The organism is Brevundimonas sp. (genome assembly GCF_036676055.1).
GTDB lineage: Bacteria > Pseudomonadota > Alphaproteobacteria > Caulobacterales > Caulobacteraceae > Brevundimonas.
Genome location: NZ_JAKFDS010000025.1, coordinates 1 through 52,723 on the forward strand (window position 1 = coordinate 1; position 52,723 = coordinate 52,723).

Genomic DNA, 52,723 nt, shown 5'->3' on the forward strand with positions numbered 1-52,723 from the left:
CGCGGCGCCGGATCGCCTTCGGAAACTGGCCGCACACGCGCTTCAGATCGGCGAAGACGCGGTAGCGCCCCTCGCTCTTGACCTGCTCGACGGCGGTCTGGAAGGCGGCCTTGTAGTCGTACAACGGGTCAGCTCTACCGTGGCGAAAACTTGCCCGGTGATGCGCCGATCAGGTTGATTTGTCCATGAAACGGCACGGACAAATCGCCGCAAACCCTTAATTGATAATGGTTCTCAGTTTCTTTGCGTCGCGATCGAAGGGGCTCAGCCCTTCGGCAGTTCGTCCAGCTTGCCGCGCAGCATCTGCAGGATGGCGGAGAAGTCGCGGCCGCCGTAGCCGAGGCCGTTGAACATCTGGAACAGGGCTTCGGTCTGGGCCCCCAGCGGCGTCGAGGCGCCGGATTTGGCGGCGGCGTCCTGGGCCAGTTTCAGGTCCTTCAGCATCATGGCGGCGGCGAAACCGCCCTCGTAGTTGCGGTTCGAGGGGGCGGTCGGGACCGGGCCGGGCCAGGGGTAGTAGGTGGTGGTCGACCAGCTCTGACCCGAGGATTTGGCGACGATGTCGAACATCTTCACCGGATCGAGACCCAGCTTCTCGGCCAGACCGATGGCCTCGCAGGTGCCGAGCATGGTGATGCCCAGGATCATGTTGTTGCAGATCTTGGCCGCCTGCCCCGCCCCGTGGTCGCCGGCGCGGAAGGTCGCGCGGCTCATGGGTTCGAGCGCCGCCTCGATACGGGCGAACTCCGGCTCGTCGCAACCGACCATGAAAGCCAGGGTCCCCGCGTCGGCGGCCATGGTGCCGCCCGAGACGGGCGCATCGGCGAAGGCGTAGCCGGCGTCCTTCGCCAGACCGGCGACCTTGCGGGCGGTGTCGACGTCGATGGTCGAGCAGTCGAGCAGCAGGGCCGAGGTCGGGGCCGCGCCGATAATCTGCTCGCTGTACACCTTGAGCACATGCGGGCCGGCGGGGAGCATGGTGATGACCACGTCGGCGGCCTTGACCGCCTCGGCCACCGAGCCGACCGGGGTGCAGCCGGCGGCGGCGGCGCGGTCCAGCGCGGCCTGCGACAGGTCGAAGGCGAGGACCGTGTGCCCGGCCTTGGCCTGGTTGGCCGCCATGCCGCCGCCCATGTTGCCGAGGCCGATGAAGGCGATGGTGTGGGTCATGGCGTCGTCTCCCGAATGATTTTCGGGAGGGATAGCCCGCCCCCTGCCCGCTCGCCAGCGGCGCCGGCGGAATTCGCTCAGCCCGGCTTGCGAAAGCGCAGCATGAACTGGCTGGTCTTGCCGCGAATGGAGGGATCGAAGACGTTGGCGGTGCGGGCGTCGGCGGGGTCGGCGAGGAGATCGCTCTCGCCATCCAGCACAAAGCCGGCGGCCGTGACCTCGCGCTTGACCGCCTCAATGTCGATCCGGTGCAGGCTGTCGGCGGCGGCGAGGTCGGAACCCGCGGCGGCGTGGTGGTCGATGATGACATAGAGGCCGCCGGGCTTGAGCGCCTGGAATACCGCAGCGTTGACCTTCGCGGCGGTGTCCTCCGCGAACGGGGCCAGGTGCAGGTCGTGGTAGTTCTGGGCCGTGAAGACGAGGTCGAGGCCGGACGGGAATTCAGGGTCGCCGATCGGCGAGCGGATGGCGTCGACATTGGCCAAGGCGTCGACGGCGGTCAGGCTCTCGCCATAACTGGCCTGAAAGCCGATGAATTCGGCAGGCTGCCAGGCGGTGACGCGGCCCTCCGGGCCCACGGCGGCCGAGAAGATGCGGGTGAAATAGCCGCCGCCGATGATCATGTCGGCGATCTTCTGCCCGGGCTGGACGCGGGCGAAGGCCAGGGTCTCCGCGGTATGGCGCGCTTCGTCGCGCGCACGATCCTCGGCCGGGCGGACCGGATCAGCCAGCGCCGAAGCGTAGGCCGACGGCTCCTGAAGCCGCGGAGCGGGGGCAAAGGCGGCGACCGAAACGGCGGCCAGGAGCGAGGCTGCGACCAGCAGGGAACGATGCATCAGACTTTACTCCTGTCGTGGCGGCCGGACTCTCAGGCCGGCTTCCTGAAGCGATAGACGAATTGGTCGGTGCGCCCCCTGATCGCCGCGTCAAAGACGTTGACGGTCCGGTCGTCGGCCGCGTTCGCGAGTGCGGTCGATTCTCCGTCGAAGACGAAGCCGGCCGCCTCGATCTCGGCGCGCAGGGAGGCGCCTTCGATGCGATGCAGGGTCTGGACCTCGCTGTGGCCCGTGCCGGGACGCCCCGCGTGGTCGATGACGATGAAATAGCCGCCTGGCTTGAGGGCGGCGTAGATCGCCCGGTTCATGGTCGCCACGTCGGTGTTGAACGCCGGGATATGGAAGTCGTGATATTCCTGGCTCATCCAGATGACATCGAGCGGCTCCGGGAAGCTCATCGTGTTCAGGTCGCCATTGACCCGCGACACGTTGGGGTAGGCGGCGGCCAGGGCGTCGGCGCCGGGATTTTCGCGCTCGGCGGTGCGGTTGGGCACGAAGGCGTAAACCTTGCCTTCCTCACCAACCACGCGGGCGAACAGCCGGGTGAAATAGCCTGCGCCGGGGCGGATATCGGCGATCTTGTCGCCCGGCTCCAGCCTGGCGAAAGCCAGCATCTGGTCGGGGTGACGGAACGCGTCGCGGGCGACCTCGTCAGCCGGCCGCAGCGGGTCAGCGACGGCGGCGCGGTGCAGATCCGCCAGTTGCGCCGCTCCATGAACTCCGCCGGCTGCACGGTCGTCGCGACCGGCGTCGGGGGCGGAGCTGCAAGCGGCCACCGCGGCAGACAGGACCAGGGCGGCGGCGAGGGCGGAAATGGAGGGCTTGAGCATGTCTTCTCCTGAGCGTGCGGCTACAGCCAAGCTCCCGTTTAGGGTCGATGGCAAGCCCCTCGCGGGCGAGTCCACATCGTCACCCTTCGCTACCGGCCCAGGGGCGCCCAATCCTCGTCATCGGGCAACGGCGCGAACAAGGTGTCGAGAGCGGCTTCCGTAACCCCGGACAGATCGGCGGGCGACCATTTCGGGGCGTTATCCTTGTCGACGATGACGGCGCGCACGCCCTCCTGGAAGTCATGGGTGCGGATCACGCGGCCGCCGAGGGCGTACTCCATCGCCATGTTGTCGGCGAAGGACTCGAGGGCCGCGCCGGTGCGGAGCTGGCGCAAGGTGACCTTCAGCGATTGCGGCGACTTTGTCTTCAGCGTCGCCAGCTGGGCCAAGGCCCAGTGGGAGCCGTCGGCCTCAAGGGCGGCGAAGATCTGCTCGACCGTGTCGAAGGCGAACAGGCGTTCGATAGCCGGCAGGTGCGGCTCGATCGGGGGCTCGCCGGCGTCGGTCTCCAGGCCGTCGGCGACGTCGATCGGATGGGCCGGGTCGGCGGCGAGGATGGCGCGGAAGGCTTCGAGCGCATCAGACGGCAGATAGTGGGTGTGGATGCCGAGGAAGACGGTGTCGGCCGCCTTGAGCCGGGCCCCGGTCAGGGCCAGCCAGACGCCGGTCTGGCCCGGCAGGCGCGGCAGGAACCAGCCGCCGCCGACGTCGGGGAACAGGCCGATGCCGGTCTCGGGCATGGCGTAGATGGTGCGCTCGGTGGCGATGCGGACGTCGGCCGGCTCGGAGATACCGACCCCACCGCCCATGACGATGCCGTCGACCAGGGCCGTCACCGGCTTGGGATAGTCGAACAGCAGGTGGTTGAGCTTGTATTCGGTATCGAAGAAGGCCTTGGCCTCGGACGCGTCCCCTGCCCCGCTCTCGGCGATCATGCGGATGTCGCCGCCGGCGCAGAAGCCGCGCTCGCCGGCGTGGTCGATGAGGACAGATTTGATCGCGTCGTCGGTCCGCCATGCCAGCAGCGCCTCGATCATGGCCTCGCACATGGCCCGGTTCAGCGCGTGCAGGGCCTTGGGGCGGTTGAGGGTGAGATGGCCGACGCCGGACGCGACGCGGATAAGGACCTCGGGTTCGGGGGTCATGGAGTCACTCACTGCCGCATCATCTCCCGCGCGGTGATCACGCGCATGATCTCGTTGGTGCCCTCGAGGATGCGGTGGACGCGCAGATCGCGGACGATGCGCTCCAGCGGATAGTCCTTGAGATAGCCGTAGCCGCCGTGCAGCTGCAGGGCCTCGTCGGCGATCTGGAAGCAGGCGTCGGTGGCGAAGCGCTTGGCCATGGCGCACCATTTGGTCTTTTCGGGATGGTTCGTATCCAGCGCCCAGGCCCCGCGCAGGACCAGCAGCCGGGCCGCCTCCAGCTGGGTCGCCATGTCGGCCAGCTTGAACTGGGTGTTCTGGAAGTCGGCGATCAGCTTGCCGAACTGTTTGCGGCTGGAGACGTAGTCGAGGGCTGCCTCCAGCGCCAGGCGGGCCCCGCCCAGCGAACAGGCGGCGATGTTCAGACGGCCGCCGTCGAGGCCCATCATGGCGTAGCGGAAGCCGTCGCCTTCCTTGCCGAGCAGGTTGGCGGCGGGGATGCGGCAGTCGTCGAACGAGACGATGGCGGTGGGCTGGGAATTCCAGCCCATCTTCTTCTCCTGGGCACCGAAGCTGAGGCCGGGCGCCTCCTTCTCGACCACGAAGGTGGAGATGCCCTTGGGCCCCTCGGCGCCGGTGCGCGCCATGACGACATAGACGTCGGAGGTCCCGGCGCCGGAGATGAAGGCCTTGGAGCCGTTGAGGACCCAGTGATCGCCGTCGAGCCGGGCCGTGGTGCGCAGGGCGGCGGCGTCGGAGCCGGAGCCGGGCTCGGTCAGGCAGTAGGAGGCGATCTTCTCCATGGTGACCAGCGACGGCACATAGCGGGCGCGCAGGTCGTCGGAGCCGAATTTGTCGATCATCCACGTGGCCATGTTGTGGATCGAGATGAAGGCGGCGGTGGAGACGTCGCCGCGCGACAGTTCCTCGAAGATGACCGCGGCCTCGACCCGGCCGAGCGCCATGCCGCCGTGCTCCTCGCCGGTGTAGATGCCGCAGAAGCCCATTTCCGCGGCGTGTTTCATGACATCCACGGGGAAGTGTTTGGTCTCGTCCCACTCGGCGCTGTGCGGGGCCAGTTCGGCGTCGGCGAAGGCGCGGGCGGCGTCCTGGATGGCGCGCTGGTCGTCGGTGAGGGCGAAGTCCATGGGGCGGTTCCGGAATCTGTCGGCGTGTTGCGGCCTTCTAGGGCAAACCTTCTCCGATTGGGAGAAGGGAGCTATGAGGCCGCATGACCCAGCCGTTCGCCCCCGCCGCCTTTCCCTACGCCCGCCCCCGCCGGCTGCGCAGCCAGCCCTGGGTGCGGCGGCTGGTGGCCGAGACGACGCTGACGCCTGCGGATCTGGTGTGGCCGCTGATCGTGCATGACGGGGTCGACGACCGTGTGGCGGTGGCCTCGATGCCGGGCGTGTTCCGGCTGAGCCCCAAGGCGGCGGCGGCGGCCGCGGTGGAGGCGCGAGACCTGGGCATTCCGGCGGTGGCGCTGTTTCCCAATGTCGACGGTGCGATCAAGGACTGCATCGGGACGGGCGCGACCGATCCGGACGGGCTGGTCCCCGAGTGCATCAAGGCGATCAAGGACGCGGCGCCGGAGATCGGGGTGATCACCGACGTGGCGCTGGATTGCTACACCGACCACGGCCACGACGGGGTGCTGGAGGACGGCCGCATCGTCAACGACACGACGCTGGAGCGGTTGGCCGAACAGGCCTTCATCCACGCCCACGCCGGCGCGGACGTGGTGGCCCCGTCCGACATGATGGACGGACGGGTGCAGGCCATCCGCGAGGCGCTCGAGGCCAACGGGCTGCAGGACGTGATGATCCTCGCCTATGCGGCCAAATACGCCTCGGCCTTCTACGGGCCGTATCGCGACGCCGTGGGGTCGGCGAAGGCGCTGACCGGCGACAAGAAGACCTATCAGATGGACTACGCCAACAGCGACGAGGCGCTGCGCGAGGTGGCCATGGACATCGCCGAGGGCGCGGATGCGGTGATGGTCAAGCCGGGCATGCTGTATCTCGATATCGTTCAGCGGGTCAGCGAGACGTTCAAGGTTCCGACCTTCGCCTATCAGGTGTCGGGTGAGTACGCGATGATGCGGGCGGCGATGGCCAACGGCTGGTTGGAGGAGGAGCGAGCGATCCTCGAAAGCCTGCACGCCTTCAAGCGGGCGGGATGCGCCGGGGTGCTGAGCTATTTCGCCCCGCAGGCGGCGCGGCTTCTGGGCTGAGGTCGCAGACTATCGCGGGGGCGCCACGGGTCGCGCCGGCTGGACCTCTACCAGCCCGCGAGCGTGCTGCTCACTTTCGAGCCGGGCGCGTTGCTCCGCAACGAATTGCGCGGCCTCGGGCGAAGGGTCGCCGGCGTCCTGGTTCAAGAGCCACACTCCGAGAACAGCCGCCGCCACCGCCAGCACGAGGACGAGCGCTCCGAGCGGCGTCCGGATCTGCTTGAACGCTGTCGCTGACATCCAGCTAGCCCTCAGAGTCGGGTCGTCCAGCCATCGTAGGCCACCTCGACGTTCGGCGGAACAGCCGCCGACAGGACGTTGTAATCCAGATCGAGATGCAGATTGGTCAGCACCGCCCTCTTCACCCCGGCGCGGGCGATCCAGTCCAACGTCTTCTCCACATGGGCGTGGGTCGGGTGGGGCGTCCAGCGCAGGGCGTCGACGATCCACAGGTCGCAGCCGCGCACGGCTTCGAACGCCGTCTCGTCGAGGTCGGAGACGTCGCTGGAATAGGCGATCCCGCCGATCCGGTAGCCGACCGAGCGGATCGGGCCATGGGCCTGGTCGAAGGTGACGACAGAGACCGGGCCGCCGGGGCCATCGACGAACCACGGCTGGCCGTGCGGCGGGATCGGGCGGGCGTCGAGGATGGCCGGATAGCCCTCGATACTCTCGAAGATGTAGCGGAAACGGCCGTACAGGGCCTGATGGGTGGCGGCGTCCATGAAGGCCGGGAGCCGACGGCGGGCGCGCAGGGCGAACACGCGCAGGTCGTCGATGCCATGGGTCTGGTCGGCGTGGTCGTGGGTGTAGAGGACGGCGTCGATGTGGCGGACATCGGCGGCCAGCATCTGCTGGCGCAGGTCGGGTGAGGTGTCGATCAGGACGCCGGTTACGCCTTCGGGACCGTGGCGGCGGACCAGCAGGGAGCACCGGCTGCGCCGGTTCTTCGGCTCAGCCGGATCACAGGCGCCCCAGTCGCCGTCGCCGCGCGGAACGCCGCCGGACGAGCCGCAGCCAAGGATGACGACTTCGAGCTCGCCTGCCGCCCCGGTCATGCGCCCTCTGGCCTCGGGATGCGGTCGAACAGGGCGAAGAAGGCGTCGGTCGTGCGGGCCTCGGCCTCGTCGCGGGACCAGCCGCGGATTTCGGCCAGCTTGTCGAGGACGTGGCCGACGTAGGCCGGCTCGTTGCGCCGGCCGCGGTGGGGCACGGGGGCGAGGTAGGGGCAGTCGGTTTCGACGATGATGCGGTCGGCGGGCATGCCGGCGATGATCTCGCGCACGTCGGCGGCGGCCTTGAAAGTGGCGATGCCGGAGATGGAGAACCACGCGCCCAATTCTGCTGCCTTTTCCGCCAGTTCATGGCCGCTGGTATAGCAGTGCATCAGGAAGCGGAACGGGCCCCTCGCCTGCTCCTCGGCGAGGATGTCAGCCATGACGGCGTCGGCCTCGCGAGTGTGGACGACCAGCGGCAGGCCTGTCCGGCGGGCCGCCGCGATATGCTGGCGGAAGACATCCGCCTGCACGTCGCGCGGGCTGAGGTCGTAGTGGAAGTCGAGGCCGCATTCGCCGATGCCGACGATCTTCGGGCGGGCGGCGAGCTCGACCAGGCGGTCGGCGGTCAGGTCGGCGTGATCCTTCGCCTCGTGCGGATGGACGCCGACCGTGGCCCAGATGTCGTCGTGGGCCATGGCCAGGGCGTGGGTGGCCTCGAAGGTCGACAGCTTGTCGGAGATCTCGACCATCAGGCCGACGCCGGCCGCGCGGGCGCGGGCGATGACGGCGTCGCGGTCGTCGTCGAACTGGGGCGCGTGCAGGTTGACGTGGCTGTCGATCAGCATCAGGCGCGGGCCTTGGTGCGCTGCAGGTCGGCGAGGGCCCCGGTCAGCACGTCGGCGCGGTCGAGGTTGATGGCGGCGGCGCGGTCGGGGAGCTCCGACAGCCGCTCCCACAGCTCGGCCCAGCGGGCGCCGGACTTGCCTTCCTCGAGGGCGCGCAGTTTCACCGCGGCGATCAGCCGGTCCATCAGGGTCTCGAACCGCTCCTGCCCCTCGGGGCCGCGGAATTTGTCGGCCACGGCCATGACGGCGGCGCGGTCGAGGTCCGGGGCGGCGACCCAGGCCTGGGCCAGCTGGTCGGCTTCCAGGGTCGCGCCGGAGGCCAAGGCGAGGGCCTGACCGGGCGAGCCGGCGGCCATGCCGGCGATACGCACGGCCTCGGCCGAGGGCACGCCGGTCTGGTTGCGGACCAGCTCTTCCAGCGCGTGCTGCGGCCAGACCGGGAAGGCGAGACGGCGGCAACGCGAGCGGATGGTGGCCAGCAGCCGGCCGGGCGCGTGGGCGACGAGGAACAGCACGCCACGTTCCGGCGGCTCCTCAAGCACCTTGAGCAAGGCGTTGGCGGCGTTGAGGTTCAGGTCGTCGGCGGCGTCGATGATGGCGACGCGGTATTTCGCCTGCGACGGGCTCTTGGAGAAGAACTCGGGCAGGTCGCGGGCCTGGTCGACGGAGATGGACTTCTTCGTCTTGCCGCCCTCGACGGCGCGTTCGAGGATCAGCAGGTCGGGGTGCGACTGGGCGGTGATCAGCCGGGCGACCGGATCATCAGGGCGGGTTCCAAGCAGGCCGCGCGACGGGTCGGGCGCGGCGCCGAGCAGGCGGCGGGCGGCGCGGTAGGCGAAGGTGGCCTTGCCCGAGCCCTCGACCCCGCACAGCAGCCAGGCGTGATGCAGCCGCCCCTTGTCGAAGGCGTCGAGGAAGGCCGCCTCAGCGGCCGCGTCGGGGACCAGGTCGAAACGGTCGCGCGGGTGTTCGCTCACGGCAGTCGCGCCTCGACGGCGGCCCAGACGCGGGCCTCGACCGTATCCTGATCTCCGTCGGCGTCGATGACGACGCAGCGATCGGGGTGGGCGACGGCGATGTCGAGGAAGCCGCGCCGCAGACGCTCATGGAATTCCAGCCCCTTCGATTCGAAGCGGGTCTCGAACAGGCCGCGGCCGAAGGCCCGCTCCAGCCCGACGTCGACCGGCAGGTCGAAAATCAGGGTCAGGTCCGGCTGGGTCTGGCCGACGACGGCGGCGTCCAGCGTCTCGATAAAGGTGGCGGCCGTGCCGCCGCCGACGCCCTGATAGGCGCGGCTCGAGTCAGCGAAGCGGTCGCAGACGACCCAGCGCCCGGCCTCGAGCGCCGGGCGCACGGTGCGCTCCAGATGATCCGAGCGGGCGGCGTACATCAGCAGGGTCTCGGTCATGGGGGACCAACGGCCCGCGTCGCCGTTCAGGGCGAGGTTGCGGATCTCCTCGGCGCCTTGGGAGCCGCCCGGCTCGCGGGTCTGGACCACCTCCAGATCGCGGGCGCGCAGGCGTTCGACCAGCCGCGCCACCTGTGTCGACTTGCCGGTCCCCTCGCCGCCTTCAAATGTGATGAATCTGCCTTGGGTCACCGGTGCACCATGGCGGCGCCGGCCCGGTTGCGGAAGGGTCTAGACCCCGGAAATCGTCGTCGCTTCGGGATAACCCCGCGACATCACCGCGCGGCGCGAGCGCTCGGCGGCGCCGGCGTCCGGCCAAGGCCCCACCAGCACCCGGAACTGGCCGGGCCGGGCCTCGTCCACCCTCGCCCCGCCGCCCAGATGGTCCGCGGCCCGGCGGGCCTGACGGGCGTCGGGCCACGTTCCCGCCTGGACCCACACGCCGGTCGGGGCAGGCGCCGGCGTCACGGACGGCACGGTGGGCGGCGGCGTCGGCGCGACGGCAAGATACGGAACAGGGGCTGACGAGTTTGCAGGCGGAGCCGGCGAGGCCGCCTGGGCGTACTGCACCGGGCCGCCGCCGCCGAGGCGCGGTGCGCGACCGAGATAGCGGACCCTCACCTCCCCCACCCCGGCCCGGCGCAGGTCGAGGGCGTCGGCGGCGCCGCGTGACAGATCGATGATGCGGCCGTCGACGAACGGACCGCGGTCGTTGACGCGCACGACGACCCGGCGACCGTTGGCGAGATTTGTGACCTCGACCAGTCCGGGCAGCGGCAGCGTCTTGTGGGCCGCGGTCAGGGCGTTCATGTCGAATCGCTCGCCGGTGGCGGTGGGGCGGCCGTGGAACTGGTCGCCGTACCATGAGGCCAGGCCGGTCTCGTCATAGCGGGGCTGTTCCTCCGGCCGGTACCAGCGGCCGCGGATCTGGTAGGGCCGCATGGTGCCGGAGACGATCGGAGCCGGGTCGGTGACCACGGGCATGGCGCCTACGTCCGGCTTGGGCCCGCCGGCGCAGGCGGCCAGCAGCGACAAAAGTCCGGCGGCGATCAGCCCCTTGAGTAGTCTTGAAGCCATGGCCCTGCCCTTGATGGCGGCAAGAATGGCCGGAAGAGATTTCCGCTTTGGTTAACGGGGTGTTTGGCGCTATGCGGCGGGTCCGCTCGCAGGACACGGACAGGTGGCCGAGTGGTTTAAGGCAGCGGTCTTGAAAACCGCCGTAGGTGCAAGCCTACCGTGGGTTCGAATCCCACCCTGTCCGCCACCTTCCCCCGGCGTGCGCGGCTGTGCAGGCGTGACCGCAACCGCGGAATATCCTGTGATCAGCACCATATTTTTTGACTACGGTCATTCCCCTAGGGGGCAGCGCCTAGGGAGACGCCCCGAATGTCGTTCCGCTGGTTAACGGCCTAACCCTGATACCTGAAGGCAGGGGAATTCAACATGACGCGGACGGAGTCGCCCAACCCCACGACATTTCCTTTCGCCGCCGGCCCCGGCGACGAATGGGACGGCGCGCTCCGGATGGAGTTCGCCGCCGGTGAGGAGATCTACGGCCAGGAAGAGGCCTCCGATCTGATCTATCGTCTGGTGAAGGGTTCGATCAGGACAAGCTATCTGCTGGCCGACGGGCGACGGCAGGTCGGCGACTTCTATTATGACGGCGACGTCTTCGGCGTGGAGACGGGACCGCAGCACAGGTTTACGGCCGAAGCCCTGACGGCCTGCGAGGTCATGGTGGTGAAGCGCTCCGGATCGGTCGCCTTCGCGTCGGGACGGGTCGAGAAGCTGGTGTGGGCCGCGACGGCGACGGAGCTCGGGCGCGCCCAGGCGCACATGCTGCTGCTCGGCCGGGCGACCGCCTGCGAACGGGTGGCCCGCTTCCTTCTGGACCTGGCCGACCGGTTCCGGGGCGATCTGGTGACGCTACCGATGAGCCGGCAGGACATGGCCGACTATCTGGGGCTGACCATCGAGACGGTCTCGCGGATGCTCAGCCGCCTGCAGGCCGACGGCGTGGTGGAGCTTGCAGGCTGCCGGCACTTCCGCGTCCGGCAACGGAGCAACCTGATGCGGCTCGCCGCAGCCTGAAGCCCCGTCCTCAAATTCGATCCCGCGAGCCTGAGGAGGCCCGACATGGCCCCCGAAACGTCCCGCATCATCCGGCCGGAGTCCTGACGTCATGAATCGCCTTTCCGACAAGGTCGCCGTCATCACCGGCGGCGCCGTGGGCCTCGGCCGCGCGACCGCCCTGCGCATGGCGGAAGAAGGCGCGGCGGTGGCCGTGCTGGACGTCCTGGACGCCGAGGGTCTGGAACTGATCGAAATGCTGAGGGAGCGATCGCTTCCGGTCGCCTATTGGCATTGCGACGTCTCGAGCGAGCGCGAGGTGCAGTCGGTTATGCGGGAGGTCGTCGAACATTTCGGGCGCATCGACATCCTGGTCAACAACGCCGGGATCGCCGGGGTCAACAAGCCGACGCACGAGATCACCGAGGCCGAGTGGGACCGGGTCCAGGCGGTCAACGTCAAGGGCGTCTTCTTCTGCACCAAACACGCCATCCCCCATCTGAAGCAGGCCGGCGGCGGGTCGATCATCAACCTGTCGTCGATCTATGGGCTGGTGGGCGCACCGGACGTTCCGCCCTATCACGCCTCGAAAGGGGCGGTCCGGTTGATGAGCAAGACCGACGCCATGATCTATGCGCCCGACCGGATCCGTGTGAACTCGATTCACCCTGGCTTCATCTGGACCCCGATGGTGGAGGCCCACCTGTCCTCCCAGGGCGATCTGGAAGAGGGCCGCAAGGCGACCGCCGCCCTGCATCCGCTGGGCCGGATCGGCGAGCCGGACGACATCGCGTGGGGCGCGGTCTATCTGGCCTCGGACGAAGCGGCGTTCGTCACCGGGTCAGAGCTGATTATCGACGGCGGCTACACCGCCCATTGAGCTAGCCGGCCGCGCACATCGACACGATCCGCCTGGCCAACTCCCCGACCTCGGCCGCGCAGGCCTCGATCCGCTTACGCGACAGGCCCGCGCCGACGTCGCCGAAATTGTGATGGCCGATCAGTTCCAGGCCGGTCATGGCCGCGAGATGATTGTCGAAATTCTCCCGCAGGGCGGTCCATGCGCCGCTGCACTCGACCCAGTCCTGTGGCGCGCCGGACGAGGTGAAGGCCACCAGCCGGCGACCCTCCAGCATCGGCTGGTTGCCGCCATGACGGATCGGCGAATAGCCGAAGCCGAGGCCGAAAACCCTCTCCACATAGCCCTTCAACATGGCGGGAGGGCCATTGAACCAGAGGGGGTAGAAGAAGGCGAACACGTCCGCCTTCCCGATCGCCTCACGTTCAGCGAGGACGTCGGCGCGCGGGCGGAACCCCGGGTGGTCCGGCATTTCGCTGGCGCGCAGGCGCGGATCAAAGCGCAGGCGATAGAGATCGCGGACCTCGACCCCGGCCCCGGCCTCGCGGGCGGCCTGCGCGAAGGCCCCGGCCATCGTGGCCGTGAAGCTCCGCTTCCTCGGGTGAACCAGGACGAGGGCGATGCGGGTCGGAACGGTGGAGACGGTCATATGTTGATCCTAGCACGGCCCGTCCTCGGCCGGCCTTGATGTGCCTCAATCCGTCGCCGGCGCCGGACCGGGGCGCCCCGCCCTCCCCGGCGCTGAAAGCCCCCCGGCCAGCCGTTCCAGCAGGGCCGTTCTTTCGACGTCGGTCGGCAGCGCCTGCAGCGTCTCGTTCAACGAGACCAGGAAGGCGGCGCGGTCGTTGTGCCAGTCGGGACGCGCCGCCTGCCCGGGCGCAATCCGGCCCGAACCGGCCCGAACCGGTTCGACCCCGGCTTTCGACAAGGCGAAGGCCTGGTCTATCTCGGGCGACCGGGTGCGATAGCCCGCGGCCCCGAGACGGGCAGCCAGGACCGAGACGGCGTCAGGCTCGCCGTGATCAAGCAGCACATGGCCCCCGACGGGCTTGCGCGCTTCCAGCCACGACACCAGACCGGTCGCGTCCGCATGGCCCGAATAGGAATCGAGCGACCGGATCCTGGCCCCGACGTGAATGTCCTCTCCCTGAATCCGGATCGTGGATCGTCCTTCCAGCAAGAAACGGCCAAGCGTGCCTGCGGCCTGGAAGCCGGTGATCAGGACCGTGGTCTCCTTGCGCCAGAGCAGCCGCTTGAGATGACGGCGAATGCGCCCGGCGTCGCACATGCCGCTGCCGGCGAGGACGACGTGCCAGTCCCTGAGCCGCTCAAGGCCATCGCTTTCCCACGGACGCATCAGATGATGGAGGCGGCCCGCATGCCTCAGCGACTCATAGGGATTGTCGCCCGTGTCCGGATTCCAGCCGCGGCGCAGGAAGACGTCAGTAGCTTCGATGGCCAGCGGGGAATCGAGGAAGATTTCACCGGCCAGCTCCGGCCACGCCTCCATAACCGCGAGGAGATCGAGGATCAGCTCCTGCGCCCGGCCCACGGCGAAGGTCGGCATGAGAAGCGGCCCACCCGCCGCCTTCGCCAATCGAAGCTCCTCCGCGAGGGCCTCGCGGCGGGCGTCGAGGTCGGGGTCGATCCGTTCCCGGTCGCCATAGGTGCTCTCGAGCACCACATGGTCCACGCCCGTCGGGCCGTCGGGTGTCGGCAGGAACGGCTGGCGACCGGACCCGAGATCTCCCGAAAACAGCAGGCGAATCTCCTCCCCGTCAGCCTCAACCTTCATTTCGATCGATGCCGCGCCAAGCAGATGTCCGGCGGGCCAGTAGGTCACCTCGAGGCCGGGCTTCGGCTGGAACGGTTCGCGAAATTTGACGGTCTCGAACAGGCGCAGGGTCGGGTCGACGTCCGCCGTGGTGTAGATCGGCTCTACCACCTTGATGTTGCGGCGGGCGTTGCGCCGGTTGAGCTGGCTGACCTCGCTCTCCTGGATCTCGGCGGAATCGGCCAGCATGACCTCGCACAGGTCGCGCGTGCCGCGAGTGGCGTGAATGGGCCCCCGATAGCCGGCCCGGACCAGCTTGGGCAGCAGGCCCGAATGGTCGATGTGGGCGTGAGTCAGGAAGACGGCGTCGATCGACGAGGCGTCGAAGGGAAACGGTTCGTAGTTCAACGCCTTCAGGGTCTTCGGCCCCTGGAACATGCCGCAGTCGATCAGGAACCGGCCCTGGTCGGTCTCCAGCAGCATGCAGGAGCCGGTGACGCATTCCGCGGCGCCGTGGAAGGTCAGGATCGGAGTCATGAGGTCAGGCTTCCGTCAAAGGGCGTAAGGACCAGCCAGAGGGCTGAGAGGAACAGGCCGACGGCCAGCAGGACGGTCAAGGTGCGTCGCCGCCCGACCGGCAACAGCCGGCCCGCCCCGTCGGCGCCAAGGACGATGGTCGTATGGACCAACACGCTGATCACGATGTGGGTCCCGCCGAGGATCAGGATCTGGAGGGGCAACGGCCCGACCTCGGGACGCAGGAAACCCGGGAGAACAGCGAGATAGAAGAGAGCCGCCTTGGGATTGAGCAGATTGGCCATGACGCCGCGGACGAACAGCCCGCTGGCCGAGCGTCGGTCGAGCGGAATCGAGACGCGGCTGGAATCACCGGTGAGCCCATCCAGGGCCAGCCAGACGAGATAGGCCGCGCCGGCCCATCGCAGGGTGTTGAGCACCGCGGGAGAGCGGAGCGGAGTCTCGGTGAGCCCGTAGAGCGCCACAGTCAGATAGGCGATCAGGCCGAGGGTGACGCCGGCCACGACCAGCAGTCCCGCCGCCCGGCCCTGGCGTGCGGCGACCAGGGCCAGATAGCCCATGTTCGGACCCGGGGTCAGTTCGACCATCACCATCGCCAGCACAAAGGCCGGGAGAACGGTCGGGTCGATCGGCAGGCCCGGCGACAGCATGCCGGACACGGATCAGTTGGCCAGCAACAGGCTGGGCCCGGCGGCGTCGTGCAGGAAGGTGCGGGTGGCCCCGCCGAACACGACTTCCCTCAGCCGGGAATGGCCGTAGGCGCCGGCGACCAGCAGACCGGCGCCGTGAGACGCCGCCCCCGCCATCAGGGCGGCGCCCTCATCCGGACCCTCCAGCAGGACCGTGACCCCTGCCCCGACGCCGTGAGCCTTCAGATAGGCGTTCAAGTGGGTGATGTCGGGATCGGTCGTGACACGGTCGAGGCCTTCCACACACTGGAGGATGTAGATGCCAGAGGCCATGGCCAGCAAGGGAAGCGCGCTTCGGACCGCCCGGCCCGCCTGGGCGCTGCCGTCCCAGGCGATGGCCGCCGGGCCAGAGAGGGAATCGGGATCACCCCGGGCGATCAGGGTGGGGGCGCGATGGTGAAGCAGCGTCTGACCCAGCAGTTCGCCGTCGCGGCCCGCGCCCGTCGTATAGCCCTGGCCGATGACGACCAGGTCCGACAGGGTGACCGCGCGGGCCAGGGACAGGGAGGGACGGAGCCCGCGCTCCATCAGCGCCATCCGGGGCGCGCCCTCGCCAGGGCCGAACACCACATCGGCCGCCCCGGCGGTCTGGCGCGCCACGGCTTCGATCCGATGGTGCAACTCGCGGTCCGCCGCCGCCAGTTCTTCGATGGCCTCGTGCGAGAGCGTCGCGCCGAGCGTCATGCCCAGGGTGACCATGTCGATGGCCGTGTCCGGATAGGCGGGCAGGATGTCCACGGTGGAGTCGTGCTGGGCGGCCAGCCAGGCGGCGAAACTCAAGGTCTGAAGGTCTTCGGGGCCGCCCCCGGCGATGGCGACGATGTGCTTGAGACTCATATGAATGGCTCCTTCCGACACCCAGAGTGCAGGGTTCCCGGCCAAGCTGCGTTGATCGACGTCAATCCCGGCTCAGAACAGCACAGTCTCCGGCGACCGGGTCGACCCCGGAGGGTCGCCGATCGAAAACGTCTCCGCGTGGCTGCGGCCGCCGATGACCGAGACCGCGGTGACGATGGACGGACTGAAGGCCATCACGGCCACGGAATCGTCGCCCGGGCAGTAGATGTGCACATCCGGAAACCGGGCGATGACCTGCTGGTTCAGCCGCTCCACGGCGGCAGGCTCGACCACCTCCTCCGCCAGGCCGGCGAAACTGACCCCGACGGCGTCCCCGGCTGGGCCATGCCCCGCGCGGACGGCGGCCGACATGCGAGGATCCGCCTGCAGGTTGCGGAATTTCTGGCTCTTCCGGGCAATAACGAAATAGAGGCGCAGCCCCTCCGCGATATAGCCGACAGTCGTGACCTGGGGCCAGCCGTCCGGACGGTTGGTCGCCACGCTCATCAGTCGCTCCCGTTCCAGCAGGGCGGCGACGGCCTCTACGGCGCGGTCATGGATCGGGGGAATGTCGCCGGTCACGGTTCGGCCCTCAGGGACTCGAGGTAGGCCATCAGGTCGTCGATCTCGCCTGCGCGGAAGGCGAACCGGGGCATGGCGGGGTGAGCTGTGACCAGGCCTTCGGCGAAGGCTGTCTCGACTTCGTCGAGCGGACGTTGACGGACCACGTCGCGGAAGGCCGGCGCGTCGGGCATCGGGCTGACGTCGGTGCGTCCCACGGCATGGCAACCGGCGCAGGTCCGGGCGGTGATCGCCCGGCCGCGTTCGATCGACTCCAGCCGCCAACCCGGCGCCGCGGCGGTTGCGGACGGGACGTCCTGGGCGAAAGGCGCCGCGCAGCCCGGAACCAGAAGAGCAAGCAGCGCCAGGGCGTGGGGGAGTCGGATCATGCGGGCCTCCTCGGCAACGGACCGATCCTGCACCCTACCACGGGAGACGGACTTTGATCCCGATCAAGGCGCGGGCTCCCGAGGCGGGCTTGTCTGCGCCCCGAGAGGAAAAGCCCATGACCTACGCCAGCCTGCTTGTCGCCGTCGAAGAAGGCATCGAGAGCGACGCCCGCCTTGAGCTCGGATGCGACCTCGCGGTGACCTTCAATGCGCTGCTCATAGGCCTGTCGGCGAGCGCTCCCCAGCCGCCGCTGTTCGACCCCATGGTCGGGGGCGCGATGACCGGCGAACTCCTCAGCCTGTACCGCGACATGGCCGAAACGGATGTGAAGAAGGCAGAAGCGCGATTTCGCGAGGTCACCGCGGCGCGGGGCGTCGAGGCCGAATGGCGGGGGCAGGCAGGCTTTCCATCCGACCTCGCGACCCGAACGGCGCGCGCCGCCGACCTTGTCATTGTCGGCAGCCGTGGAGAACGGATCCCGTACCACGCCCCGGACCCCGCCGATGTCCTGATGGGATCAGGCCGGCCTGTCCTGATGGTTCCCCCTGCTCCCGCGCGCTCGCCGGTCGGCTGGCCCGCCGTGATTGCGTGGAACGACAGCCGCGAAGCCCGCCGGGCCATCGCCGCCGCCCTGCCCCTGCTCGGAAAGGCCGAGCGGGTCCTGTTGCTGAGCCTCTGCGCCGAGGACGGGAACGAAGAGGCCGACGACGTCGCCGCCGACGTCGTTCGCTATCTCGGCCGTCACGAGATTCGTGCAGACTCGGTCATCATGCCGAGGGACAGCCGCTCGACGGGACAGGCCATCCTGGACTTCGCCCATGAACGGAAGGCCGGGCTGATCGTGGCCGGCGGCTATGGCCACGCGCGGCTGCGCCAATGGGCGCTCGGCGGCGTAACCCGAACCCTTCTGGCGGAGAGCGATCTCTGCCTACTTCTGGCCCACTGATATTGGAGTTCACCCTGTGACCAGCCCCCTGCACCACATCCGCCTCGAACTCGCCCGTGAGCCCGGCAAGCCGGCCGGCGATCCCGAGAGCGGCTACGATCTGGTCGTCCCCCTCCACGCCGACGGTCGTCTCGACCCCGGAGCAGCCCGGGCGCTGACCGAGCCCTGTCGGGTTCGGCGGTTCGACCGGAATGAAACGGTGGCGACCGGCCAACTCAGCCATGCGGGTCGGGAGGGCTGGATCCTCGACTTCCCGGGCGACGGGGACGATCAGACCGGCTTCCGCTTCGGCGACGAGCGTTTCATGCTGGGCGAATACGTATCCATGAAGGCTCCGGACGGCGCGATGCACACGTTCCGGGTGGCGCAGCTTCGGGCCCTCTGAGCCATGCGGATCGGGATCATCGATGGCCACCCGGACGGCGATCCGGGGCGCTTCTGCCACGCCTTGGCGGACGCCTACGCCAAGGGCGCGCACGAAGGCGGACATGAGGTCCGCATGCTGCGTCTCGCCGACCTCGCCTTCCCGATCCTGCTCGACCGGACCGGCTGGGAGGCGCCTCACGCCAGTCCGGACCTGACCGAGGCGCAGGATCTGGTGGCGTGGTCGGAGCATCTGATGCTGGTCCACCCCCTGTGGCTCGGCTCGGCGCCCGCCCGGCTCAAGGCGCTTCTGGAGCAGGTGTTCAGGCCCGGCTTCGCCTTCAAGGCGGGCCGGAGTCTGACCGGCCGGCTGACGGGGCGGTCCGCGCGGATCATCGTGACCATGGGCATGCCGGCGCTCATCTACCGGCTGTGGTTCTGCGCCCACGGCCTGAACGCGATGAAGAGGAACATCCTCGCCTTTGTGGGCTTCCGGCCGGTCTACGACACGCTGATTGGCAACATCGAGGGCCTGACGCCCACGCGGCGGCAGGCTTGGCTGTCCTCGGTGGAGACGCTGGGCTTCCGGGGCCGCTGAACGCCGACCGGGGAACGCCAGACCGTCCGGGACGTTTGACGAGCCTCCAACAGAGGTTCCCGTCATGAACAAGTTCCTTCCCGCCGCCGCCGCTTTCGCCCTGGTGATCGGAATGCCCCTCGTCGCCGAGGCGCAGAACCAGGGCCGTGGACAAGGCGGTGAACAGGCGCAGGACAGGGGCGGCGGCCGTGGGGCCGAGAACAAGCCGGACCGGGCTGGCAACCGCGGTCAGAGCGCCGCCAATCCCCCCGGGCGGGGTCAGGAACGCGCCGCGCGTGACTCTCGGCCGATTTCGCCCGATGTGCGCGAGGCGCCGCGCGGGGCCGAGATCCGCAGCAAGGGCCGGAACGCCGATGAGAGGGACGATCGTCCCGGCGCGCGTTCGGGTCCCGCTATCGCCGCTGCCTCTGATCGCGCCCCCGCGATCTTCCGGGTCGAGCCCAACCGCGGTCTGATCGTCGGTTGCCCACCCGGGCTCGCCAAGCGGGACAACGGCTGCCTGCCGCCGGGGCAGGAGCGCAAGATCGAGCGCGCCCGCCACGACTACCTTTGGGGCGGCGACCGCGACGCGGCCTGGCGCTACGACGACGGCTATCTCTACCAGATGGACCGGAGCGGCTCGATCCTGGGATGGCTGCCGGCTCTGGGCGGGGCTCTGGCGCCGGGCGCGACGTGGCCTCAGCAGTACGCCTACCAGCCGGCCCCGCAGTATTACACCGACTATTTCAGGCTGAACGCTCCGTACGACTACCGCTACGCGAACGGTGCGTTGTACGGAGTCGATCCCAAAACGCAGGCGATCACCCAGGTGGTGGCCCTGCTGACAGGCCAGCCGATCTCGGTCGGGCAGCCGATGCCCGCCGGCTACGATGTCTACAACGTGCCGTACGCCTATCGCGACCGGTATGCCGACAGCGCGACCAGCCAGTACCGGTACAACGACGGCTACGTCTATCAGGTCGACCCCACCACCCGGCTGGTCCAGGCCGCCATCCAGCTGCTCACCTGAATCCACGACCGGAGATATCGACATGCGAACCTTCATGCGCCGGGCGCTGACGCCCCTCGCCGTACTCCTGCTCGCCGCGTGCGGAGGGGACGATGACAAGGTCGGGACCAAAACAGCCGAACAGGCCCAGCCGTCCACCCGCACCCTGGCGGCGACACTTCAGGCTGAGGATGGCTTCGGCACGCTGGGCCGGGCCGCGACCAACGCCGGCCTGCGGGACGTGCTGGACGGAGTCGGCCCCTACACCCTGTTCGCGCCGGCAGATGCCGCCTTCACGACGAGCGGCTCGGCGGTCGACTTCACGGACGAAGCCATGCGGGCCGAGAGCGCTGCCCTCCTGCGGGGCCACATCGTCCCCGGGGCGCTCACGCGACAGGACATCACCGCGGCAATCGCAGGCGACCCTGACGGCGAGGTCCAGATGAGGACTGTGGCCAATACCCTGTTGACCTTCTCGCGCGACGGCGAAGCCATCATGGTTGCGGCCGAGAGCGGCGCCCGCGGGCGGCTGACCGGCGAGGAGCGGATCGCCACCAACGGGGTCATGCAGCCGGTCGACGGCCTGCTTGTCGGCCCCGCGGCGCCGCCCGCGGCCTAGCTCAGGTTCCAGGCGATGGCGTCAGGATCCGGCGCGGCGGTCCGTGGAGCTGGAGAACGTAGCGATGTTTGAGGCTCTGCGCTGCGCCCGGAAAGGCCATCAGTTCGTCGACAGCCGGAGCCAGCCGGGATCGCAAGTCTGCGTGCGTTGCCGCCTCCGCAAACCCTTCGAGGGACTTGCGCCGAACTCGGCTGGGTCGCGGGACCAGGACCCGGCTGCCGAATCCTAGACCAGTCGGCTCTGCACCACGGCGGCCTCAATGAAGCCGGCGAACAGCGGGTGCGGCGCGAACGGGCGGCTCTTGAGTTCGGGGTGGTACTGGACGCCGATGAACCAGGGATGGTCCTCGCGCTCCACCGTCTCGGGCAGGACGCCGTCGGGCGACAGGCCGGCGAAAGTCAGCCCGCCCTTCTGCTCGATGGCCTCACGGTAGTTGATGTTGACCTCATAGCGGTGCCGGTGGCGCTCGCTGATGGTGGTCGAGCCGTACATTTCAGCGATCTTCGATCCGGCCTTCAGGGTCGAGTCATAGGCGCCCAGCCGCATGGTCCCACCCATGTCGCCGCCCTGCTGGCGCAGTACGCGCTGGTTGCCCTGGGTCCATTCGGTCATCAAACCCACGACAGGTTCGGACGTGGGGCCGAACTCGGTGGAGGAGGCCTTCGGGAAGCCTGCCAGATTCCGGGCCGCCTCGATCACCGCCATCTGCATGCCGAAACATATGCCGAAATAGGGAATCTTGCGCTCGCGGGCGAAGCGGGCCGCCTCGATCTTGCCTTCCGAGCCGCGCTCGCCGAACCCGCCGGGGACCAGCACCGCGTGGGCGCCCTGCAGCCGGGCCTCGCAGGCCTCGCGGTCGCCCTCGAAGGTCTCGGCCTCGACCCAGTCGATGTTGACCTTGACGTTGTTGGCCACCCCGCCGTGGTGCAGCGCCTCGATCAGGGATTTGTAGGCGTCCTTGAGGACCGTGTATTTGCCGACCACGGCGACAGTGACTTCACCATCCGGGTGCAGGCGGCGGCGGGCGATTTCCTGCCAGCGCGACAGGTCGGGAGCGGGGGCGTCGGTGATGCCGAAATGGGCCAGCACCTCAGCGTCTAGGCCTTCCTGGTGATAGTCCAGCGGCACGGCGTAGATGTCGGCCGAGTCCATGGCCTGGATGACGCCGCTTTCGCGCACGTTGCAGAACAGGCCGATCTTGCGTTTTTCCTCTGGCGGGATCGGGTATTCGCAACGGCACAGCAGGATATCGGGCTGGATGCCGATCGAGCGTAGTTCCTTGACCGAGTGCTGGGTCGGCTTGGTCTTCATCTCGCCGGCGGTCTTGATGAAGGGCAGCAGGGTCAGGTGCACGAAGCAGGACTGGCCGCGCGGCAGGTCCTGGCCCAGCTGGCGGATGGCCTCGAAGAAGGGCAGGCCCTCGATGTCGCCGACGGTGCCGCCGATCTCGACCAGCACGAAGTCCACGTCGTCGCCATCGTCCGTCAGGGCGGGCGTCAGGCAGAACTGTTTAATCTGGTCGGTGACGTGCGGGATCACCTGCACCGTCGCGCCCAGATAGTCCCCTCGCCGCTCCTTCTCGAGGATGGTGGAATAGATGCGGCCGGTGGTGATGTTGTCGGACTTCGCCGCCGAGACGCCGGTGAAGCGCTCGTAGTGACCGAGGTCGAGGTCGGTCTCGGCCCCGTCGTCGGTGACGAAGACCTCGCCGTGCTGATACGGGCTCATCGTGCCCGGATCGACGTTCAGATAGGGGTCAAGCTTGCGCAGACGCACCTTGTAGCCGCGCGCTTGCAGGAGCGCGCCGAGAGCGGCGGAGGCGAGGCCTTTTCCCAATGAGGAAACCACGCCGCCGGTGATGAACACGTAACGGGCCATGGGAGATCACTCTACCGCTGATTCGAGCGGCGTACTGCGGAGACTATGAGGGCGGGAGCGGAAGGCGGGGATAAGGTCCCCGCCCATCCTTATTGCGCCGGTGCGGGCGCCGGCTGGGCCGGAGCGGGCTGGGCCGCGGGGGCCGAACCGAGGAAATCGTCCAGCGACGGGCCGGCCGGTTGCGCCGGAGCCGGGACCGGGGCGGAGGGAGCCGGGGTCTCTGCGGCGCCGGCCGGCGGCGTGGCGAGGGCGCCGACGGCGTCGCGGTCGACGATCGAGGCATTGGAACGGTTGATGTTGCCGACGATGGTCAGGCCAATGGCGCAGGCGAAGAAGGCCACCGCCAGCCACCAGGTCGTCACCGTCAGCAGGTTGCCGGCGCCCCGGGCGGTCATGAAGCCCGACGGACCGCCGCCCATGCCCAGCGCGCCGCCTTCGGAGCGCTGAAGCAGGATCACGCCCGCGAGCGCAACCGAGATGAGGATCATGACGACGAGGAGAATGGTCTGGAGCATGGCGGCCGATATGTGTGGCGCGAAGCCGCGCCGATCAAGCGGCGGCGTCTATCATTGATGCGGGGCGGGAGCAAACGGGGGCCGGAGAGCCTTACGCGGCGCGGATGATCGGCAAGAAGTCGGCCGCCTTCAGCGAGGCGCCACCGACGAGTGCGCCGCCGACCTCAGGCACGGCCAGGATGTCACGCGCGTTGTCCGGCTTGACCGAGCCGCCGTAGAGGATCGGCGCGGCGGAGCTGCCCAGACCGAGACGCTCGATCATGGCGGCCCGGACGGCGCGATGGACCTCCTCGATCTGCTCGAGCGTCGGCGTCAGGCCGGTGCCGATGGCCCAGACCGGCTCATAGGCCACGGCGAAATCGCCGGTGAGAACGGCCTGCGGCAGGGAGTTGATGACCTGATCGCGAACGACCTCGACCGCCCTGCCCGCCTCGCGCTGCTCAAGAGTCTCCCCCACGCAGACAATGGGCGAAAGACCAGCGGCCACCGCCGCCTCCGCCTTGGCGGCGACGAGGCGATCGGTCTCGCTGAATTCCTGTCGCCGTTCGGAGTGACCGACGATGACGAGGGTGGCCCCGGCGTCCTTCAGCATCCCTGCCGACACGCCGCCGGTGAAGGCGCCGTGGGTCTCGGCCCGGCAGTCCTGCCCGCCGACCTCAATGACGCTTCCCTTCACGGCCGCGGCCATGCGCTCGACGAGCGTGGCGGGCGGACACAGGGCGACGCGGCAGGCGGCCGTCTGCGCCTCGAGAGTCCCGCGCAAGGACGCGACCTCCGCCAGGCTCGCGCCCAGACCGTTCATCTTCCAATTGCCGGCGATCAGCTTCACGGATTGTTTCATCCGGCTTCTCTAGGCGGAGCTTTTCGCCAAGCCAAGACGTCTGTGTCAGCCCGTTGCGTCGCCATTGTCTTGCCGTGTCGGCCCGTCACCCCCTATAGGCCGAAGCGACTATTGTCGCCGCCATCCGCCCAGGACCGCTTCCCATGATCTCCATGTTCCGCAATTTCGCGAAGTCGAAGTGGGCGATCGGCCTGCTGGTGCTCACCGCCATCGGGTTGCTGGTCACCGGCGGCACGCAGACGGACCTGCTGGGCAGCCTGCAGGCGCCGAAGGTCGTCTCTGCCGGAGACCGCAGCTTGAGCCCGGTCGAATTCCGCGCCGAGATGGATCGCCGTCTCGAACAGATCCAGACGGAACAGCAACGCGCCATCACCTACGAAGAACTGCTCGCCCAGGCCCCTCTGGCCGCGATCCTGAAAGGGCGCGCCGATGAACTGGGCTTCTTCGCCTGGACCTGGAAGGCGGGCATCCGGCCCGGCAATGAGCTGATCCTGCGTCAGATCCGCTCCTTCCCGGCCTTCTTCGATCCGGTCACCAACCAGTTCAGCGAGAGCCTCTACGCGACCAAGCTGGGCGAGGCCAAAATGACTCCGGAGATCCTGGAGCGCGAAATCCGGAACGACTACGCCCGCGCCCACTTCGGTTCGGCGCTCGTCGCCGGGATGCGCCTGCCGCGGGTCTATGGCGCCCTCTACGCCAATGTGAATCAGCAGACGCGCGACGGTCGCTGGTTCATCCTGACCCAGCAGATGGCGGGCACTGCGCCGACCCCGACCGACGCCCAACTGACGTCGTTCATGAGCCAGAACGCCGCCGAACTGCGCATGCCCGAGCTCCGCTCGGGCATGCTGGTGATCTTCCGGACTCCGGCTGACCAGAACATCGCCATCAGCGAAGAGAAGATCCGGGCCCGGTACGAGTTCCGCAAGGACAGCCTGTCGCTGCCGGAACGCCGCACCTTCACTACGCTGACGGCCTCGACCCGCGCCGCCGCCGATCGCATCGCCGCCGCCTTGCGGGCTGGCCAGACGCCGGAAGCCGTCGGCCAGGCCAATGACCTGCAGCCGGCGAACTACAACGAGGCGCCGCGCAGCGCGGTGGCCGATCCCGCCGTGGCCGCCGCCGTGTTCGGCCTGGGCGTCGACGAGGTGTCGGCCCCGGTGCAGGCTCGCGTAGGCTTTGTCGTCGCCCGGGTCAGCGCCATCGCCCCGGGGCGCGAGGTGACGCTGGAGGACGCCCGACCGGAAATCGTCGAGGAGCTGCGCGGCCAGGAAGCGCGCGGCGCCATCGCACGCCGGGTCGAGGCCTTCGACGCCGCGCGCCGCGAGGGCAAGAGCGTCGATGACGCCGCCCGTCAGGTCGGCGCCCGGATGGTCCCCATCCCGGCCGTGACCCGCGAGGGCCGCAACCGCCAGCGCCAGCAGCTGAACGTCCCGGTCAAGGTGCTTGAGACGATGTGGTCCCTGTCCAAGGGGCGCGCCAGTGAACCGACGGCGCTCGGCGACGGCGACTACTATGTGGTCCGCGTCGACGAGGTCGTCCCCGCCGCCATGCCGCCGCTGGCCGAGGTGCGCGACATGATCGTCCCCGCCTGGATCGCCCGCGAGAATTTCCGCCTGTTGTCGGCCCGCTCCGACGCCCTGGCGACGCGGCTTCGGGCCGGCGAGAATATCGCGGCCGTGGCGGCTTCGGTCGGCGCGACCGTTGTCACCGGTTCCGGGGTCAAGCAGGATCAGGACACCCTCGGCCGCCTCGGCCAGGGCGTGATGTCGGGCCTGTTCAACGGCAAGGCGGGGCAGATTTTCGCCCAGCCCCAGTCCGAAAACAGCCTCGCCATCGGCCGGGTCGACCGCGTCTCGGCCCCGACCGCCGCCGTGGTGGTCGATGAGGCGCAGCAGTGGCGCGCCCGCCTCGGCGCCGCCAGCGGCGATCCGCTGTTCGCCGCCGCCGTGGCCGCCGCCGCGGAGCGGATGAAGGCCAGGTACGACGAAGATCTGGCCCGCCAGGCGCTGGGCGTCACCGCGACGCCCACGCCGCCCGCGGGTCGATGACCCCAGCCGGCGGGCCGCCTCCGGCCGGTTTCACCGGCGGCTGGGCCGATGGACGGCCGCAGGTGGTGGTCCGGCGTCTGGTCGACGACCTCGAGACCCCCGTCTCGGCCTTCCTGAAGGTCGGGCATGGCCGCACCCATGCCTTCCTGCTGGAATCAGTCGAGGGCGGCGCGGTCAACGGCCGCTATTCGATCATCACCCGGGAGCCGGACGCGGTCTGGCGCTGCCGGGACGGGCGGGCGGAACTGGCGCGGGGTGAGGCGATCGCCGCGGGGGCCTACGAAGCCGAACCTGGCGATCCGCTGGCGTCGCTCCGCCGCCTGATCGCGGCGTCCCGCCTCGAATTGCCCGCAGATTTGCCGCCTATGGCGGCGGGCCTGTTCGGCGTATTTGGTTATGACATGGTGCGGCTGCTCGAGCCGCTCGGCCCGCCTAATCCCGACCCGCTGGACCTGCCCGACGCCGTCCTGACCCGGCCGGCGCTGGTGGCCATCTTCGATTCGGTGAAGCACGAGATCGTGCTGGTCTCGGCCGCCTTCCCCGACAGCGGCCTGTCGGCCGAGGCCGCGTTCGAAGCCACCGTGGCGCGGCTGGACGCCTTCGAAGCCGAGCTGCGCGCGCCCCTTCCAGCCATGCCCGCCCCGGTTCCGGCCGCCGCGCCGCCGTTCCGTTCGCCGGTCGACGAGGCGGCCTTCGGCGACATGGTGGCCCGGGCCAAGGACTACATCGCCGCCGGCGATATCTTCCAGGTGGTGCTGAGCCACCGCTTCGCCGCGCCGTGGATGGGCGATCCGTTCGCCTTCTACCGCTCGCTGCGGCGGCGCAATCCATCGCCCTATCTGTTCTTCCTCGACTTCGGCGATTTCCAGCTGGCCGGATCGAGCCCGGAGATTCTGGTGCGGCTGAAGGACGGCCGGGTGACCATCCGTCCGCTGGCCGGCACGCGGCCGCGCGGCGAGACGCCCGAGCAGGACCGTGCGCTGGAGGCCGAACTGCTGGCCGATCCCAAGGAACGGGCCGAGCATCTGATGCTGCTGGATCTGGGCCGAAACGACGTCGGCCGGGTCGCCGCCCCGGGCACGGTCGAGGTGACAGAGAGCTTCAAGGTCGAGCGCTACAGCTCTGTCATGCATATCGTTTCCGACGTGCAGGGGCAGGCGAACCCCAGCCTGGACGCCGTCGACACCCTGCTGGCCGCCTTGCCCGCCGGAACCCTTTCCGGGGCGCCAAAGGTGCGGGCGATGGAGATCATCGACGAGCTGGAAACGGTGAAGCGGGGCGTCGGCTACGGCGGCGGCGTCGGCTATATTTCAGCTGGCGGCGAGGCGGACATCTGCATCGTCCTGCGGACCGCCCTGTTCGCCGATGGCAAGATCCATGTGCAGGCCGGCGCGGGGGTGGTCGCGGACAGCGATCCGGCCGCTGAATACGCCGAGACCCAGGCCAAGGCGCACGCCCCGATCGGCGCTGCCGAGGACGCCTGGCGCTACCCGTTCGGGAACAGGGGCTGAGCCACGGGCGGCTCCTCGAACCGGACGCCCGGCCCGAGCACCATCACGCCCGCCATCAGCACTGCGGCCATCGCGGCCAGCGATGCCGCGGCGAAGACCGTCCACGGGCTGCTGCGCCGGGCCGGCGGCGCAAGCAAGGCGCGCGCCCTGTCGATCGTGGTGTCGGCCATGCGAGCCCCTCCGCTGGAGACCCCAGTTCGCCCGATCGTGGTTAACGAAACACTTACGGTCGCACCGGCTTGGCGCGGCCTCGCGCACCGCCTAGAAGCCGGGGCATGATCCTCGTGGTCGACAACTACGACAGCTTCACCTGGAACCTGGTCCACTACCTCGCGGAACTGGGGGCCGAGACGCGCGTGGTGCGCAACGACGACCTGACGGCGGCAGACGCCCTCGCCCTGAAGCCCGAGGCGCTGCTCCTGTCGCCGGGGCCGTGCACCCCCAACGAGGCCGGCATCTGCCTCGCCCTGATCGATACAGCGCCGTTGGACATGCCGATCTTCGGTGTCTGCCTCGGTCATCAGGCCATGGGCCAGGCGTTCGGCGGCGACGTGATCCGGGCGAAGAGCCTTATGCACGGCAAGACCTCGCCGATCGAGCACGAGGGCAGGAGCGTCTTCGCCGGCCTGCCCTCCCCGTTCACGGCGACGCGCTACCATTCGCTGGCGGTGAAGCGCGAGACGCTGCCGGACGTGCTGGAGGTGACCGCCTGGACCGCCGACGGCGAGATCATGGGGCTGGCTCACAAGACGCGACCAATCCACGGCGTGCAGTTCCACCCCGAGTCGATCGCCACCGAACACGGCCACGCCCTGCTGGCCAACTTCCTTGATCTCGCAAACGTCAAACGCACGGCGATGGTCTGAGGTGGCGGACGGTTTCAAGCCCCTGCTGGCCAAGCTGGTCGACGGCCAGGTGCTGTCGGACGCGGAAGCGCACGCCTTCTTCGCCGCCTGCCTGAGAGGCGAGCCGACGCCGGCCCAGGTCGCCGCAGCCGTCACCGCCCTGCGCATCCGCGGCGAGACGGTGGGCGAGATCGCCGCCTTCGCCACGGCGATGCGCGACGCCGCCCTGACGCTGGACCATCCGTACGACGTCATCGACACCTGCGGCACCGGCGGCGACGGTCAGCACACGTTCAACATCTCGACAGCGGCCGCGCTGGTGCTGGCCGGCGCGGGACTCAAGGTGGCCAAACACGGCAACCGCGCGCTGAGCTCGAGGTCCGGTTCGTCCGACGTGCTGGCGGCGCTGGGGGTCAACCTGGCCGCAACGCCGGCTCAGCAGTTGCGGGCGCTGGACCGGGCCGGCATCGCCTTCCTGTTCGCCCCATCGTACCACGGGGCCATGCGCCACGTCGGGCCGGTGCGTGCGGAGATCGGTTTCCGCACGGTTTTCAACCTTCTGGGCCCGCTTTCGAATCCCGCGTCGGCCAAGCGTCAGGTGATGGGCGTCTATGATCCGCGCCTGCTGGAGCCGCTGGCCGAGGTGCTGGGGCGGCTCGGGGCCGAGCGCGCCTGGACGGTGCACGGACAGGGTCTCGACGAGCTCACCACCACGGGCGACACCGAGGTGGCGGAGTGGAAGGACGGGACGGTGCGCCGCTTCACCGTTCGCCCCGAAGACGCCGGCTTGCCGCGCGCCGACATCGCCGCCCTGCGCGGCGGCGACGCCGAGGAGAACGCCGCCGCCCTTCGGGCGCTGCTTGGCGGCGCCAAGGGGGCCTATCGCGATATCGTCCTGCTCAACGCCGCCGCGGCGCTGGTGGTGGCGGACAGGGCGGCCGACCTGGCCGAGGGCGCGGCGCTGGCGGCGGCGGTCATCGACGACGGCCGGGCGGCGAAGGCGCTGGCGGCGCTGGTCGAGGCCACCAACACCCCGATCGAGGAAGACCCCGCGTGACCGATGTGCTGGCGCGGATCGCCGCCTACAAGCGCGAGGACGTCGCGGCGCGCAAGGCCGCCCTGTCCCAGGACGCCGTCGAGGCGCGGGCGCGACAGGCCTCGGCCCCCCGCGGCTTCCGCGCCGCGCTCGAGCGCCACGCCGAGTCGACCGGGCGCCCGGCCCTGATCGCCGAGATCAAGAAGGCCAGCCCGTCCAAGGGACTGATTCGTGAGGACTTCGATCCCCCGGCTCTGGCGAAGGCATACGAGCGCGGCGGGGCCTTGTGCCTGTCGGTGCTGACCGACGGCCCCAGCTTCCACGGCGACGACGCCTTCCTCCGACAGGCGCGCGACGCCACCACCTTGCCCTGTCTGCGCAAGGATTTCCTCGTCGATCCGTGGCAGGTGGCCGAGAGCCGGGCCTTGGGCGCCGACTGCATCCTGATCATCCTCGCCATGATCGACGACGCCCTCGCCGCGGATCTGCTCGCCGAGGCCCGGAGATTCGGCATGGACGCACTGATCGAGACCCATGACGAGGCGGAGATGGCGCGGGCCTGCAAGCTGGGCGGCGATCTGGTCGGGATCAACAACCGTTCGCTGCGGACCTTCGAAGTCGACCTGGCCGTGACCGAACGGCTGGCCATCCTCAGCCCCGTCCGCGCCCTGCTGGTCGCCGAGAGCGGCATCTTCACGTCGGACGACGTCGCGCGGGTGTCGGCGGCCCATGCGCAGGCGGTGCTGGTCGGCGAAAGCTTGATGCGACAGGCGGACGTCGAGGCGGCTACGCGGGCGCTGCTCCGCTAACCGGACCTTAACCGGAACAGCACAGGAACACCTTGTGGACGTTTGCGGTTTGTTCCGCTAGCGTTCCCGAAACGGGATTCGCCCAGAGGTCTCCATGCTCACGCGCAAACAGCACGAACTGCTGATGTTCATCCACGAACGGATCAAGGAGACCGGCGTGTCTCCGTCGTTCGACGAGATGAAGGAGGCGCTGGATCTGGCGTCCAAGTCGGGCATCCATCGCCTGATCACGGCGCTGGAGGAGCGCGGCTTCATCCGTCGCCTGGCGCACCGCGCCCGGGCGCTGGAAGTGGTCAAGCTGCCGGAACAGGCGACTATGGCCCAGCGCGGGAGGCAACCCTTCCGGCCTGACGTCATCGAGGGCGGGGGCCGGCCGATGGCCGCCGAACCGGCCAACGACACCCGCGAACTGTCGCTGATGGGCAAGATCGCCGCCGGCACGCCGATCGCCGCCATCGAGCACGAGACGGCCCGCTACCCGGTGCCCGAGGCCATGCTCGGCGTGGGCGAACACTATCTGCTGGAGATCGAGGGCGACTCCATGATCGAGGCCGGCATCCTCAACGGCGATCTGGTCATCATCAAATCGGTCGACACCGCCTCGTCGGGCGAGATCGTCGTGGCCTTGGTGGAGGGTGAGGAAGCGACTCTCAAGCGGTTGAGGAAGAAGGGCGGTTCGATCGCCCTGGAGCCCGCCAACCGAAACTACGAGACTCGTATCTTCGGCCCAGACCAGGTCGAGGTGCAGGGCAAGCTGGTCGGGCTCATCCGCCGCTATCACTGACGTCTGGATCGCCGATCCGGCTCCACGGCCGGTCGCCACGCACCCGGGCCGACCAGACGGCGCGCCAGCGATTCTGCGCCGTCGGGCCGTCCCGCCACAGCTCGACCGCCCCACCGCGCGCATAGTCGACGCCGTCGAGAACCAGTCGCCCGTCGCATGAGGCCGGAAGGTCGTGAACGGGCGCGCGCACGCTGACGACCGGCGCCACACGACACAAGGCCGCCATCTGGTCCGCCGACGGCCCGCGCTTGCCCCACCACAGCGCGATCGGGCCCGCATCGGCTGTCTCCGGCGCGCAGGACGCGCGTGTGCAGGTCCAACCCTCCTGCGGTCGCTCGACCGGCGTCACGCCCCGTCGCCGGGACCAGACATCGACCGCGAACTGGCGCACGCCGGGACGGGCGACGACCGCCTCCCCCGCCTCGACCCAGGCGGCGTTCGTGCCGCCATCACCGATCCAGAGGTCCGGCGTCGGCGCGCGTGGCCACAACATCACCGCAGCCGCGAACGGCAGACCGGTCCAGCGCAGCGGCCCGCGCCACAGGCAGCAGAACAGCACGCCGAGAAAGGCGACGGGCAGAACGAAGTCCGGCGCGCTGGCCACGGTCCGCACCGCGCCTGGCAAGCCCGCCGTCCAGGCGCCGACGGCCATCATCAGCTCGATCCCGCGCGCCGCCAGCCACAGGAAGGGCCCGCCCAGACCGAGCGGCTCCAGCAACGCCCCGAGCGCCAGCGCGGGCATGATGAGGAAGTCCGAAACAGGCGCCGTGGCGAGGTTGGCGGCGAGACCGTACATGGCCGTGCGGTTGAAATGCTGCATGGCGAAGGGCCCGGTGGCCGCCCCGGCGACCAGACTGGCGAGGACTGCCGCGCCGAGCCAGGCGCCGGTGCGCTGGACTAGCAGGATCGGCCATGGAGCCGAAATCTCGCGCGGCCGCCGCGGCCAGGCCTCAACCAGGGCGACCAGCGCCGCCGTAGCGGCGAACGACATCTGGAAGCCCGGCGTGACGATGGCCTCGGGCTGGAGCAGCAGGACCACGAAGGCCGCCACGGCCAAGGCGTGCATAGTGATCGCCTGCCGATCCAGCAGGATCGCGAGGAAGGCGATGGAGGCGGTGATCGCGGCCCGCTCGGCCGGCGCCGGGGCCCCCGAAATGACGAGATAGAGCCCTACCGCAAGCAGGCCCGCTCCCGCCGCCACCTTCTTGCCCGGCACGCGCAGCGCGAGCCATGGCCAGGCGGCGACAAGGAGACGCACCAGGAAGAAGGCGAAACCGCCGACGACCGCCATGTGCAGGCCCGAGATCGACAGGATGTGGGCGAGGCCGGAGTCCCGCATCACATCGACCTCGTCGGGATCGAGCCAGGCCTCGTGGCCAGTGGTCATGGCCGCGGCGACGCCGCCCGCCCGCTCGCCCTGCCGCGCCACGATGCGTCTGGCGAGGGCGTAGCGGACGCCGTTGACCCACATTGCCGCGCGCAGCCGCCAGGGCGGGATCGGTAGATAGGCGGGCCGCGTCTCCCCAAGCCCGAAGGCCACTCCGCCCATGCCCTGAAAGAAGGCGTTGCGGCCGAAGTCGTAGGCGCCGGGGCTGGCCGGGGCCGGAGGCGGATTGAGAATGGCGAACAGACGCACCGCCTCCCCCGGTTCCGGCGCGACACCCCGCACCGTGGCCCGCAGGCGCACCGGCGTGTCTTCGGCAGCCAGCCCGCGGATCCGAACCGGGGCGATGACGACGCGTGGTCCCGCGGCGCCGGGGCTGTCGACGTCGACGACCCATCCCTCCACCACGGTGGGTTCGGCCATCGCAGGAGCGATCGGCGCTGTGACCGCATCGGTGCGCAACCTGGCCACGGCGAGGCCGAGGGCGAAGCAGGCCAGCAGCATCAACGGCAGGGTCCAGCCCCGCCCCAGACTGAGCCGCCGTGCGCCCAGCCAGAGGGAGGCGGTCAACAGGGCGGCGACAAGCAGCGGCCAGGTCGGCGGCTCGACCTTGAGCGAGAAGTAGACGGCGCAGCCGCCGCCCAAGGCCACCGGCGCCCACAGCCGCCACCGCAGCGTCTGCCGGTCCAGCTGGGCCCGCAGAAAGCCGGAGAGACGCCCGCGCCCCCTGTGCAGCAGCGAGGCGGACGGTATAACGCCCGCCATGACCTCCCCATCCACATCCGCGCCCGAAGTCGTCACCCGCTTCGCCCCCTCGCCGACCGGCTACCTGCACATCGGCGGCGCCAGAACGGCGTTATTCAACTACCTCTACGCCAAGGGACGCAACGGGAAGTTCCTTGTTCGCGTCGAGGACACCGACCGGGAGCGATCCACCGAGGCTGCGGTCAAGGCCATCTTTGACGGCCTCAGCTGGCTCGGCCTGTTCGCGGACGAGGAACCGGTGTTCCAGTTTTCGAGGGCGGACCGACATCGGGAGGTGGCGAACATCCTGCTGGAGACAGGTCACGCCTATCGCGACTTCCTGACCGCCGAGGAGACGGGCGCCCTGCGCGACGCCGCCAAGGCCGAGGGCCGGACCTTCGAGTCGCCATGGCGCGACCGCAGTCCGACGGTCGACGACCTGGCGAAACCGCACACGGTGCGCTTCCGCCGTCCCGCCGACGCTCCCGTCGTCGTCGAGGACGCCGTGCAGGGCCCGGTGCGTTGGGACTCGGCGTCGCTGGACGATCTGGTCATCCTGCGGTCGGACGGGGCGCCGACCTACAACCTCGCGGTCGTGGTCGACGACCACGACATGGGCGTAACCCATGTGATCCGGGGCGACGATCACCTGAACAACGCCGCGCGCCAGAGCCTGATCTACGACGCCCTCGGCTGGACCCGGCCGACCTTCGCCCACATCCCGCTGATCCACGGCCCGGACGGCGCCAAGCTGTCCAAGCGGCATGGAGCCCAGGCGGTGCATGAATACGCCGAGATGGGCTACCTGCCCGAGGCGATGCGCAACTACCTGACCCGCCTCGGCTGGGCCCATGGCGACGACGAGCTGTTCTCTGACGCCCAGGCGGTCGAGTGGTTCGACCTCTCAGGCGTGGGCCGCGCGCCGGCGCGGCTGGATTTCGACAAGCTGGCCCACGTCAACGCCCACTGGATCCGCCTCGCTGACGACGACAGGCTGGCCAAGCTGACGCTCGATGTGCATCTGGCCCGCGGCCACGCCCTCGGCCCTGACGACGAGTCGCGGCTGACGCGAGCCATGCCGTTCGTGAAGGACCGGGCCAGGACCACGCTGGAGCTGGCCGACCAGACCGCCTTCGTACTGAAGGCCCGGCCGATCCTGATCGAGGGCAAGGCCCGCGAGACGCTGGCCGGAGACTCAGGCGAACGGATCGGGCGCCTGCGCGACCGGCTGGCTCTGTTCGAAAGCTGGGATGTGTTCGCGCTCGAAGCGGAACTCAAGGCCTTCGCCGAAGAGGAAGGGGTCGGTTTCGGTAAGATCGGCCCGGCGGCCCGCGCCGCCCTGACAGGCGGCTCGACCTCGCCCGATATCGCCCGGACGTTGTCGGCGCTCGGGCGGGAAGAAAGCCTCGGGCGTTTGAATGATGCGCTGCAACAGACTATCTGACTTCCACATCGAAACACGACCCGCCGCCTCCCTCGTGCGGGGCCGCCGTCTGACCAAGGGGCTCAAATGACTGAACTCGCCAAACCCGCCGGCTCGGCAACCCTCACCTACGGCGACAAGTCCGTGGAATTGCCGGTGCTGTCGGGTTCGACCGGCCCCGATGTGATCGATATCCGCAAGCTGTACGGCGCCACTGACGCCTTCACCTACGATCCCGGCTTCACCTCGACCGCGGCCTGCGAGAGCGCCCTGACCTTCATCGACGGCGACAAGGGCGTCCTGCTGCACCGGGGCTACCCCATCGACCAGCTGGCCTCGAAGTCCAATTTCGTCGAGGTCTGCCACCTGCTGCTGCACGGCGAGCTGCCGACCGCCTCCCAGTACGAGGCCTTCGAGCGCAACATCACCATGCACACCATGTTGCACTCGCAGTTCGACCGCTTCTTCGAGGGCTTCCGCCGCGACGCCCACCCGATGGCGATCATGGTCGGGACGGTGGGGGCGCTGTCGGCCTTCTACCATGACAGCCTGGACATTCATGATCCGGTGCAGCGGAACATTTCGGCGATCCGCCTGATCGCCAAGATGCCGACGATCGCGGCGCGGGCGTACAAATATCACATCGGCCAGCCGTTCATCTCGCCGAGGAACGATCTGAGCTACGCCGAGAATTTCCTGCGCATGTGTTTCGCGGTTCCGGCGGAGGAGTATGTCGTCAATCCGGTTCTGGCCCGGGCGATGGACCGCATCTTCATCCTGCACGCCGACCACGAGCAGAACGCCTCGACCTCAACCGTCCGTCTGGCCGGATCTTCGGGCGCCAACCCGTTCGCCTGTATCGCCGCCGGCATCGCCTGCCTGTGGGGCCCGTCGCACGGGGGCGCCAATGAAGAGGCGCTGAACATGCTCAAGGAGATCGGCACGCCGGACCGCATCCCCGAATTCATCGAGGGCGTGAAGGCCAAGAAATACAAGCTGATGGGCTTCGGACACCGGGTCTACAAGAACTACGACCCGCGCGCGAAGGTGATGAAGGAAAGCGCCGACGAGGTGCTGGCGGCCGTCGGCGACCCCAACGATCCGCTGTTCCAGGTCGCCAAGGAACTGGAGCGGATCGCCCTGAACGACGAGTATTTCATCGAGCGCAAACTTTTCCCGAACGTCGACTTCTATTCGGGCATCACCCTGTCGGCGATGGGCTTCCCGACCTCGATGTTCACCGTGCTGTTCTCGCTGGCCCGCACCGTCGGCTGGATCGCCCAGTGGCAGGAGATGATCGGCGACCCGACCCAGAAGATCGGCCGCCCGCGCCAGCTCTACACCGGCCCGACCGAGCGCGATTTCGTTCCGATCCAGAACCGGGGCTGAGGCTTCGGCGGAAGCGAGGTTCGCGGAAAGACAGGCGCCGGGGCGAGAGCTCCGGCGCCTTTTCTTATGCCGGCTTCTCAGTGAGCGGGGGCCGCCGGCAAGGGGCCGGGATCGTTGAGCGGCGAGTCCGGCCGCGCCCGCCGCCACATCTGCCAGGCCATGACACGGCGCAGCGCCTGACGCTCCGCCCCATCGGCATAGAGGTCGAAATGCCCCTTGCCCGCCAGGTAGGTGAAGTCGGCCCGACCTCCGACCGCCTCCACAGCGGTTTGCAGATGACGCACAGACCGATCCAGGCCGAACTGATCCGCCGCGCCGACCCAGACATGCAGCTTGTCGTCGAGATCGCGCCCTTGGGCCGGCCACTGGCGACGGACCAATTGCGATACGTCCCAATTCTCGCGCCAGTGCCGGGCCACCGCAGGATCAACCTCGCCGGTCAGGCGGTCGTAAAGAGGCATCGGCAAGCCATTGTCCCCGCGCGGCGAGAACACGGCCTCGAAGGACGAAGCCTGGCCGCCGTAGTCCCCCAGAACCGCCTCCATCCGCCCCATTTCAGATATGACCCGGGCGTCGGGCTGCGTGATATCGACGCCTTCGAAATCGGTGAAGTCCGTGATGTCGGGCGCGCTGATCCAGGCGCCGCCGAAGGTCGCGGGATAGTTGACCTGCAGCCAGAGCATCGCCCAGCCGCCGGATGAATGACCCATGAGGAAGCGGCTCGCCGGGCCTCCATCGACCCGATAGCGGCTTTCCAGATCGGGGATCAACTCGCGGGTCAGCGCCGTCTCCCACGGCCCGTTGTTGACGCTGTCGGCGAACTCATGGGTTCCGAAAGGGCCGCTCTGATCCAGCAGAACCCAGATCATCGGCGGCAGACGCCCCGCATGGGTTGCGGTCAGGATGCCGACCGCCGAGTCGCTCAACGACGTCATTCCTGCCGTGAACCCGTGGGTGAAGTAGACGACCGGATACCGCTCGTCCCCGCCGTCATAGGCTTCGGGAGTGACGACCAGCCCCCGCATCGTCACAGGCCGCCCCTGGAAGGCGCTCAGAGCAGGGCTGATGAACTCGAATGGCTTGATCCGGGCGTCGACGATCGCGCGATCCTCAGCGCTCATGATGGGCCCGCGCGCCGACTCCCACAGACCGTATTCCGGCACGGTTTCAGACAGGCGCAGGATCGGCGTGTCACCGGTCCCGGGCAGGCTGATCCGGGTCACAGGCGAAATCAGGTCGCCTCCGTCCGGACCGCCCCGGTAGGCGTAGTTGTGATCGCGATCGAGCACGGCCTGCACCCAGTAGTCGCCGGGGGCGAGATCGGCCATCGAGCCCGGATAGGCCAGGTCGTCTCCGTCCACGCCGGTCCGCGCGCCCGCGGACAGGCCAGGGATTTCGCGCGCGGCCACGAAGTTGTCCTTCTTGAAGAACGGGTCAGCGGAAACCGCCTGCGGCGCTTCGGCGCCCGGCGCACCCGCCCGCTCGGCGAAAAGCAGCAGACGACCGGGGCCTGTCGCATCCAAGGCCTCGATCTCCACCCTGGATCGGGCCTCTTGCGCCCAGGCCGGCGAAGTGAGCGCGAGGCCCAGGGCGACGCTGGTGAGAAGGCGGCGAACCATGGTGAAGCTCCGTTCGGACGGCAAGCTAGGGGGTCGCCCGACAGTTCCTCAAGTGAAGGATCGGTAAGCTCGCTGACGTCAGCGGCCTATGCAGCCGCCTTCGCCGCGATCACCCTGAGCACCGCATCCGCCGCAATCTCGGACGGGTCCCTGCCCTCACGACCCATCAGGTCCAACGCCGCCGTCTGGCGGGCGGCCTGATCGAGGCGCGCCCCGGGGTCCGCGAGCAGGCGCCCGACTTCGGCCGCCAGCTTCTCCGGCGTGGCGTCGTTCTGGATCAGCTCGCGGGCGATCTCCTCGTCCGCCGCGTGGTTGAACAGGGTCGCGTATTTGCCGGTGAAGAACGGCTTCATGATCGCATAGCTGAGCGGCTGGAAGCGGTAGGAAATGACCATGGGCGCGCCGGCCAGCGCCAGTTCGGTGGAGACCGTGCCGCTGGTGGCCAGGGCCACGGTGGCGGCCTTCATGGCCGAGTATTTCTCGGCCTCGGGGACCAGATGGGCGCGGAACGGCCACGACGCGACCTCGGCTGTGACACGGTCGGCCACGGCCCCGGCCGCCACCACGGCGACCTCGAGCGCGGGGTCGGCCTTCTTGAGGCGCGCCACGGCGGCCTCGTAGACCGGGGTCATCAGGCGGATCTCGGACGGGCGACTGCCCGGCAGGACCAGCAGCAGGGGCGCGGCGGCGGCGATGCCGCGCGAAGACCGGAAGGCGGCGGGGTCGGCCCCGCTCATGTCGACGTGCAGCGCCTGCGAGCCCACGACCGTCGTCGGCAGCCCCTCGCGCTCGAACCACGGCGCGTCGAAGGCGTAGAGGGCGAGGAGGTGGTCGACCGAGGCCGCCAGCGTCTTCGCCCGGCCCGGGCGCGAGGCCCAGACCTGCGGACCGACGTATTTGATCAGAGGGACGTCAGGCAGAACGGCGCGGATCGCCTTCGCCACCCGGATGGTGAAGCCCCAGCTGTCGATCAGGACCACGGCGTCGGGGCGTTCGGCGACCGCAAGAGCCGCGGTGTCGGCGACCCGCCGTTTCACAACCCCATAGGCCTTCAGGCCCTCCAGCCAGCCCAGGACAGACAGGTCGGTGATGTCGAACGGGCTGGCGACGCCGGCCTCGGCCATCTTCGCCCCGCCGACGCCGACGAAGACCACATCTTGGCCCAGACGCGCCTTGAGCGCATCCGCCAGACCGGCCCCGAGCGCGTCGCCCGAGGCTTCGGCCGCGACCAGCATGACCTTGAGGGGCCGGCTCACCGGGTTTCGCCCCAGACGAACAGCCCCAATCGGTCGGCGGCTTCCACGATGGCTGCATGGTCGATCAGGATCAGCTTGCCGGCGACGCCGCCGACGCCCGCCAGGCCGGCGGCGGCGGCCAATTCGATCGTCCGGGCCCCCATCACCGGCATGTCGACGCGAAGGTCCTGGATCGGCTTCGGAGCCTTACCCAAGGCCCCCTTGCGGTCGACCGGCGATCCGCGCAGGTCTGAAGGAAGGGCCGCGACCCGGGCCAGCATGGCGTCGGTGCCCTCCTGGGCCTCAACCGCCAAGACCAAGCCGTCGCACACGACCGCCCCCTGACCGATGTCGAGTTCTCCGGCCTTTTCCGCGACGTGTAGCGCTTTCCTCAGATCTTGAATCTGTTCAGGCGTGGGTATGATCGCCCCCAGCGCGCCGGACGGCAGCGTCTCCCCACCGAGGATGTCGTCAGCTCCCTCGATGGCGTAGCCCTCGCCCTCGAACACCGACAGAATCTTGCGCAGCAAGGCGTCGTCGCCCTTGGCCGCCTCGGCGATGATGCCGGGCAGCAGGGTCATGCCCTTGAAGTCGGGCTTCAGCGCCTTGAAGTCGGGGCGGCTGACCGTGCCGGCGAAACAGACCGCCTCGCAACCGGCCTTCTTCAGCGCCGAAAGCACCCGGCCGATCTCGGCCATGCCCGCGTCGACGCCCGGATAGCGCGCCAGATGGGGATCGGCGAACCCCGCCAGCCGCACCACGAACACCGGGCGGCCCTCGGCCTCGCAGCGGGCGGCGACCGAGAGCGGCAGAGCCCCGCCCCCGGCGATCAGGCCCAGCTTGCCCGTCATCGTTCCGGCAGGGCGACGGGGCGCCGGGTGTCTTCACGGATGAAGGCGATGATCTCCTGGATTTCGGGCAAGTCCGCATAGGTCGCGGCCGCGGCGTCCAGCCGGGCGGAGAACACGCCCTCACCTTCGAAGATATCGCGATAGGCGGCCAGCAGGCGGCGGATCTCGTCCTTGCCATAGCCCTTGCGCTTCAGGCCGATCAGGTTGAGCCCGTGCAGGCGCACATGGTTGCCCCAGGCCGAACCATAGGGGATCACATCGCGGGTCACGGCCGACAGGCCGCCGACGATGGCCCCCTGCCCGATCCGTCCGAACTGGTGTACCGCCGCCAGCCCGCCGAGGAAGACGCGATTTCCAACCCGGGCGTGGCCGCCCAGGGTGGCGTTATTGGCGAAGGTGACGTTGTCGCCCACGATGCAGTCGTGGCCGACGTGGGCGCCGGTCATAAACAGGCCGCTCGAGCCGATCGTGGTCAACTTCCGGTCGCCCGGCGTGCCGCGATTGAAGGTGCAGTGCTCGCGAATGGTGTTGTTTTCACCGATCTCCAGCGCCACCGGCTCGCCCTTGTAGCCGCCGTGCTGCGGGTCGCCGCCGAGGAGGCAGAACGGGTGGATGGTCGTTCCGGCCCCGACCGTGGTGTCCTGCTGGATCACGACATGGGCGGCGACCCGGACGCCATCGCCCAGCGCCACATTGGGTCCGACGATCGTCCAGGGCCCGATCTCGACGCCCTCACCCAGCCGCGCGGCAGGGTCGATCTGGGCTGTCGGATGGATCGCCATCAGGCGGCCGGCTGGTCGACGGTGACCACCATCGCGGCGAAGTCCGCCTCGGCGGCCAGCTTGCCGTCGATGAAAGTCTCGCCGCGGAATTTGAAGATGTCGCCGCGCTGCTTCGTGACCACCACCTTCATATGCAGCTGGTCGCCCGGGCGGGCCGGTTTGCGGAAGCGGACGCCATCAATCGACATGAACATGATGATTTTGCCCTCGACCGAAACGTCGAGGGTCTTGGACATCATCAGCGCCCCCGTCTGGGCCATGGCCTCAACGATCATCACACCCGGCATCACCGGATCGATCGGGAAATGGCCCGGGAAGAAGGGCTCGTTATGGCTGACGTTCTTGATGCCGGTGATCGAGGTCCCCGGCACGAAGTCCATGGCCTTGTCGACGAGAAGGAAGGGATAGCGGTGCGGCAGGCGCCGCATCACCTCCGCGTAGTCGATGGTCCCCCCGGCTGCCGTTGCGTCACTCATTCCCGGTCTTCCCTGCACGTGCCTTTCCGGACGCCTGTTTGGCGAGCCAGATCGCTTCACGCAAGAACTGTCGCAGGGGTTTCGCCGGATAGCCGGACCAGGTCTCGCCGGCCGGGACGTTCTGGAGCACGCCGGCCCCGGCGGCGACCCGGGCGCCCTCGCCGATGCTGAGATGATCGCCCACGCCCGCCTTGCCGCCGAACATGACGCCGTCGCCGACCGTCACCGACCCCGACAGCCCTGTCTGGGCGGCCATCAGGCAGTTGCGGCCGATCACGCAATTGTGGCCGATCATGCAGAGGTTATCGATCTTGGTGTTCTCGCCGATCACCGTGTCGTCGTAGGCCCCGCGGTCGATGGTGGTGTTCGCGCCGACGCTGACGCCGTCCTGCAGGATCACCCGGCCCAGCTGGGGGATGTCGATGGGTCCCGTGCGCGACCCAGCCGCGCCGAACCCGGGTTCGCCGATCCGGGCGCCGGACAGGACGCGGACCCGATCGCCGATCAGGGCGAAGCCGAGGCTGACGTTGGCGCCGATCACGCAGTCGCGGCCGATCTGGACGCCCGGGCCGACCACGGTGTTGGCGCCGACGCGGCTGCCGCGGCCGATGCGGGCCCCGGCGCCGAGAACCACGCCGGGCTCGAGCACGACCGAGTCGTCTTCAACCACCTCGGGCGCCGCCACGGCGCGGTCGAGGGGGATGGGTCGGTGAAACAGGAGCGACGCCCGGGCCCAGGACGCCTGGGCCTCGCCAGAGACGATCACCGCCGCCCCGGCAGGCACCGCCTCGACTGCCGACGGCGGGACGATGATGCAACCGGCGCCGGAGTCGGTCAGCATCGGCAGGAAGCGGCGATCGCCGAGAAAGGCCACGTCGCCGGCTCCGGCGGTCGCCAATGGCGCAACGGCGGAGACCAACCGGTCTCCGCCGCGCGCGACGTCTGCGCCGATACGGCTCGCGAGTTCGCCGACCGTCAGAGTCGGCAGCGCCTCGAAGAACCGCGCATCGGGGCCTCGGCCCATATTACTGAGCCGGTTGAGCCGGAACCGCCATACGCGAGAAGGCCGGCAGGGTCGGCAGGGCCGCGTTCAGGCGCTGGATGGCCGTCTCGGTCAGATCCATCTGCGGGTTGGCCCGCATCACGGCGTCGGCGCTCAGCAGGATGCCGCAGCCACGCTCGGTGTAGAGCGCCTGCAGGATCGGATCGGTCGCCTGACCGATCTGCTGCTGCTGATAGGCGAGAGTGTAGCGCAGTTCACCGGTGCGGGTCTGACGCAGGGTTTCGAACTCGCGGTAGCGGGTTTCGAGGGCCTGGGCGCGCTGCTGGAGTTGGTCCTGCGGGATGGTCGCCTGACCCTGCTGCAGGGCTTGGCCTTCCGTCTGGATGAACTGCTCATAGGGAGACAGTTCGGCCTGCACTTCCTGTTGCAGGCGCTGCAGGCCGGTGACCAGCGACTGGCCGGCGGTCGACTGGGCCATCAGGCGGTCGTGGTGATAGATGCAGACGCCAGGGATGGCCGGGCCGAAATTCTGGTCCTGGGCGGCCGCAGCCGAGCCGGCCAGCATGGCGAGGGAGAAGGCGCCTAAAGCGAGGATTTTCATCGTTGTGCCTTTGAGCGGGCCAGGGGCCCGTCGGTTAGAACTGGGTTGAAGTCGAGAAGCGGAAGGTCTCGGTCTTGTCGTAGTCTTCACTGCCGAGAATGTGGCTGAGGTCGAAGCGGATCGGGCCCATGGGCGAGCGCCAGTGGATGCTGACGCCGGCGGACGCCCGCAGGGCCAGGTCATCGACGATACGGGTGCTGGGGTTGCCGTTGGCGTCCAGGGTGTAGCGGTCGTCGAGCGCCCCGACGGTGCCGACATCGGTGAACAGCGAGGTCCGGATGCCATACTCTTCCGGCAGGCCGTTCGGGACTGTCAGCTCCATCGTACCGATGACGTAGAAATTGCCGCCCAAGGCGTCCGTGGTGTTCAGGTCGCGCGGCCCGATGCCGGCCGTCTCGAAGCCGCGGAAGCTGTTGCCGCCCTTGAAGAAGCGGTCATTGATCCGGATCGGATCGCCGCCCCAGCCCGACACATAGCCGGTCGAGGCGGAGGTGCTGACCACCCAGCTCGGCGTGATGCCCCAGTAGGCCGAGACCTCAGCCTCCGTCTTCACATAGTTCACATCGCCGCCGATGCCGGCGAAGTCCTGGATCAGTCGGCCTGTCCAGCCGCGGGTCGGTCGGATCGGGTCGTTGCGGCGGTCGACGAACAGGGTGTAGCCCGCCGACGAGTTCAGGAATGATCCGACCTGGTCGCACAAGGCGGTCGAGCCGCCCCCGGCCCCGCTGCAGAAATTGGTCGGGACGATGATTTCGTCCGCCTTGAGGAAGTAGCGCGTGCTGAACAGGGTGTAGGCGTTCAGCGGATAGGACAGGCGCACGCCGCCGCCCGTCGAGCGGTAGTCGTACGAGGAATATTCGCTCAGATCGTAGCGCGAGTGGAAGGCGTCGAAGCCGGCCCGGAGGTCGCGGCCGAGGAATTTCGGCTCCGTGAAGCGGAAATCGATCTGCTGGCGCAGCGACCCCCACTCGACCCGGGCGACGACATTCTGGCCGCGGCCGCGGAAGTTGCGCTCGGTGATGCCCAGGTTGACTACGAAAGAGTCGACCGAGCTGAAGCCGGCGCCGACGGACAGTTCGCCGGTCGGCTGTTCCTGCACGGTGACGTTGACGATCGAGCGGTCGGGCGCCGAGCCGCGCGCTTCCTCGACGGTCACGTCCTTGAAGAAGCCGAGACCGCGGAGGTTATTGCGCGACCGCTCCAGCAGGGTGCGGTTGAAGGCGTCGCCCTCGGTCAGCATCATCTCACGGCGGATGACGTTGTCGAGCGTGCGGGTGTTGCCGATGATGTTGATGCGGTCCACGTAGACCCGCTGGCCCTCGCGAACATTGAAGGTGACGTCGACGGTGTCGGTCTCGGGGTTCGCCCGATACGACGGCTCGATCTCGACGAAGGCGTAGCCGGCCGAGCCCGCCGCGAAGGTCAGGGCGTCCACCGCAGACTCGATCTTGTCGCTCTCGTAGAGCTGGCCCGTGCGGATGGGCAGCAGCAGCTTGAGGAAGTCCGGGTTCAGCCGGTCGTTCTCGGTGACCACCTCGACCGTGCCGAAATTGTAGCGGTCGCCCTCGTCGACGGTGATGGTGATGCCGAAGGCGCTGTCGTCAGGGGCCAGTTCGGCGATCGCCGACAGGACGCGGAAGTCGTAGTAGCCGCGGTTGGTGTAGAATTTCCGCAGCTGTTCCCGGTCGTAGTCGAGACGGTTGGGGTCGTAGTTGTCGTTGGAGCTGAAGAACTGCCACCACTGCGACCGCTTGGTGACCATCACCTCCTGCAGGTCGCCGTCCGAGAAGGCCGTGTTGCCGAGGAAGGTGATGGCGCGCACGCCGGTTTCCGGGCCCTCGTCGATCTCGAAGACGACGTCGACGCGGTTCTGGTCCAACTGGACCAGCTTGGGCGTGACGGTGGCCGAGATACGGCCGGACAGGCGGTACAGCTCGACGATCTTGCCGACGTCCTCCTGCACCCGGGCGCGGGTGTAGATGCCGCGCGGACGCAGGGTCACTTCCTCGCGCAGCTTGGTCTCGGCGATGGCGCCGTTCCCCTCGAACACGACCTGGTTGATGATCGGGTTCTCGACGATCTCGACGACCAGGTCCCCGTTCGGCTGAACGCCAAGCTGGACGTCAGCGAACAGCTGGGTGCGGGTCAGGGTGCGAACCGCCACGTCCAGAACCGCGTCATCGACCGGGTCGCCCGGCTGGATCGGCAGATAGGACAGGATGGTGGTCTGGTCGATGCGCTGGTTGCCGCGCACCAGGATGCGGTTGACCACCAACCGCTCCTGCGCCGCCGGCTGCTGCGCCGCGGGCGCATCCTGGATCACCACGGTCGGTTCCGGCGTCTGGGCCAGGGCCGGGCCACACAGGCCGGCCGCGACGGCGAGGGCCAGCAAGCTCGGGCTCAGGCCGCGGGCGAAACGAAGGGCGGACGCGTCTTGTCGGATCATGCGGGAAACCATCGGGGGCTGGCGTCGGCTCGTCATGCGAGCCCGCCGAGGAAGGTGAACAGGCCGTTTTTCTGCAGGTCGTTCCAGGTGGCGAACAACATCAATCCCGCCAGCAAAGCAAGACCGACGCGGTATCCGACTTCCTGAACGCGCGCGGGGACTGGCCTGCGCGCAACAACTTCATAGCCGTAGAACAGAAGGTGCCCCCCGTCGAGAACCGGAATCGGCAGCAGATTCACGATGCCGATGCCGATCGACACCAGCGCGGCGAAGCTGAGGAAGGTCAGGGCGAGGTTGCGGGCCATCACAGCGGGGGCCGGATCGGCCTCGACCGCCAGACGGGTCACCCCGCCGGCCGCCTTGGCGATCCCGATCGGGCCGTTGAGCAAATCGCCCGATTCCTTGCCGATGAAGATCCGGCCGATATAGGTCGCCGTGGTGCCAACCGTCTCGCCAATGGTCTCGGCCCCACGGCCGGCCGCCTCGATCGGATTGAGGCGGCGGAAGCGGTAGTCGCTGCTGACGAGTGGACCCAGGCCCAGGCCAATACGGGCAATGCGCACCCGACCGGCGATCTCATCATTCTCGAGGCGGCGCTCGGGCGTCGCCGTCAGTGTCACCGGGCCGCCTGCCCGTTCGACGGTGAAGGTGAGAGGATCGCCTGCGCTCATCACCACCAGGCGGGTGACGTCCGCGTCCTCGATCACCGGGCGGCCGTTGACCGCAACGATCAGATCGCGCGGCTGGAAGCCCGCGGCGGCCGCCGGCGTGCCCTCGACCACGTTGAGGACCCGTGGCGCGACGATGCGCTCACCGACGACGCTGAACAGGACGGTGAACAGCGCCATGGCCAGCACGAAATTCGCCGCCGGGCCCGCCGCCACGATCAGCGCACGCTGCCAGATGGGCTTGAAGTGAAAATAGTCGCGCTCGGCGCCCGGACCGCTCTCGGCGATGACGCGCTGGCGCAGTTCGGCCAGACCCGCCTCGTCCGGCACGCTGGAAGCGTCCAGGTCGCCCGAGAATTTGACGTAACCGCCAAGCGGGAGCCAGGCGAGCCGCCACTCGGTCCCGCGGCGGTCGACGCGGCTGATGATGGTCTTGCCGAATCCGATGGAGAACCGGTCGATCTTCACGCCAAATGCGCGCGCGACAAGGAAGTGACCCAGTTCGTGGATGGTGACGATGAACGTCAGCACCAGCAGGAACGGCACGATGTAGAGCAGCGCCTGGCCCAGGAAGCCCGTCATGCCGATATGAAACCCTCCGCCGTTCAGGCCGCCGCGGCCAGACCCCGAACGATCGACTCCGCCACCCGCCGCGCCTGCTCGTCTACGGCCAGGGCCGCATCGCAGGCGTTGCGGGAACCGGAATCCACCCCCGAGGCCGTCACGCGCGACAAGGTGTCGGCGACGACTGCGGCAATATTGAGAAAGGCCAGGCGACGGTCAAGAAATGCGAGGGCCGCGACCTCGTTGGCTGCGTTGAACACGATCGGCGCCGCACCGCCCGCGCGCAGCGCCTCGCGGGCCAGCTTGAGCGCGGGAAATCGCGTCTCGTCCGGGGCCTCAAACGTCAGCCGCCCAAGCGCGGCCAGATCCAGCTTCGGCGCCGACCAGGCGATCCGGTCCGGCCAGGCCAGGGCGCAGGCGATCGGCGTCTTCATATCCGGCGGCCCCATCTGGGCCAGCGTCGAGCCGTCGATGTATTCGACCATGCTGTGAATGATCGATTCCGGATGCACCACGACATCGATGCGATCCGCGGGCATGGCGAACAGATAGGCGGCCTCGATCGCTTCCAGACCCTTGTTGGCCATGGTGGCGCTGTCGACCGAGATCTTGGCGCCCATGCTCCAGTTGGGATGGGCCACGGCCTGTTCCGGCGTGATTCCGACCAGCGCCTCGCGCGGCGTGGTGCGGAACGGGCCCCCGGACGCGGTCAGGACCAATTTTTCGACCTGATGCGGCGCATCGTGCGGGAACACCTGAAAGATCGCCGAATGCTCGGAATCGACCGGAATCAGGCGCCCGCCCGCGCGCCGAACCCGCTCGATCAGGGCCGGGCCGCAGCACACGAGGCTTTCCTTGTTGGCCAGCGCCAGGGTGGCCCCTGTATCCGCCGCCGCCCACGCCGAACGCAGTCCCGCGGCGCCGACGATAGCAGCCATGACCCAGTCGGCGGGGCGGGCGGCGGCCTCGATGACCGCCCCCTCCCCGGCCGCGGCCTCGACCCCGGTTCCCGCCAGCGCCTGCCGCAGTTCGTCGAGGCGGGCCGGATCGGCCGTGACCGCCAGCTTCGGCTTCCAACGCCGGGCCTGCTCGGCCAGCCGGGTGATATTGGCCCCGCCTGTCAGGGCCTCAACCTCGAAGACGCCGGTCCCGCCCGCCTCGGCCTGCTCCATCAGCTCCAGCGTCGAGGTTCCGACCGAACCGGTCGAGCCGAGGACCGTCACACGGCGCCGAATCACGCGCCTGCCCCGAAGGTCACGAACAGCAGCCGCCCGCAGGCCACGACGACGACCGCGAACATCAGCCCGTCGACCCGGTCCAGGAGTCCGCCGTGACCGGGTATCAACTTGCCCGCGTCCTTGACCCCGTAACGACGCTTGAGCGCCGATTCCCACAGGTCGCCCGCCATGGTGGCGAGGGCCGCGGCGAGGCCGAGGACGGCGCCCCACGCAGGGCCGATGCCGAGATCCAGCCACGTCGCCAGCAGGGCGCCGGCGCCGGTGCCGGCCGCCAGGCCGCCGATGAAGCCGGACCAGGTCTTGTTCGGTGAGAAGCGCGGCCACAGCTTGCGACCGCCGATCAGGCTGCCGACCAGATAGGCCATGATGTCGGAGGCCCAGGCGATGACGAAGGCGGACACCGTCCAGGCGAGGCCGCTGGCCGAGGAACCGTCCCGGAGCCAGATCAGCAGCACGGCCGGCCAGCCGAGATAGAGCACGCCATAGGCCGCATCCAGCGCCTCCTGGCCCCGGCTGCGGGCGAACAGGCCCGCAGCGGCGGCGCAGAAAACCAGCATGACCAGCGAGAGCGACAGCTGTTCGACGTGGGCCGAGATCACCGCCGCGAACAGGCCGAAGGCGACCGCGCCGGCCATCAGCCGCCACGCCGTCGCCGCGCTCATCATCGCCCACTCAACCGCCAGCAAGGCGCACGCCAGCAGCATCAGGGTGAGGAACCAGAGTCCGCCCGCCCAGATGCCGAGTACCGCCGCCGGCGCCAGCACGATGGCCGACGCAGCTCGCAGGCCAATATCGCCGGCTCGAACCGCCATCAGCCGGCCGCTAGCGCAGCTGTGGACGACAGGCCGCCGAAGCGCCGGTCGCGGTTGCGGTACTGTTCGACGACGTCGGCCAGCGCCTCCGCTCCGTAGTCCGGCCACAGCACCTGCTGAAACACCAGTTCAGCGTAGGCGGCCTCCCACAGCAGGAAGTTCGACAGCCGCTGCTCGCCGGAGGTGCGCACGATGACGTCCACAGGCGGGCCGCCGGCGGTGGACAGGCCCATGCCGAGCGTCTCCTCGTCGAGGGGGCCGACCGCCTCCCCGGCCAGCACCCGTTCGACGTGACGTTGGGCGGCGTCGACGATGTCGGCCCTGCCGCCGTAGTTGAACGCCACTTGCAGGAGGAATTTGTCGTTGTGGGCGGTGCTCGCCTCGGTCTGCTCGACGATCCGGGCGATGTCGGCCGGCAATCCCGCCCGGCGGCCGAGGATTCTGACCCGGACGCCCTCTCGCGCCAGCCGCTTCAGATCGCTGGCGACGTAGGAGCGAACCAGTCCCATCAGGTCGGACACTTCTTCGGCCGGGCGCCGCCAGTTCTCGGTCGAGAAGCCGAACACCGTCAGGCAGCGGATGCCGAGGGCCGGCGCCGCCTGCACCGTGCGCTTCAGCGCCTGCACGCCCTCGCGATGGCCCATGGCCCGCGGCAAGCCGCGCGCCTGCGCCCAGCGGCCATTGCCGTCCATGATCAGGGCGACGTGGCGCGGCCCGTCCGACGCGGGCTGGGGATCAAGGGGTTCGACGGGCATGACCGGCGCGTATCCTACGGCAAAACGCGCCGTCAAACCTGCATGATCTCAACTTCCTTGGCCTTCAAGGTCTCGTCGATCCGTTTGATGGCCGCATCAGTGTCCTTCTGGACCTCGGCTTCCATCTTCTTCTGCTCGTCCTGGCTTATCTCGGAGGCCTTTTCGGCCTTCTTCAGATCGTCATTGGCGTCGCGGCGGACGTTGCGGACGGCGATCTTCTGCTGCTCGGCGTATTTGCCGGCCAGCTTGGCCAGGTCCTTGCGACGCTCCTCCGTCAGGGGCGGGACCGGAATGCGCAGGGTCTGGCCATCGACGATCGGGTTCAGACCCAGGCCGGCGGCGCGGATGGCCTTCTCGACGGGCGTCACCATGCTCTTGTCCCAGACGCTGACCGAAATCATGCGGGGCTCGGGCACGCTGATGGCGGCGACGGCATGCAGGGGCGACATCGAGCCATAAGCCTCGACCTGGACCGGCTCCAGCAGGCCGGCGTTGGCGCGGCCGGTCCGCAGGCCCGCGAACTCCTCGCGCAAGGCGCCGACCGCCTTGTCCATACGGTCGCGATAGGTCTTGAGATCAGGCTTGGCCATTGTCTTTTCTCTCGTTCTCGAAGGACTTGTCAGGCTGATTTAGCTTTGGACGTGATGACCGTGAAGGTGCCTTCGCCGGTCAGGGTCTTGCGCAGCGAGCCGTCCTCGCGGATCGAGAACACCACGATCGGAATGCCCGAGTCCCGCATCAGGGCGATCGCCGAGGCGTCCATGACCTTGAGGTCCTTCGCCAGAACGTCGTGATAGGTCAGGGTGTCGTAGCGGGTCGCCGAGGCGTCCTTCTTGGGGTCGGCGGTGTAGACGCCGTCCACGCTGGTGCCTTTCAGCAGGGCGTCGCAGCCCATTTCGGCGGCGCGCAGGGCGGCCCCCGAGTCGGTCGTGAAGAAGGGCGCGCCGACCCCGGCGGCGAAGATCACCACCCTGCCCTTCTCGAGATGGCGCAGGGCCCGGCGGCGGACATAGGGCTCGGCCACCGCGTTCATGGTCAGGGCGCTCTGCACCCGGGTCTGGACCCCGATCTTCTCCAGCGCCGCCTGCATGGCCAGGGCGTTCATCACCGTGGCCAGCATGCCCATGTAGTCGGCGGTGGCCCGGTCCATATCGCCGGCGGCCTTGCTCAGCCCCCGGAAGATGTTGCCGCCGCCGATGACGAGGCAGATCTCCACGCCCTCGCGGGCCACCTGGGCCACCGCCTCGGCCACGGTGGCGACCGTCTTCATGTCGATGCCGTAGGCCTGATCGCCCATCAGCACCTCGCCCGACACCTTCAGCAGGACGCGCTTGTAGCGAAACTCGGGCGGGGCGTCGGGCATGGGAGGTCCTTGGGGCGTCAGGCGCGGATTCGGCTCCTTATAGAAAGGCCGACCGTGGGTTCAAAGCCTCAGGATGATTGTCTCGACGATCGGACGCCGATCCCAGATCTGCTGGCTGGCCTTCTTCAGGGCCCGCGAGACGGCCTGTTCGATGACCAGTTCGTCATCCAGCGCCTCGCCCTTCAGCTTCATCACCGCCGCCTCGGCCCGCTCGGCCAGGTCGTCGAGAGCATCCCCCAGCGGCGATTCCGCGTCCCCCGGCAGGCCGATGGCGCGCACGTCGATGTCGCTGACGATCTTGCCGCGCTTGTCCATGGCGAAGCTGACGATCAGCACGCCGTTGGTCGAGGCGTGGCGACGCTCGTGCAGGGCCTCGCCCTGTTCAGTGACCAGACGCCCGCCATCGACATAGAGACGGCCGTTCGGCACCTCGTCGATGATGGCCGCGGGTCCGGGCGCCAGACGCACCATGTCGCCGTTGCGGGGGGTCACCGTCTCGGGCACGCCGATATCCTTGGCCAGGTTGGCGTGTTCGGCCAGGTGGCGGCGCATGCCGTGGGTCGGCACGGCGATCTTCGGGCGGGCCCAGGCGTACATCTGACGCAGCTCCTCGCGGCACGGGTGGCCGGAGACGTGGATGCCGGGGTGGTCCTTCTCGGTGTAAATCCGCACCCCGCGGTCGGTCAGCTTGTCCTGCAGACGGCCGATCGACAACTCGTTGCCCGGGATGACCCGCGACGAGAAGATGCAGTGATCGCCCTTGCTCAGCTTGATGTACGGGTGGGTACCCTCGGCCACCCGGGACAGGGCCGCGCGGGCCTCGCCCTGACTGCCGGTGCACAGATACAGGATCTCGTCGGCCGGCCAGACCCGGGCCTCCTGTTCGGACAGGAAGGGCTTGATGTCCTGCATCATGCCGACGTGCTTGGCGGCCGAAGTGATGCGATGCATCGACCGGCCCGCCAGCGACACGCGCCGTCCGGCGGCCTCGGCCGCGCGGATGACGCTGTCCATGCGCGCCACGTTCGAGGCGAAGCAGCCGACGGCGACGCGGCCCTTCAGACCTCCGATCAGTTCCGCCAGGGCGTCGCGCACCGTGCCCTCGGATCCGGCCACGCCTTCGACGAACACATTGGTGGAATCGCAGACCATGGCCAGCACGCCTTCGTCGCCGAGGCGGCTGATGGCGCCGGCGTCGGTGACCTCGCCGACGATCGGCTCGTCGTCGATCTTCCAGTCGCCGGTGTGCAGCACTGTGCCCAGGGGCGTGCGGATCGCCAGACCGTTCGGCTCGGCGATCGAATGGGTCATGGTGATGAAGTCGACCGTGAACGGCCCGAGATCGACCGTGCCGCCCAGCGGCACCTCGATGATCTCGACCTGGTCGAGGATGCCCGCCTCGCGCAGCTTCTCGCGGATCAGGAAGGCGGTGAAGGGCGTGGCGTACAGCGGCGCCTTCATCCGGCTCCACAGCCAGCCGAGCGCCCCGATATGGTCCTCATGGGCGTGCGTCAGGACGATGCCGCGGATGGTTTCGCCCTCAAGGAAGGCGGGATCGGGCACGATCACATCGACGCCGGGCGTCGACAGGTCGCCGAAGGTCACGCCCACGTCGACGATCAGCCACTGGCGGTTCGCTTCCGGCCCGTAGCCGTAGCAGTTCAGGTTCATACCGATCTCGCCCGACCCGCCGAGCGGGACGAAGACGAGTTCGTCGTTGGGATTCTTTTTCATACGTCCTTGATGTGGGTGTTCCGCCGCCAGATTTCGAGCAGGCCGCGGATGGTCAGGTCCGGGTCGAACCGGTCGATAGAGTTTGTCGCGCCCTCGAACAGCGAGGCGACCCCGCCGGTTCCGACGACGGTCATGGGCTTGCCCCACTCGGCCTTGATGCGGGCGACCATGCCTTCGATCAGGGCGACATAGCCCCAGAAGACGCCGGATTGCATGTTCGAGACGGTATCCTTGCCGATCACCCGTTCCGGCTTCTGGATAGCAATGCGGGGCAACATCGCGGCGGCCTCGTGCAGGGCCTGGAGGCTCAGATTGATGCCGGGCGCGATGGCTCCGCCCTCGAAGGCGCCGTCGGCGGCCACCACGTCGAAGGTGGTCGCCGTGCCGCTGTCGATGATGATCAGGTCGCCGGGATAGACCAGATGCGCGCCGATGGCGTTGACCAGCCGGTCGGCGCCCGCCTCGCTCGGCTTCAGGATGCGCACCGGGATGCCGAGATCGACATTGTCGCCGATGACCAAGGGCTCGACGTTCAGGTAGCGCCGCGACAGGTTGCGCAGGTTGAAAATCGACTGCGGCACAACGCTGGATATGATGCAGCCGTCCAGCTGGCCGATCGACAGGCCGCGCATGGTCAGCAGCTGGCTGAGCCAGACGGCGTATTCGTCGG

The 52,723-nt window shown here is 68.8% G+C and carries 53 protein-coding genes, 1 tRNA gene and 1 pseudogene; 17 read left to right on the plus strand and 38 right to left on the minus strand.

What is annotated here, in order from left to right; translation table 11 throughout:
* The 6 genes and pseudogenes from V6M45_RS04695 to V6M45_RS04720 all read right to left on the minus strand — a co-directional run.
* Nucleotides 1-124, minus strand: a pseudogene (locus V6M45_RS04695) (5-aminolevulinate synthase); the annotation flags it as partial.
* Nucleotides 125-264: 140 nt separating this feature from the next.
* Complete coding sequence (gene mmsB / locus V6M45_RS04700; protein WP_332654507.1) at nt 265-1,251, minus strand: 3-hydroxyisobutyrate dehydrogenase; 987 nt, start codon at nt 1,249-1,251, stop codon at nt 265-267.
* Nucleotides 1,248-2,006, minus strand: coding sequence for a class I SAM-dependent methyltransferase (locus V6M45_RS04705; RefSeq protein ID WP_332654425.1), 759 nt, complete (start codon nt 2,004-2,006; stop codon nt 1,248-1,250). The genes mmsB and V6M45_RS04705 overlap by 4 nt, the downstream gene beginning before the upstream one ends.
* Before the next feature lie 32 nt (nt 2,007-2,038).
* Nucleotides 2,039-2,836, minus strand: a complete 798-nt coding sequence (locus V6M45_RS04710) for a class I SAM-dependent methyltransferase (RefSeq protein WP_332654426.1) — start codon at nt 2,834-2,836, stop codon at nt 2,039-2,041.
* An 89-nt stretch (nt 2,837-2,925) separates the two neighbouring features.
* Nucleotides 2,926-3,981: an enoyl-CoA hydratase/isomerase family protein gene (locus V6M45_RS04715; protein ID WP_332654427.1), complete on the minus strand. Its 1,056-nt coding sequence runs from the start codon at nt 3,979-3,981 to the stop codon at nt 2,926-2,928.
* A gap of 8 nt (nt 3,982-3,989) precedes the next feature.
* A complete protein-coding gene (locus V6M45_RS04720; RefSeq protein WP_332654428.1) occupies nt 3,990-5,129 on the minus strand; it encodes an isobutyryl-CoA dehydrogenase in 1,140 nt (379 codons plus the stop codon).
* An 83-nt stretch (nt 5,130-5,212) separates the two neighbouring features.
* Between V6M45_RS04720 and hemB the strand changes: the two genes are divergently transcribed.
* The gene (gene hemB, locus V6M45_RS04725) at nt 5,213-6,214 is read left to right on the plus strand and encodes a porphobilinogen synthase (RefSeq protein WP_332654429.1); all 1,002 of its coding nucleotides are present in this window, start codon (nt 5,213-5,215) and stop codon (nt 6,212-6,214) included.
* 251 nt (nt 6,215-6,465) lie between these two features.
* On the opposite strand, the gene V6M45_RS04730 is transcribed toward hemB, so the two are convergent.
* The 5 genes from V6M45_RS04730 to V6M45_RS04750 are packed head-to-tail and all read right to left on the minus strand — an operon-like array spanning nt 6,466 to nt 10,542.
* Entirely contained in the window at nt 6,466-7,272 is an 807-nt protein-coding gene (locus V6M45_RS04730; RefSeq protein ID WP_332654431.1) for an MBL fold metallo-hydrolase, read from the minus strand.
* Nucleotides 7,269-8,057, minus strand: a complete 789-nt coding sequence (locus V6M45_RS04735) for a TatD family hydrolase (protein ID WP_332654433.1) — start codon at nt 8,055-8,057, stop codon at nt 7,269-7,271. Before V6M45_RS04735 ends, V6M45_RS04730 begins: the two co-directional genes overlap by 4 nt.
* On the minus strand, nt 8,057-9,034 hold the full coding sequence (locus tag V6M45_RS04740) for a DNA polymerase III subunit delta' (RefSeq protein ID WP_332654434.1): 978 nt from the start codon (nt 9,032-9,034) through the stop codon (nt 8,057-8,059). The genes V6M45_RS04735 and V6M45_RS04740 overlap by 1 nt, the downstream gene beginning before the upstream one ends.
* Nucleotides 9,031-9,657, minus strand: coding sequence for a dTMP kinase (tmk, locus tag V6M45_RS04745; protein ID WP_332654436.1), 627 nt, complete (start codon nt 9,655-9,657; stop codon nt 9,031-9,033). Before tmk ends, V6M45_RS04740 begins: the two co-directional genes overlap by 4 nt.
* A gap of 39 nt (nt 9,658-9,696) precedes the next feature.
* Complete coding sequence (locus V6M45_RS04750; protein ID WP_332654437.1) at nt 9,697-10,542, minus strand: septal ring lytic transglycosylase RlpA family protein; 846 nt, start codon at nt 10,540-10,542, stop codon at nt 9,697-9,699.
* Between the two features lie 97 nt (nt 10,543-10,639).
* On the opposite strand from V6M45_RS04750, the gene V6M45_RS04755 reads away from it, so the two are divergent.
* The 3 genes from V6M45_RS04755 to V6M45_RS04765 all read left to right on the plus strand — a co-directional run bounded on the left by V6M45_RS04755 (nt 10,640) and on the right by V6M45_RS04765 (nt 12,415).
* Nucleotides 10,640-10,729, plus strand: a tRNA-Ser gene (locus tag V6M45_RS04755).
* A 179-nt stretch (nt 10,730-10,908) separates the two neighbouring features.
* Entirely contained in the window at nt 10,909-11,556 is a 648-nt protein-coding gene (locus tag V6M45_RS04760) for a helix-turn-helix domain-containing protein (RefSeq protein ID WP_332654439.1), read from the plus strand.
* 91 nt (nt 11,557-11,647) lie between these two features.
* Nucleotides 11,648-12,415 (plus strand): SDR family NAD(P)-dependent oxidoreductase, encoded by a 768-nt coding sequence (locus V6M45_RS04765; RefSeq protein ID WP_332654441.1) that lies wholly within the window; start codon nt 11,648-11,650, stop codon nt 12,413-12,415.
* A 1-nt stretch (nt 12,416) separates the two neighbouring features.
* Here V6M45_RS04765 and V6M45_RS04770 read toward each other — a convergent pair whose 3' ends face one another.
* The 6 genes from V6M45_RS04770 to V6M45_RS04795 form a co-directional block, all read right to left on the minus strand.
* Entirely contained in the window at nt 12,417-13,043 is a 627-nt protein-coding gene (locus V6M45_RS04770) for an NAD(P)H-dependent oxidoreductase (protein WP_332654442.1), read from the minus strand.
* Between the two features lie 45 nt (nt 13,044-13,088).
* A complete protein-coding gene (locus V6M45_RS04775) occupies nt 13,089-14,705 on the minus strand; it encodes an MBL fold metallo-hydrolase (RefSeq protein ID WP_332654443.1) in 1,617 nt (538 codons plus the stop codon).
* Nucleotides 14,702-15,355, minus strand: coding sequence for a LysE family translocator (locus V6M45_RS04780; RefSeq protein ID WP_332654508.1), 654 nt, complete (start codon nt 15,353-15,355; stop codon nt 14,702-14,704). Before V6M45_RS04780 ends, V6M45_RS04775 begins: the two co-directional genes overlap by 4 nt.
* 12 nt (nt 15,356-15,367) lie before the next feature.
* The gene (locus tag V6M45_RS04785) at nt 15,368-16,231 is read right to left on the minus strand and encodes a universal stress protein (RefSeq protein ID WP_332654444.1); all 864 of its coding nucleotides are present in this window, start codon (nt 16,229-16,231) and stop codon (nt 15,368-15,370) included.
* Nucleotides 16,232-16,303: 72 nt separating this feature from the next.
* On the minus strand, nt 16,304-16,813 hold the full coding sequence (locus V6M45_RS04790) for a pyridoxamine 5'-phosphate oxidase family protein (protein ID WP_332654445.1): 510 nt from the start codon (nt 16,811-16,813) through the stop codon (nt 16,304-16,306).
* A complete protein-coding gene (locus tag V6M45_RS04795) occupies nt 16,810-17,181 on the minus strand; it encodes a c-type cytochrome (protein WP_332654446.1) in 372 nt (123 codons plus the stop codon). Before V6M45_RS04795 ends, V6M45_RS04790 begins: the two co-directional genes overlap by 4 nt.
* A gap of 116 nt (nt 17,182-17,297) precedes the next feature.
* On the opposite strand from V6M45_RS04795, the gene V6M45_RS04800 reads away from it, so the two are divergent.
* From V6M45_RS04800 to V6M45_RS04820, 5 genes are all read left to right on the plus strand, one after another.
* A complete protein-coding gene (locus tag V6M45_RS04800) occupies nt 17,298-18,128 on the plus strand; it encodes a universal stress protein (RefSeq protein ID WP_332654448.1) in 831 nt (276 codons plus the stop codon).
* A 16-nt stretch (nt 18,129-18,144) separates the two neighbouring features.
* On the plus strand, nt 18,145-18,513 hold the full coding sequence (locus V6M45_RS04805; protein WP_332654450.1) for a hypothetical protein: 369 nt from the start codon (nt 18,145-18,147) through the stop codon (nt 18,511-18,513).
* Between the two features lie 3 nt (nt 18,514-18,516).
* Complete coding sequence (locus V6M45_RS04810; RefSeq protein ID WP_332654452.1) at nt 18,517-19,089, plus strand: NAD(P)H-dependent oxidoreductase; 573 nt, start codon at nt 18,517-18,519, stop codon at nt 19,087-19,089.
* A 64-nt stretch (nt 19,090-19,153) separates the two neighbouring features.
* Entirely contained in the window at nt 19,154-20,098 is a 945-nt protein-coding gene (locus V6M45_RS04815) for a hypothetical protein (RefSeq protein ID WP_332654454.1), read from the plus strand.
* A 22-nt stretch (nt 20,099-20,120) separates the two neighbouring features.
* Nucleotides 20,121-20,696 carry a fasciclin domain-containing protein gene (locus V6M45_RS04820; protein WP_332654456.1) on the plus strand — a complete coding sequence of 192 codons (576 nt, stop codon included), beginning with the start codon at nt 20,121-20,123 and terminating at the stop codon, nt 20,694-20,696.
* Nucleotides 20,697-20,921: 225 nt separating this feature from the next.
* Here V6M45_RS04820 and V6M45_RS04825 read toward each other — a convergent pair whose 3' ends face one another.
* From V6M45_RS04825 to tpiA, 3 genes are all read right to left on the minus strand, one after another.
* The gene (locus tag V6M45_RS04825) at nt 20,922-22,574 is read right to left on the minus strand and encodes a CTP synthase (protein ID WP_332654457.1); all 1,653 of its coding nucleotides are present in this window, start codon (nt 22,572-22,574) and stop codon (nt 20,922-20,924) included.
* Nucleotides 22,575-22,663: 89 nt separating this feature from the next.
* Nucleotides 22,664-23,089, minus strand: a complete 426-nt coding sequence (gene secG, locus V6M45_RS04830; RefSeq protein WP_332654459.1) for a preprotein translocase subunit SecG — start codon at nt 23,087-23,089, stop codon at nt 22,664-22,666.
* 91 nt (nt 23,090-23,180) lie between these two features.
* On the minus strand, nt 23,181-23,930 hold the full coding sequence (tpiA, locus tag V6M45_RS04835; RefSeq protein ID WP_332654461.1) for a triose-phosphate isomerase: 750 nt from the start codon (nt 23,928-23,930) through the stop codon (nt 23,181-23,183).
* A gap of 143 nt (nt 23,931-24,073) precedes the next feature.
* Between tpiA and V6M45_RS04840 the strand changes: the two genes are divergently transcribed.
* Together V6M45_RS04840 and trpE are read left to right on the plus strand one after the other, a co-directional pair.
* On the plus strand, nt 24,074-25,981 hold the full coding sequence (locus tag V6M45_RS04840; RefSeq protein WP_332654463.1) for a peptidylprolyl isomerase: 1,908 nt from the start codon (nt 24,074-24,076) through the stop codon (nt 25,979-25,981).
* Complete coding sequence (gene trpE, locus V6M45_RS04845) at nt 25,978-27,492, plus strand: anthranilate synthase component I (protein WP_332654465.1); 1,515 nt, start codon at nt 25,978-25,980, stop codon at nt 27,490-27,492. Before V6M45_RS04840 ends, trpE begins: the two co-directional genes overlap by 4 nt.
* Here trpE and V6M45_RS04850 read toward each other — a convergent pair.
* Nucleotides 27,468-27,662 carry a peptidoglycan-binding protein gene (locus V6M45_RS04850; protein WP_332654467.1) on the minus strand — a complete coding sequence of 65 codons (195 nt, stop codon included), beginning with the start codon at nt 27,660-27,662 and terminating at the stop codon, nt 27,468-27,470. The genes trpE and V6M45_RS04850 overlap by 25 nt on opposite strands.
* Nucleotides 27,663-27,767: 105 nt before the next feature.
* Between V6M45_RS04850 and V6M45_RS04855 the strand changes: the two genes are divergently transcribed.
* The 4 genes from V6M45_RS04855 to lexA all read left to right on the plus strand — a co-directional run bounded on the left by V6M45_RS04855 (nt 27,768) and on the right by lexA (nt 30,966).
* Complete coding sequence (locus V6M45_RS04855; RefSeq protein ID WP_332654469.1) at nt 27,768-28,358, plus strand: anthranilate synthase component II; 591 nt, start codon at nt 27,768-27,770, stop codon at nt 28,356-28,358.
* A gap of 1 nt (nt 28,359) precedes the next feature.
* Nucleotides 28,360-29,394 carry an anthranilate phosphoribosyltransferase gene (gene trpD / locus V6M45_RS04860; RefSeq protein ID WP_332654471.1) on the plus strand — a complete coding sequence of 345 codons (1,035 nt, stop codon included), beginning with the start codon at nt 28,360-28,362 and terminating at the stop codon, nt 29,392-29,394.
* On the plus strand, nt 29,391-30,182 hold the full coding sequence (gene trpC / locus V6M45_RS04865) for an indole-3-glycerol phosphate synthase TrpC (RefSeq protein WP_332654473.1): 792 nt from the start codon (nt 29,391-29,393) through the stop codon (nt 30,180-30,182). Before trpD ends, trpC begins: the two co-directional genes overlap by 4 nt.
* Nucleotides 30,183-30,276: 94 nt before the next feature.
* Entirely contained in the window at nt 30,277-30,966 is a 690-nt protein-coding gene (gene lexA, locus V6M45_RS04870) for a transcriptional repressor LexA (RefSeq protein ID WP_332654475.1), read from the plus strand.
* On the opposite strand, the gene V6M45_RS04875 is transcribed toward lexA, so the two are convergent.
* On the minus strand, nt 30,947-33,115 hold the full coding sequence (locus tag V6M45_RS04875; RefSeq protein WP_332654477.1) for a ComEC/Rec2 family competence protein: 2,169 nt from the start codon (nt 33,113-33,115) through the stop codon (nt 30,947-30,949). The two genes, lexA and V6M45_RS04875, sit on opposite strands and share 20 nt — an antisense overlap.
* On the opposite strand from V6M45_RS04875, the gene gltX reads away from it, so the two are divergent.
* Complete coding sequence (gene gltX / locus V6M45_RS04880) at nt 33,114-34,538, plus strand: glutamate--tRNA ligase (protein WP_332654478.1); 1,425 nt, start codon at nt 33,114-33,116, stop codon at nt 34,536-34,538. The two genes, V6M45_RS04875 and gltX, sit on opposite strands and share 2 nt — an antisense overlap.
* 66 nt (nt 34,539-34,604) lie before the next feature.
* Nucleotides 34,605-35,906 carry a citrate synthase gene (gene gltA, locus V6M45_RS04885; RefSeq protein ID WP_332654479.1) on the plus strand — a complete coding sequence of 434 codons (1,302 nt, stop codon included), beginning with the start codon at nt 34,605-34,607 and terminating at the stop codon, nt 35,904-35,906.
* 77 nt (nt 35,907-35,983) lie between these two features.
* Here the strand turns inward: gltA and V6M45_RS04890 are convergent, their stop codons facing one another.
* The 16 genes from V6M45_RS04890 to V6M45_RS04965 all read right to left on the minus strand — a co-directional run.
* Nucleotides 35,984-37,525, minus strand: a complete 1,542-nt coding sequence (locus V6M45_RS04890; protein WP_332654481.1) for an alpha/beta hydrolase-fold protein — start codon at nt 37,523-37,525, stop codon at nt 35,984-35,986.
* Nucleotides 37,526-37,611: 86 nt separating this feature from the next.
* Nucleotides 37,612-38,781, minus strand: a complete 1,170-nt coding sequence (lpxB, locus tag V6M45_RS04895) for a lipid-A-disaccharide synthase (RefSeq protein ID WP_332654483.1) — start codon at nt 38,779-38,781, stop codon at nt 37,612-37,614.
* Complete coding sequence (gene lpxI, locus V6M45_RS04900; RefSeq protein WP_332654485.1) at nt 38,778-39,611, minus strand: UDP-2,3-diacylglucosamine diphosphatase; 834 nt, start codon at nt 39,609-39,611, stop codon at nt 38,778-38,780. Before lpxI ends, lpxB begins: the two co-directional genes overlap by 4 nt.
* Entirely contained in the window at nt 39,608-40,393 is a 786-nt protein-coding gene (lpxA, locus tag V6M45_RS04905; RefSeq protein ID WP_332654486.1) for an acyl-ACP--UDP-N-acetylglucosamine O-acyltransferase, read from the minus strand. Before lpxA ends, lpxI begins: the two co-directional genes overlap by 4 nt.
* Nucleotides 40,393-40,869, minus strand: a complete 477-nt coding sequence (gene fabZ / locus V6M45_RS04910) for a 3-hydroxyacyl-ACP dehydratase FabZ (RefSeq protein WP_332654487.1) — start codon at nt 40,867-40,869, stop codon at nt 40,393-40,395. The genes lpxA and fabZ overlap by 1 nt, the downstream gene beginning before the upstream one ends.
* Nucleotides 40,862-41,893, minus strand: coding sequence for a UDP-3-O-(3-hydroxymyristoyl)glucosamine N-acyltransferase (gene lpxD, locus V6M45_RS04915; protein ID WP_332654489.1), 1,032 nt, complete (start codon nt 41,891-41,893; stop codon nt 40,862-40,864). Before lpxD ends, fabZ begins: the two co-directional genes overlap by 8 nt.
* A gap of 1 nt (nt 41,894) precedes the next feature.
* Nucleotides 41,895-42,473: an OmpH family outer membrane protein gene (locus tag V6M45_RS04920; protein WP_332654491.1), complete on the minus strand. Its 579-nt coding sequence runs from the start codon at nt 42,471-42,473 to the stop codon at nt 41,895-41,897.
* Between the two features lie 34 nt (nt 42,474-42,507).
* Nucleotides 42,508-44,919, minus strand: a complete 2,412-nt coding sequence (gene bamA / locus V6M45_RS04925; protein ID WP_332654493.1) for an outer membrane protein assembly factor BamA — start codon at nt 44,917-44,919, stop codon at nt 42,508-42,510.
* A gap of 32 nt (nt 44,920-44,951) precedes the next feature.
* The gene (locus V6M45_RS04930) at nt 44,952-46,133 is read right to left on the minus strand and encodes a M50 family metallopeptidase (protein ID WP_332654494.1); all 1,182 of its coding nucleotides are present in this window, start codon (nt 46,131-46,133) and stop codon (nt 44,952-44,954) included.
* 59 nt (nt 46,134-46,192) lie between these two features.
* Complete coding sequence (gene dxr / locus V6M45_RS04935; protein WP_332654495.1) at nt 46,193-47,389, minus strand: 1-deoxy-D-xylulose-5-phosphate reductoisomerase; 1,197 nt, start codon at nt 47,387-47,389, stop codon at nt 46,193-46,195.
* The gene (locus V6M45_RS04940) at nt 47,386-48,201 is read right to left on the minus strand and encodes a phosphatidate cytidylyltransferase (protein WP_332654497.1); all 816 of its coding nucleotides are present in this window, start codon (nt 48,199-48,201) and stop codon (nt 47,386-47,388) included. Before V6M45_RS04940 ends, dxr begins: the two co-directional genes overlap by 4 nt.
* The gene (gene uppS / locus V6M45_RS04945) at nt 48,201-48,956 is read right to left on the minus strand and encodes a polyprenyl diphosphate synthase (RefSeq protein ID WP_332654499.1); all 756 of its coding nucleotides are present in this window, start codon (nt 48,954-48,956) and stop codon (nt 48,201-48,203) included. Before uppS ends, V6M45_RS04940 begins: the two co-directional genes overlap by 1 nt.
* Nucleotides 48,957-48,988: 32 nt before the next feature.
* The gene (gene frr, locus V6M45_RS04950) at nt 48,989-49,546 is read right to left on the minus strand and encodes a ribosome recycling factor (protein ID WP_332654501.1); all 558 of its coding nucleotides are present in this window, start codon (nt 49,544-49,546) and stop codon (nt 48,989-48,991) included.
* A 29-nt stretch (nt 49,547-49,575) separates the two neighbouring features.
* Nucleotides 49,576-50,319 (minus strand): UMP kinase, encoded by a 744-nt coding sequence (gene pyrH / locus V6M45_RS04955; protein ID WP_332654503.1) that lies wholly within the window; start codon nt 50,317-50,319, stop codon nt 49,576-49,578.
* 60 nt (nt 50,320-50,379) lie between these two features.
* Nucleotides 50,380-52,053 (minus strand): ribonuclease J, encoded by a 1,674-nt coding sequence (locus V6M45_RS04960; RefSeq protein ID WP_332654505.1) that lies wholly within the window; start codon nt 52,051-52,053, stop codon nt 50,380-50,382.
* A partial coding sequence (locus V6M45_RS04965) for a type III pantothenate kinase (RefSeq protein ID WP_332654506.1) occupies nt 52,050-52,723 on the minus strand: 674 nt, incomplete at its 5' end. The genes V6M45_RS04960 and V6M45_RS04965, both read right to left, overlap by 4 nt.

Coding starts and splice junctions, on each gene's coding strand:
- V6M45_RS04705 (WP_332654425.1), bottom strand. CDS start 2,006: ATGCATCGTTCCCTGCTGGTCGCAGCCTCGCTCCTGGCCGCCGTTTCG.
- V6M45_RS04710 (WP_332654426.1), bottom strand. CDS start 2,836: ATGCTCAAGCCCTCCATTTCCGCCCTCGCCGCCGCCCTGGTCCTGTCT.
- V6M45_RS04715 (WP_332654427.1), bottom strand. CDS start 3,981: ATGACCCCCGAACCCGAGGTCCTTATCCGCGTCGCGTCCGGCGTCGGC.
- V6M45_RS04720 (WP_332654428.1), bottom strand. CDS start 5,129: ATGGACTTCGCCCTCACCGACGACCAGCGCGCCATCCAGGACGCCGCC.
- hemB (WP_332654429.1), top strand. CDS start 5,213: ATGACCCAGCCGTTCGCCCCCGCCGCCTTTCCCTACGCCCGCCCCCGC.
- V6M45_RS04730 (WP_332654431.1), bottom strand. CDS start 7,272: ATGACCGGGGCGGCAGGCGAGCTCGAAGTCGTCATCCTTGGCTGCGGC.
- V6M45_RS04735 (WP_332654433.1), bottom strand. CDS start 8,057: ATGCTGATCGACAGCCACGTCAACCTGCACGCGCCCCAGTTCGACGAC.
- V6M45_RS04750 (WP_332654437.1), bottom strand. CDS start 10,542: ATGGCTTCAAGACTACTCAAGGGGCTGATCGCCGCCGGACTTTTGTCG.
- V6M45_RS04760 (WP_332654439.1), top strand. CDS start 10,909: ATGACGCGGACGGAGTCGCCCAACCCCACGACATTTCCTTTCGCCGCC.
- V6M45_RS04765 (WP_332654441.1), top strand. CDS start 11,648: ATGAATCGCCTTTCCGACAAGGTCGCCGTCATCACCGGCGGCGCCGTG.
- V6M45_RS04770 (WP_332654442.1), bottom strand. CDS start 13,043: ATGACCGTCTCCACCGTTCCGACCCGCATCGCCCTCGTCCTGGTTCAC.
- V6M45_RS04775 (WP_332654443.1), bottom strand. CDS start 14,705: ATGACTCCGATCCTGACCTTCCACGGCGCCGCGGAATGCGTCACCGGC.
- V6M45_RS04780 (WP_332654508.1), bottom strand. CDS start 15,355: ATGCTGTCGCCGGGCCTGCCGATCGACCCGACCGTTCTCCCGGCCTTT.
- V6M45_RS04785 (WP_332654444.1), bottom strand. CDS start 16,231: ATGAGTCTCAAGCACATCGTCGCCATCGCCGGGGGCGGCCCCGAAGAC.
- V6M45_RS04795 (WP_332654446.1), bottom strand. CDS start 17,181: ATGATCCGACTCCCCCACGCCCTGGCGCTGCTTGCTCTTCTGGTTCCG.
- V6M45_RS04800 (WP_332654448.1), top strand. CDS start 17,298: ATGACCTACGCCAGCCTGCTTGTCGCCGTCGAAGAAGGCATCGAGAGC.
- V6M45_RS04810 (WP_332654452.1), top strand. CDS start 18,517: ATGCGGATCGGGATCATCGATGGCCACCCGGACGGCGATCCGGGGCGC.
- V6M45_RS04815 (WP_332654454.1), top strand. CDS start 19,154: ATGAACAAGTTCCTTCCCGCCGCCGCCGCTTTCGCCCTGGTGATCGGA.
- V6M45_RS04820 (WP_332654456.1), top strand. CDS start 20,121: ATGCGAACCTTCATGCGCCGGGCGCTGACGCCCCTCGCCGTACTCCTG.
- V6M45_RS04825 (WP_332654457.1), bottom strand. CDS start 22,574: ATGGCCCGTTACGTGTTCATCACCGGCGGCGTGGTTTCCTCATTGGGA.
- secG (WP_332654459.1), bottom strand. CDS start 23,089: ATGCTCCAGACCATTCTCCTCGTCGTCATGATCCTCATCTCGGTTGCG.
- tpiA (WP_332654461.1), bottom strand. CDS start 23,930: ATGAAACAATCCGTGAAGCTGATCGCCGGCAATTGGAAGATGAACGGT.
- V6M45_RS04840 (WP_332654463.1), top strand. CDS start 24,074: ATGATCTCCATGTTCCGCAATTTCGCGAAGTCGAAGTGGGCGATCGGC.
- trpE (WP_332654465.1), top strand. CDS start 25,978: ATGACCCCAGCCGGCGGGCCGCCTCCGGCCGGTTTCACCGGCGGCTGG.
- V6M45_RS04850 (WP_332654467.1), bottom strand. CDS start 27,662: ATGGCCGACACCACGATCGACAGGGCGCGCGCCTTGCTTGCGCCGCCG.
- V6M45_RS04855 (WP_332654469.1), top strand. CDS start 27,768: ATGATCCTCGTGGTCGACAACTACGACAGCTTCACCTGGAACCTGGTC.
- lexA (WP_332654475.1), top strand. CDS start 30,277: ATGCTCACGCGCAAACAGCACGAACTGCTGATGTTCATCCACGAACGG.
- gltX (WP_332654478.1), top strand. CDS start 33,114: ATGACCTCCCCATCCACATCCGCGCCCGAAGTCGTCACCCGCTTCGCC.
- V6M45_RS04875 (WP_332654477.1), bottom strand. CDS start 33,115: ATGGCGGGCGTTATACCGTCCGCCTCGCTGCTGCACAGGGGGCGCGGG.
- gltA (WP_332654479.1), top strand. CDS start 34,605: ATGACTGAACTCGCCAAACCCGCCGGCTCGGCAACCCTCACCTACGGC.
- V6M45_RS04890 (WP_332654481.1), bottom strand. CDS start 37,525: ATGGTTCGCCGCCTTCTCACCAGCGTCGCCCTGGGCCTCGCGCTCACT.
- lpxI (WP_332654485.1), bottom strand. CDS start 39,611: ATGACGGGCAAGCTGGGCCTGATCGCCGGGGGCGGGGCTCTGCCGCTC.
- lpxA (WP_332654486.1), bottom strand. CDS start 40,393: ATGGCGATCCATCCGACAGCCCAGATCGACCCTGCCGCGCGGCTGGGT.
- fabZ (WP_332654487.1), bottom strand. CDS start 40,869: ATGAGTGACGCAACGGCAGCCGGGGGGACCATCGACTACGCGGAGGTG.
- lpxD (WP_332654489.1), bottom strand. CDS start 41,893: ATGGGCCGAGGCCCCGATGCGCGGTTCTTCGAGGCGCTGCCGACTCTG.
- V6M45_RS04920 (WP_332654491.1), bottom strand. CDS start 42,473: ATGAAAATCCTCGCTTTAGGCGCCTTCTCCCTCGCCATGCTGGCCGGC.
- bamA (WP_332654493.1), bottom strand. CDS start 44,919: ATGATCCGACAAGACGCGTCCGCCCTTCGTTTCGCCCGCGGCCTGAGC.
- V6M45_RS04940 (WP_332654497.1), bottom strand. CDS start 48,201: ATGGCGGTTCGAGCCGGCGATATTGGCCTGCGAGCTGCGTCGGCCATC.
- uppS (WP_332654499.1), bottom strand. CDS start 48,956: ATGCCCGTCGAACCCCTTGATCCCCAGCCCGCGTCGGACGGGCCGCGC.
- frr (WP_332654501.1), bottom strand. CDS start 49,546: ATGGCCAAGCCTGATCTCAAGACCTATCGCGACCGTATGGACAAGGCG.
- pyrH (WP_332654503.1), bottom strand. CDS start 50,319: ATGCCCGACGCCCCGCCCGAGTTTCGCTACAAGCGCGTCCTGCTGAAG.
- V6M45_RS04960 (WP_332654505.1), bottom strand. CDS start 52,053: ATGAAAAAGAATCCCAACGACGAACTCGTCTTCGTCCCGCTCGGCGGG.